The sequence below is a fragment of the Neorhizobium petrolearium genome (assembly GCF_029854435.1).
In the GTDB taxonomy this organism is placed as follows: Bacteria; Pseudomonadota; Alphaproteobacteria; order Rhizobiales; family Rhizobiaceae; genus Neorhizobium; species Neorhizobium petrolearium.
The window spans coordinates 283716-340505 of sequence record NZ_CP123002.1 but is presented as its reverse complement, the minus strand read 5'-3'; the positions used below and the strand labels follow the sequence as shown (position 1 = coordinate 340505).

Here is a 56790-nt window from a genome sequence, read left to right as displayed (position 1 = left end):
AACAACAGTCTGCCCAACTAGGCAACTGGTGGCGGGAATTAAGGGCTAGGATACATGGCAGAGAATAACGATGCTCTCCGGAGCTATTTTCAGGATGGGGACCGTTGGGAACAAGAGATCGTCAAAAAGGCCAAACGGTCCAAGGCGTTCGCTTGGCTGATTACGCTGATCTTCGGCGGCATCACGATCCTGTCGCTCTCCGCATTGGTGATGCTCGTGCCCCTCAAGAGCTTCGAGCCGTACATTGTCGAGGTCGACAAGAACACTGGCTACATTGAGGTCAAGACAGGGCTGACCCGAACATCGAACATCACCGATCAGCAGGCGGTCACTCAGGCGAATGTCGTCCGTTACATTCGATCCCGCGAGGGCTATGATCCTTTTGCCATCGAGCAGAACTTTGGAATTGCAGCTTTGCTCTCCACCGGCGACGCAGCGCGCGACCTCCAGGCCCAATGGAGTGCCGCGAACCCTGACAATCCAGCTCGCCGGCTCGGCAAAAACAAGTCGATCACCGTTGACATAAAGTCTGTCACCTTCCCCAACACGACAACGGCGCTCGTCCGGTTCTCGACGCATGAGCGCTCTGATTCAGACATCATCACGCGCCATTTCATCTCTATCGTTCGCTATCGCTACACGGATACGCCTGAGCGCAACGAATGGCGCTTCGAAAACCCGTTGGGCTTCCAGGTTTATGACTACCGCCGTGATCAGGAAACGGTGACCTCGGGAGGCCAGCAGTGAAATATGGCTTCCTACTGGCGGCGTCGATCGCCGCTCTCACGATGACTCACGCCTATGCGGCGCAACAGCCCCGCCCTGGCAGTCTGGATGCGCGTGTGACCAGTGTTGTCTATCAGCCGAACAACGTCGTGAAGGTGTCTGCGACCTACGGCATCTCGACGATGATCATCTTCGACGAAGATGAGAAGTTTGAGACGATCTCGCTTGGCGACACCGACAGTTGGCAGGTTGCCCCGTCCGAAAAGGGCAACATCCTTTTCGTCAAGCCGATAGCCAAGGACGTTTCCACTAACATGAACGTGGTGACCTCAAAGAGGATCTACTTCCTTGAGCTCAACGACTATGCACCGGAAGCAGGGAAAAAGGTCTTCGGCATTCGCTTCGTTTATCCGGAGAAGAACCTGAACGAGTCTCTGCGGAAGGAGGCTGAGTTTCGGGCAGCTAACCCGAACATTTCGAGCATCGACAAAGCGAACGTCAATATTGACTACTCTTTCTCGGGCGACGCGGCGCTGAAGCCGACAATGGTCTTCGATGACGGAAAGAAGACCTTTTTCAAGTTCGGCCGAGGGACCGTGCCGGCCATTTTTGCCGTTCAATCCGACTTCTCCGAGACCCTGCGAAACTTCCGCAAGGAAGGCGAATACATCGTCGTTGACGGCGTAGCCACGCAATACACGCTCCGGGACGGAAACCAGTGGACGTGCATTTTCAACCTCCGCAAGCCGGACTTTGCAGCACCTGATCCTGACATCATGGCTCCGAAACCGGATCTTGATGCCAGCAAACGCAGGAGGAGCGGCAACTAATGAAGCGCAGCCCTGAACTCGACGCAATGGCGGCGGCCGACGAGGCCGAAATCAGCAATCGAAACGTGAAGCGCAATCAAACGGTCGGCATGGCCGCCCTTTTGCTGGCTGGCATCTTCGCCGCGTACCTGGTGCTCGCGACGTCCGGAGAAAGCCCGCCTGAAAGCCCGCAAAGTGAGGAGGAGTTCCGTACCACGACCTTCCGGCCGCCCGGTTTCGTGCGCGATGGAGAACCCACTCCCCCACCACCCGAACAGCCTGTCTTGGAACTTCCACCTCCGCCTCCTCCGCCGCCAGCTCCGCCGGTGGACGTCACTGAATTCAACGTGCCTCCCCCGCCCGAAGTAGCTCAACCGGCGAGCGCCCCCCCGCCCGCCGAAGAGGTGTTTCCGGAGCGATTTCGGTCAAAGCTAATCACGCTTGACCAGAACCTGGGAGGATCCGCGAATGGTTCGCTCGATGGCTCGAACAGCGGCACGCCTTTGACCGTCGCTGGCGAGGATCGCAACAGCCAGTACCTGTCCTCAGCGAGTGCGATCGGTGACCGTTCCGCCAAGGCCCGGCAGATTGAGCGCATCGACGCCATGATCCCAGAGGGCACGCTGATCCCCGGCATCTTGGAAACGGCGATCGTCAGCGACCTTCCGGGCCAGGTCCGGGCCATCACATCCAAGGATGTGTACTCCTTCGATGGGCGGCGTGTCCTGATCCCAACAGGAACACGCCTGATCGGAGAATATCAGTCCGAAGTTACGCGGGGGCAGAAGCGGGTCTTTGTCGTGTGGACGAGGCTGATCCGGGATGACGGCGTGTCGGTGCGCTTGAACTCCATCGGCACGGACAGCCTCGGGCGATCGGGCCTGACGGGTCATGTCGACAACAAGTTCCGTGAGCGCTTTGGCGCATCAATCTTGCTGTCGATCGTCGGAGGCGGTGCAAGCTATCTAACCGGATACGGTAGCGACTCCAGCTCCGGAAACGATGACACTGAGCGAGCTGCTGAATTGGCGCGAGAAACGATCGCGCAGACCTTCAGCGACATGGCGAACACGGTCCTTGCCGAAAACCTGAGGATCCCGCCAACGATCAGCGTACCGCAGGGCGAGCGGATCTTTGTCTATGTTCGCCAGGACCTCGATTTCAGCGCCATGTACGACGATCCTGTCACGGAAGCGATGAAGGAGATCAAACGTGAACGTTATGGTAGGTAACACGACGGCTCATGATCCCCACTATTTCCTGAACCGGTCTCTGGAGCCCATCAGGCAATTTCTCGATGACCCGATGGTGGTTGAGATTGCGGTGAACCGGCCAGGCCAAGTCTATGTTGAGCGTTTCGGTGCTGATCACATGGAGCATCATGAAATCGATGCTCTGACGGCACGCGAGATCGAGAACATTGGCGAGCGGGTTGCCGCAGCGACAAAGCAGTTCCTCAACGCCGCTAATCCGATCCTTAGCGCAGCACTGCCGACCGGCGAACGTATCCAGGTCGTCTTGCCGCCCGCGGCACCTGACGGTGGGTCGATCACGATCCGTAAGCAGGTTGTGCAGAATTTTTCTCTGCAGGACTACCGTGACAACGGCTCTCTCGACAAAGTCTCGGTTGCTGTCGGGGGCCTAAGCGACGTGGATCGGGAGCTGATCGCCTATCTACGCGCGGAGAAGATCTACGACTTCATCCATACGGCCATCACGAAGCGGGTTTCGATCCTGATCAGTGGCGGCACGTCGTCGGGCAAAACCACGTTTCTGAACGCGTGCCTGAACTCTGTAGACCTGAATGAGCGGATCCTGACGCTTGAGGACACTCGTGAGCTATTCCCACCACAGAAGAACGCGGTCCACCTGATCGCCTCCAAGGGTGGGCAAGGCACTGCAAACGTGACGATTCAAAACCTTCTTGAATCGGCGCTTCGAATGCGGCCGGATCGCCTCTTCGTTGGCGAGATTCGTGGCGCTGAGGCCTTTTCATTCCTTCGCGCCATCAACACAGGCCACCCGGGCAGCATGTCGACAGTACACGCCGATACGCCGCTCGGCGCCTATGAACAGCTTGCCATGATGATGCAGCAGTCCGGCATGTCCGCCGGCTACTCCAAGCAGGACCTGATGTCCTACATCCAAATGGTCATTCCGATCGTGATCCAGCTCAGGCGGGAAGGCGGCAAGCGCGGGGTTTCCGAAATCTACTTCGCACGGGATGCATCATGAGTAAGGGGCTACAGGCCTTCTATCTGTTCTTCTGCCTGTTGATCGCATTTGCAGTCTGGATGCTGGCATACGGGGCGGGGCTTCAGCTCTTCTACGGTGACGGTAGGATCCTCGAGGCGACAATTACCTCAAACCCATTCGCACCAATTCAGCAGTTCTGGGCCTATAGCTCCTCCCCTTCCCTTCAAAAAGTCGCGCTCGGCTCCGTAGTGCCCGCGCTGCTCGTATCAGGCCTCATTGCTTACCTTGGGCTCAAACCTACCAGCAATCCATTGGGGGATGCGGCCTTTCAGGATCTTGCAACCCTTCGGCGCGGGAAGTGGTTTGGCAAGAAAGGTCACATATTCGGTCGCATCGGGAGCAACGTCCTCCGCGCGTATGACGATCGCCACCACCTCATTATTGGCCCGACGCGATCCGGTAAGGGCGCGGGCTACGTCATCCCCAACGCTCTCATGCACGAAGGCTCTATGATCGTCACGGATCTGAAGGGCGAGGTCTACAAGGCAACCGCCGGCTATCGGAAGCGCAACGGCAGCCAGGTCTTCTTGTTCGCGCCGGGTTCCGAGACGACCAACAGCTATAATCCCTTGGATTTCGTTCGTCCGGAGCGAGGCAATCGCACGACTGACATTCAAAATATCGCCAGCATTCTTGTACCGGAAAACACCGAATCCGAGAATTCAGTTTGGCAGGCCACAGCTCAACAGGTTCTCGCCGGCGCCATCAGCTATGTTCTCGAAAGCCCCTTCTACAAAGGACGCAGGAACCTCGGCGAGATCAACTCCTTCTTCAACAGCGGGACCGATCTGCAGGCCTTGATGAAGTACATCAAGGAGAAGGAGCCATACCTGTCGAAGTTCACGATGGAGAGCTTCAATTCCTACCTGTCTCTCTCGGATCGGGCCGCGGCCTCGGCACTGCTTGATATCCAGAAGGCGATGAGGCCGTTCAAGAACGAACGCGTTGTGGCCGCAACGAACATGACCGACATGGACCTTCGATCCATGAAGCGTCGACCCGTCACAATCTACCTTGCCCCGAACATCACCGACATCACGCTTCTTAGGCCGCTGCTGACGCTGTTCGTTCAACAGGTGATGGACATACTTACCCTTGAGCATGATCCCAACTCCGTGCCGGTCTATTTCCTGCTGGATGAGTTTCGCCAGCTGAAGCGCATGGACGAAATCATGACGAAGCTGCCCTATGTGGCCGGCTATAAGATCAAGCTCGCCTTCATCATCCAGGACCTGAAGAACCTGGATGAGATCTATGGTGAGACGTCCCGACATTCGCTCCTTGGCAACTGCGGCTATCAGCTCATCCTTGGTGCCAATGACCAGGCCACGGCAGAATATGCTTCCCGCGCGCTTGGCAAGAGAACCATCCGATATCAGTCTGAATCCCGCACTATCGAGCTTATGGGCCTCCCGCGCCGAACAAAGGTCGAGCAAATTCGCGATCGGGACCTGATGATGCCGCAGGAAGTGCGCCAGATGCCCGAGAACAAGATGATCTTGCTGGTGGAGGGTCAGCGGCCAATCTTTGGAGACAAGCTGCGCTTCTTTAAGACGCAGCCCTTCAAGGAGGCGGAGGCCTATTCTCAGACACACATACCGACCGTTCCAACTGTCGATTACCTGCCACCTAAACCTGTTCCAGCGACCACGCCAGCCTATGCCAATGCAGGCCAGGAACAAGCTGAACAAGCGGAAGCGATAAAGCCTGCGACTGAGGCGAAAGCGGAGGAGCCGCGGGCGCCTGTCCAGGAGGAGGCTCCGAAAGAGCCAGCGCCCTCCACCTCGCCCGCTCGTGTTGTGAATCCATCCGCCCTGGCCAACAAGAAGGTCAGCGCCGGGGGCACTCCGGAACCTGCTAAGGCAGCTGTGCCCGCTTCCAAAGAGCGCACAACACCTGTCTCAGAGAACGACATCGAAAAAGCGCACAATGATCGGGTTAGTCGTCTAAGGGAGGTCGTCGAACGGGAAGCCGAAGGCAAATCACCGCGCAAGAGGAAGAGCTTGGAAGAGCTATTCGCAGCGACCGTTCCTGATCCAATCATGGAACAGGCCGGCCGCTAATTCAGGTTCAGAAGGGCCAGAAGCTGGCTGCGTACTGACCCGCCTCTGTTAGCCAAGCCACAGAAGCATGATACCAGCCGATCACGGTCCCGTAGACCTTGATCAGGATCGCGAGGATCCCAACGGAGACCATACCCCACACCATCATCTTGCCGACGATGTCGGCAGACTTGGGGTCGTTTACTTCCACCAGGTAGGTGTTCTGATTACCGTCCTGCATGACACTTTAGCGATCACGGTCGTCCCGATTACGCTCCCTCTGTTCAGCCTGTTCACGCTCCAACTCCTCGAGACGAGGAATGTGCTGTTGCGCGGGATCAGTCCGAGTGGTCTCGCCGCCCCGCTGGGCCGCTTCCCTGTCTCTGTTTACACGATCTTGCTGCCTCTGAGTAGCGTCCACCGTCTCAGCGAGCTGGTGAGCCTCACGCTCCGCTTGCCCAATCGGACGTTCCTCTTCCAGATCCACCCTGAGATCGCGTTGGCGATCGTCGGCAGTATCCGCAGTTATCGGCTGCTTGTTTGACTTGTTTTCGTCCCCACGCTCTTCATTGCGCTCAATGGTCTCGATCTCCGCGCGCAGTTCCGGATCTTCGTTGGCAACATCCCGGAGATAGCCGTTTCCGGTAGCGGCGAGTTGAGCTGCGTGATGAAGCGAAGCCTCAAGGCCCTTCTCATATTGCTCCCGGTTTTCGTCTCCGAGCTCGCCGGCTTCGATATGGGCGAGGCCGGAGCGATAGTGTTCCACATTTGCCATCGCATCGTTACCAGCCTCAACGACAGCCTCTCCATGCTTGGCAACAGCCGCCTCCCACTGAAGGTTAGCATCCGTCTGCTCTTGCACCTCAGATGCCGTTCTTTCCGGCGCGACGCCACTTTCTCTGGAGACGTCGCCAGCAGCGTTGCGTCCATCCTGCTCATCAAGCCCACGCTCCTTCATTTCGAGCATCTGCCTGCGCAAATCGACGATCTCGCGAGCGAGGGAGGAAACTTCTTCGAAGCCTGACCGGTCCTCTGGACCAGCGCTGCGCTGAAGGTTGAATAGAGCCGTTTCAACAGTCTTTTCGTACGCTTCGAACTCTGGGCGTGTCTGCTCGCGCATGTCCTTTGCCTCCGACAACATGTCTCTGATTGCTACCATATTGGAGCGGTAATCACCGCCGAAATCTGCATGAATGACTGCATCAGCAGGCGATTGGTCCGTTTGGGCAAGGCCGTTTTCCAGATAGGAGCGATGCTGAGCGGCGTAGGCCGCAACCACTGTGTCGCCGGCGTTGACTGCAATCTTCTGCCAGGTCTCCTGCGCTTTTAGGATGTACTGGCGGCTTCTCTGGCTCGTCGCCACCACGCGCCGACCAGCTCGCTTTGCGTCATATCGCGCCTGCGCCGGATCGCTGGTGCCTACATGCTCGGTTCGACCGTCATGCTTGACGGCGCGAACCTGATTTCGCGTGAAGGCTGGCGGCGTGGCGAACTCTCGCCGATCGGTCATTTCCATATTGATGCCGTGGTCACGCGCCTTCTCGGCCATGACCTCACGCCATTGCCGGAAGGTGGCCGGAGTCGTCTCGATCCGGTCGCCCGATTCCGAACGCATGGTAACGATGGCATGAGCATGAACATGCGGCCGTTTGCCCCCCTCCCCTGCTTCTTTCGGATCGCTCTCCGGATCGTGCATAGCGAAAACGTACCGATGGCCCGCAAACTGCTCAGCCAGGAAGTCGCGAACAGCTCCTTCGAAAGCGACAGCATCCGTGCCGGCACGCGCCGACATGATCACGTGCATCACGTCACGGCTCTTGCGGCTGTGCAGCTCATCCCGCCATTCCTTTTGCACTAGGTCGCCCGCAGCCTTGTCATCGGCAATCAAGCGTCCCTGATCGTCTCGAACGTCGTTCCGCTGCGCGATCAGGTCTCGCAACTTGGCAGCGCCATATTCCACGCCATTGCCATAGCCTGTGAACGAGAAAGCCGCGGGGGCCTCTTTCGCAACGGCGCTGGCGTCGAAACGCTCCTGAACGATGGCGGCCGCCTTCGCGTCAGCCGTCAGCCGCTCGCCCTGCCCGCTGCGCAACACGACATAACCCTCGACCTTCAGCGATCCGTCGTTTCGGGTTTCGACAGAGTAAGCGTAGCGTCGATCACCAAAGCCACTGCTGACAATGTCCCGCACCTGCTCATGCGGGTTCGAGCCGCCGGAAACGCTCACCTCGACGCTAAACGCGCCGATATCGCGGCTCTCGGTCCTGTTTTGGAAAAGGTGATTCCAATCGCCACGGAGACGCGCCAGCTCCTCACGGCCACGCAACGTCTCGCCGTTTTCGTTCTCAACCTTCAGCTCCCCCCCTCTGGAAACATAGTTGAGCATCGAGCCGACGCGGGCGCCACCACCGTAGGAAGCCAGTTTGACAACTGCTGGCTGGCTCCCTTTGGCAACGCTTGCAAGACGAACGTCCATTGATCGCATAGCACCCGAACCGGCAGCCATCGTCCTCGAAGGCGATGACACGTTGAATGCCGATGTCCTCACCCCTCCCCTAGATCCCGACCCGCCTTTAGACATCCCAACCTGGTGCTGCAGATTCTTCAGTCTCTTCTCAAGCTCTTCCTCGACAGCCCTCCCACGGCCGCCGAGCGTCATTTCGTGCAATAGCGCCGCGCGCCTTTGCTCCCATTCGCTTGTGAAAGTGCCGAAAAAGAACTCCACGGCCTACACCTCGCCTCGGCGCTCATGCCCGGCACGGCGCGAAAGTGTCCGCAGCTCACTCATTACAGCCGCCTGAATCCGCTGGACGTTGCCAAGGTTGATGTCCAGCTCTGAGGGATGGACACCCTTTCCTGCATTCAGGGAGCGGGCTACCTGATTCAAATTGATGCCGATCATCCGCATGTCTTCGAGCAACGCGGCCATGATCAACCTGTCTTCCGCAGTCAGAATGGGTCGAACGCCAGCACCCTCGAGGAGCAGCGAACGGAAAAAAGCAGACACACTCATACCGGCCGACTTGGCCGCTTCTTCGATGGCCGAATGCTCTGCATCGCTGACGCGCACGTTGATTAGACGCCCCTTGCGTTGCTTGGCTGTCGGCACTTCGATTGTGTCCTCACTCATCAATCAACTAGGCCTTCCCGGAGCTTTGCGACCCTCATCGTGGGCTTGTCCCACGATCGCAATGCAATATGTAAAACATCTTTGCGTATCCTGCCACCCATGCCACCCACCCATGCCACCCATGACCTAAAGCACTACCCCATAATTTCAATCAAATTTCACCTCTCGACTGGCTCCGTTTCGCTTCGCACTCTTTCCGTTGGAACGCTCACCAGGGTTCACCGCCAAAACCGCTTCTGAAGGCCTTCGTCTGTCCCTCGTACTCAGGCGAAAGGGACGCTTCGCTCTTCGCCCTTGCGCCCTCCGTGCGAGCGCCAAAGACGGCCTCACGCGGCTCCGGGGTCACCACTCGACCCAGACAATTGTAAAAGCCACACGACCAACCCGTGTGGCTTTATTGATGTCTAGCAGGGTGTGATCACACGCACGTTTTGATCTTAACCCGCGTGTTTTCACATGGTAGGTTCTCTTCGATGTGAAGATCTTAACGACGATACTAATGTTCCGATCGAACACACGTCGGACCGCTAGGGGACGGGTTGAAGTCTTAGACAGGAAGTGGATTGTGAAATGGCAATTTGCATGTCGCTGGTAAGCGGCAAGGGCGGCGCGGGGAAGACGACCGCCGTAATCCTGATCGCCGGGGAATATGCGCTTCAAGGTAAGCAAGTGCTTTTGGTTGATGCAGACGGACGACAAAACCTGAATGAGTGGTGGTCCCGTTCAGAGGCGAAGGACAACAGGCCAGACGGCATTGAGCTTCGAACGGCGGTAACTAACGCATCACTTCAGCATATTCTGGAGAACGAAACCGCCGGGTTTGACGTCGTGTTAATAGACTCCCCTGGGCAAGACACCGTGCTACGGGACACGATCATCGCCGGCTCGGACATCGTTATGACCCCGATCCAGCCAAACCAAGACGAGATCCTTGCTGCCGGCCAGGCAGCAATGGACGTGGCTGACACCTGCGATCGTACCGGGCGAAACATTCCACATCTCAACTTCAGAACCCGGATCACTCTCCCCGGCCGCTCACTGGAAGCTTACCGCCTGATCCGCCCCTTCATCGCGAACCTGCAAGAGCAGGGATATGATTCACACCTCCTTGATACCGAGCTGTATGAGCGAAACCCCTATCGGGACATCAGACTGGGATATGGGACACTGCAAATGCTTGAGCTCAGCGACTCGGTCAGAAAGGCCCGGAGTGAGGTTATGGGCATGATGCAAGAAATTGAACGTTTCCTGACAAACGAGGAAAAGAGGGCGTAAGATGGCTAAAGGGACTTCCAGTATATCTGATTTTCCCGTTGCACCGCGACGGTCACGGGGGAATGTGCCCAATTCAATGTCGCAGCCGGCTATAGACAACGAAGCAGAAAACTTGGTGGCCAGCGATCATCCAGACCAGGTTGCTATCGAAGAAGCTCCCGCGAAGGTCCCTGACGTTCAAGTGCCACAACGGTCGAGCTTGATTCTGCCATCACCGGAGGCTCGCCGGGAGAGAGCGACGAGCAGATCGTTAGAGCGTGAGGCATCCAGAATACGACTGCAGGAGCTGAAGCAGAATAAAGCGCGGGAGAGCAAACACTTCGTCAACTGCCCCCTTGATTACGATACTAAGAAACGTCTGGAGCGAGCAGCCTCTGAAAACGACTTGAAAATGACGGTGATCGTCAAGGCCGCGATCGACCAGTTTCTGAAGGATAATGGTTATTGATCCTCGACCTTCGTTTCCTGGGCGGGGTGGCGCTAGGCGCAACCCTTGGATTTTTGATCAACCCTGAAGCGACGGAGAAGGTCGGGATCGATATTCCCGCCATAAAGAGAACTTTACTCAGTGTCGGCGCCACTCCACCGGAGCCTTTCAAGCAAACCGACTGGCCAACGGACGATCGCGCCAAACGCGAGCTGTTCCGGTTTGCAATGTGGGACTTCGAGGAACACGGACCGAAGTCTGAGATCCGGATCACAAGATGCATCAGCATCGACCAGTTCTCCCTAGCTTGCGAAATGCGCGTGAAGTTGAGTTGGGTCAGCGACGAGAGGATCCTCGAAGGCATTTTTCAACCCAATGCCCGAAGCTGGAATCTGATTGCTGCGAAGGCGGTGAACAGGAATGCTCGCAGTCAAACTTGACTCGAGGCACAACGCGCCTCTGAGTTGCGCATTTCGATCCTAAGAGAGCAATGTTACAGATCATTCCCCCCAATATTGTTAGGTTTGTGTGACTGGCGCGCAGGATGACAGTGCCTTAATGGCACGTTATGGTGCGTGATATCTGCCACTGGCGGATTTGGGGACTGAGGGAATACCGACGGTGCGGAATCTATCCGACTATATCAATTCAAGGGAACTGGTTGAGACCACAGATCCAGATTTCCAGAGACCCTTGTACCGCCAGGAGGGCTTCGACGGCATTGTCAGCTTCGGGGAGATCGACGCAAAGCTTTCCGCATTCCTCTTAGACGAACGTGCGAAAACTGGTTTGACCCAGAGTGATTTCGCGACCTTGGCTGGTCTCGCACGAGTGGTTTATAGCCGCTATGAACTGAACATTTCGCGCCTTACCGTATCACGAATGATCCACCTTTCCGAGCTCCTTGGTTTCCTGCCAATGCAGATGATTCATGCTGCGGCACCTCATCTTTACGGCAAAGATCCTCAAGAGGCCGATGATCGGGTTGAATTGTTCAGACTTATTCATGACCTCCCCCACGACACCATACGCAGTTTGATTGGCATAGTTGGCCAATTGACGCCAAGCGATGTTCTTGAGGCTCGACAGAAAGCGGAAGCGGAGGCTGAAGCGCAAGCTGAGGCTGAACGCCAACGATTGAACCGAAAAGCTGCGAGAGCCAGCAGGAGAGGCCGTCCGCCTGGTCGCCCACCAGGTCGCAAGTCATCTACAACCGAAACACCTACAGACGAATGAGAGCTGATGTCGCTTTGCAGTTAATCGTGAGAATCGCCTGTCAACGATTTCAGAAGGTTAGCTGTACACATAGTTTGAGAATGTACAGTTAAATTGAGATTCAAGATGGGTCTTTGGCATTTAATGTGAGAACCGGGCGCAGCAGCGTAACGGCGTAGAATTTACCCACGACGGCGCATTAAATTCAAAGAATACAGGGCGTTCGTGTTGACGCGATTGCAGTTAATGTGAGAATCCGGTCGCTCGGATTCTCACCTTTAAATGCCAAACCTGGCCGAAACAGCCGCATTCTCACGTTTATCTGCCAAGCGACACCGCCCACACTGCAAGAAGATGTTTTCGATCAACACCATAAATGCAACTAGGTGGTACAACGCAAAAAGAAAAAGTGGCGCAAATCTAGCTGAAACTCAACACCTGTGCCATGTGAGTAACCTCCGTGCAGAGCGGGCCAATCCCGCTCGATGGCTCCTCGAAGGACCAGGGACGGTCGTAATCACCGCGAAGGGGAAGCCGAGTGGCGGCAGCTTGCTAGCCGACCCCGACAGAGGGTTGATCGAGGAGATCCGGCCCTGGTCCAGGACGCTATCAATAAAGAGCGGGATTGGTTTGCTTCGGGCGAGCAAGGTGGTGTTCGGCACGGGTCTCCCACCTGAGCCACAACTGCAGCTCCGCCCTGCTTCTTTCCGCCACACCCCCTCGGCTGTTCAGCCGGAACAAAACGAATTGCGCGCTGGAGCTAAAGTCGTGGAGCGCCCCACACCCGGCTTTCTCCAGATCTTGGATCAAGCTAAGGACTGATACCAATGGATAGAAATCAGACTATAGACTGCTATCACAAGAGTTTTTATCAGTTTATAGTCTGATATGACACGCTTGATGATCAGTCCCTAAGCTGATAACGTATACAACATATCAGTTTGTAGGCTGAGACATGAAAAGTGACACTCGCAAAAGAGCACGGGGACGGCTTGACGAAAGACTTCAGGCGCTCCAACCAATTGATCGGTTTAGGGCACCGCCCAAGGGATGGGTGCGAGCGCTACGCGATGCCCTCGGCATGACGGGTGCGCAGCTGGGCACGCGCATTGGAGTCCGGCCGCAAACAATTGAATCAATCGAAAAGTCGGAAGCTGCCGGGACAATCCAACTCAATACCCTGCGCCGCGCCGCCGAGGCACTGGATTGCACGCTCGTCTATGCCCTCGTTCCAAACAGTTCGCTTGAAGCCGTTGTCGAGGCACGGGCGCGCAAGATCGCAACACGCGAACTTCAGCGCGTCGCGCATACGATGCGTTTGGAAGCACAGGGCACGGACTATGCGGATTCCGAATCTCGTATCCAGGCATACATCCGCGACAGGCTCTCTGAGCGCGATCTCTGGAACGAAGTATGACAGATCTTTTCCAGGAACCTGAAGACGCGACGCCGCTTGAGCCGCAGGAACGAGAGGGTTTGCTCCAGACCTGGATCACTCACCGCCGCGATCTCAACGAAGCGGAAGAGGAAAACATAGTCGAAGGTACGGCTTGGGCGCGGGGCCGGCGGCGCTTGCCACTCGAACGGATGCTCAGCGAAGACTTTATGCGGACGCTACATAAGCGAATGTTCGGTGACGTCTGGCAATGGGCCGGCACGTTCCGGGCGACGGAGCGCAACATCGGCGTTCAGGCTTATCGTATCGGAATGGAGCTCGCGAGCTTATTGAGCGACATCCGTTACTGGATTGAACACAAGACCTTTCCACCGGATGAGATAGCAATCAGATTCCATCATCGCCTCGTCGCCATCCACCCGTTTCCGAACGGAAATGGACGGCAGGCACGTCTCGCAGCCGACCTGCTGATCGAGCGGCTTGGCGGTGATCCTTTTACCTGGGGCGGCGGCAGTCTGGCCAATGTTGGCGAATTGCGAGGACGCTACGTCGCCGCACTACGCGCGGCGGACAATCATGACATCGCTCCGCTTCTGGCATTCGCGCGCAGCTAACAGAACCAACCGCATCTGTGACAAAGACGGTCGGTAGCCACATGGCGCCCGATTGGCGGCACTCCAGGGGTCTTGGTCGATTCCGGGTTCGCGACCTAGCAAGGATGTCAGGGTGGGTCCCAACGCCTTGAAGGGGTACGAACCGTCGGCAGCGTTATTTTCGAAGCAGCGACACTGATTACACTTGAGAATCCCTACTGATCGATATGCGCTGCACTGACAGCCAATTTCGTCATTTCGGAATTAAGTTAACGCGCTTACGGACGGCGCGAGTGCGTAATCGGCGCCTGCCCGGAACCGAATGCCGCTCCGGAGCCCGCGGACTTACTTTTTCTTACACTTTGTCCTAGGGAGGGGTTGGTTGTGAAAAGATTGCCAGTTGCAGCGGTGCAAATGGCAGGCTAAAGCGACAACGATCGCGGCCCCGCGAATGGCGCCGCCGTCGTCCATGCGCAAGGCTTTTCCTCGTTCTTCAAGCGACATGAACCGTTAGACTGGACGCAACCTCGGCGCTTAGCGGCGTATTGCGGATGGGGCTATTAGTTGGGTTCAGCGTACCTTAGCGGTACGTTGTGCCACGACTGTGGTCGATGCCAATCCACGACACGGAACGAAGTTCGGAACGTCAAATGTCTCAGTCCACACGCAGCATCAACCGATCTGCCGCCGACGCATGGTCGCAGCTGGTCAAAAGCGGAGCCCTCGACATCGATGGCCGTGACAAAGAGTTCGCCGAGACTGTCTGCAAGATGCTGGACCCAACAGCAGCTGATCTCGCGGACGCGCTCGCAAAAGCGACGACGGATCAGCTCATCAAAGTGTTCTTCCGTGCCCTCCAGCCTTTCTCGGGAATGTACCGCGAGATCCTGCGATTTTTCAAAACAGCCGGCGCAAAATACGGGCGGGACCAATGGCGAATCGGGATTACCGATGAGCACCTCGAGCTGTCTGACTTTGAAGATTTCCTGCGGATGTGGGACGGCGTTCCCGGTGAGATTGATGTTCCAGCAGTGGGACAAGAAGGCTTTGGCGTTGTTTGGCTTGCCTGGGAAGCGTATCCGCAACTCGGAAACCTTGCCAATAGGGCGGCGCGAGAACCTGCCGAGCTCGGGATTGCCGCGTCGATCAGTGGCTCATCGACTATCGATCGGGTCAGATCAATCCGCTCCCATTGTCGGTGCTATCGAAACAACAGGACGCAGGCTTCCGGGAACTGGCCGCAATGGTCGCAACAGTTCATGAGTCGTTGGTGGCGTTTAGTCAGAACCGAGCTATTCTGCGGTCGCAATTCGATTGGCAAACGTTGAAGGGCAGTGATGCGTTTTCGGTCAACCATCTTGCCTTCCTCGATACCGACAACTGGCTAGCGACAGCTGTTGCAGGCCTGGCACTAACAGATGGGATCGCGCCTGAAAATCGAAACCGGATCGGGCGCGTCCTACGAAACACGCTCGACGGCCCGCCAACGCGCAAGCTGAATGCAAGCGTCTCCTTGAACGACCTCGACCGGTTTCTCTCATGTATCCATCCGGCTTAGACCGCACCGCTTATGATTTTGGCTGGTCTGCCATGATGCGCTCGATCTTTTCCTGGTCGCATTGCTCGTCGGCAAGGAACTGGCGAACGCCTCCCTCCCAGGTGCGGATGTCGGCGAGGAACTCTTTCAGGCTCTCGACGCCCCGGTCGGTGAATGTCGTGATGCCCTCTTCGCTGCCGTCATGGGCATGGATCATCTCGCCATAGTCGATATTGTCGGAGTTGCTGGCGATTTCCTGGATGAGTTCGAGGTTTTCGCCGATCAGCACAGCGACGTAGCCGATCGTGTAGACATGCGTCGGGCGGCCCATCAGGCGGCCATCTGTCGGCCGCTGCCAGCGGCGGACCAGTTCCAAGGCAGCAGTTCCGGCAGTCGTGATACGGGAATGTTGGGCATGCGGGCGAGGATATCCGCCAACCAGGCCTGCGGATCGATATCGTTCATCTTAGCCGTGACGATCAGGGAATACATGAAGGCAGCACGCTCGCCGCCGCGCTGGGAGCCGGCGAATAGCCACGCCTTTCTTCCGAGAGCTATCCCGCGCAGGGCGCGCTCGGCCGCATTGTTCGTGATGCAAAGCCTGCCATCGTCGAGGAACCGCGTGAAGGCTTCCCAGCGTCCGTCCTTCTCGAACATGTAGTTGATCGCTTTGGCGACTGGATTGTGCTTCGACATCTGGGAACGCTGGGCCATAAGCCAGTCGTGCAGTTCCTCGGCGAGCGGACGCGCATGCTGCCGCCTCGCTACCAGTCTCTCCTCGACGGACTTCCCGTTTATGCCCCGCTCGATATCGAAGAGCGCGTCGATGCGGGCTACAGCCTCGAGCGCGACAGGCGATATCTCGTGGGCAGGTTTGCCCTTGCGCACGTTGCCGGCGATATCGGCCAGTTCGAAGAACTTGCGCCGCGCATGGCTCCAGCAGAGCGCGCTCTTGACCGGTTCGGGGCGGCGATCCGCACGATAGAGATCGTTGTAGCCGCCATAGGCATCCGCCTGCAGTATGCCGTGCCATCCGGCAAGATGCGTGTTGGGATGGGTCTTTTCCCGATCCGGAGAGAAGTGGAAGAGTGCTGCAGGAGGCGCGCCGCCCGCGAAGGGACGATCATCGCGAACGTAGGTCCATAACCTTGCCTGCTTCGTTGCGCCCCTGGCCAGGAGCGGCACGGTCGTATCGTCGCCATGCAGCCGCTCGGCGGCCAGCACATGAGCACGGATCAGATCATGGATCGGCTGCAGTGCCGTCGCGCAGGCACCAACCTGGTCGGCCAGCGTGGACAGGCTGAGAGCGACGCCTTCCCTGGCGTAGCGCTCGGCCTGTCGGTTCAATGGCTGATGCTGGCCGAACTTCTCAAACAGGATCGTCGCCAGCAGGTTCGGTCCTGCCCACCCACGCGGGGTCGGATGGAAGGGAGCCGGTGGCTGGCTGATCTTCTCGCAGTCCCGGCAGGTGAACTTCTCGCGCACCGTCTGGATCACCTTCCACTGGCGCGGAATCACCTCCAGCGTCTCGGTGACGTCTTCGCCCATCTTCACGATCCGGGCCGAGCCACAGCAGGTGCAGGTCGAAGGAGCTTCAATGATCAGCCGTTGGCGCGGCAGGTGCTCGGGAAACGGCTTGCGGGCGGGCCGACGGCGTTCGAAGGCGGAGACACTTGTGATCCTCTCCGCCACGCGTTCCGCCGCGATCTCGTCTTCGGTGGCATCGGCCTCGAGTTCCTCAAGCTGCAGTTCCATCTGGTCGATCAGCCGGGCGCGCCGTTCCGAGCTCTGGCCGTACTGCTCGCGGCGCAGCTTTGCGATCTCGAGCTTGAGGTGCCGGATCACCGCCTCCGACGTCGTCACGACGGCGCGCACCTGCGCGAGATCGGCCTCAGCAGACGTGGCACGCGCTTCCGATGCCGCAAGCGCGGCGCGCAATCTGGCTATCTCCGACGCAGCATCATCCATGGCCGAAAGCTACCATGGAACCACAGAAAGCCCAACAAAAACAGTGGAACGATGCGACTATCCTGCCGTTGCAGGTCGCTGCGTCCAGCGTGGATTGCGCCAGTCGATCCCTTCCAGAAGATAGCCGAGTTGCGCCGCCGACACTGGCACGGCGGAGCCATTTTGACTGACCGGCCAGATGAACTTTCCGGCTTCAAGCCGCTTCAGGTAAAGCGACATGCCGATCCCGTCGTGCCACAGAACCTTGATCAGATCACCCTTGCGACCCCGGAAGCAGAAGACTTCGCCGCCATGAGGATCGCGGCCAAGACCCTGTTGCACCTTCAGCGCCAGGCTGTTCATGCCGCAGCGCATGTCCGTCACACCACCCGCGATCCATACCTTCACCCCAGCCGGAAAGGCGATCATGACGCATCCAGGACCGGCAACAGCCGGGCAAGGATGGTCGGATCCAGCGAGGCCGGGATCGTCAGCCGTCGGCCGTTCGGCAGGCCGATCTCGATCGTCCTGTCGTCTTCAGGCAGCGGCGGTGAGGCCATCGCGAAAGATGCCGCCGGCGGTGGCGAAATCGCAAGCGGCACGAAGCCCGTTGACGCGGAAACGTTCAGAAGCCCGCTTCGGTATTCCCGACGCCAACGGGTCAACAGTGACCGCGACAATCCATAACGCCGCGCCGTCACCGAGCCCTGCCGAAACCCTTGCAGGCTCTCCTCGACGATCCGAACCTTTTCTTCATCCGACCAATCCCGTCGGCGACCAAAATCGTCGACAGACAAAAGCTCAATGGGGGAAATCACTGTAGTGCATGACATAAGCCATGGACTTAGAGCTAATCACCAAGTCAAGACAGACGGCCTTCGCCGCAGGCATACTCTCTCATTACCGGTTTGGCAGAAGCGCCACGAGATCTATGCGGTTTGGGTATTCTCGGAAATGGCCGTTGCCGCGAACGAGCACGATCTGGAGATACATCACGACCAGGGCAGGATCGCCTTCGAGTTCCGGGAAGCGCGGCTTGCAACTGTCACGTCGGCACGACCACCAATCGATATGATAACAGAGCGCCGGCCTCCTGTTGCGAACCCCGTCGGCGCTGGCCGAACCGCCAATGTCCAGCCCGACTTCGGGATTTGGGCACGCGATCCCGGCTCAGAGCGCTGCGTTCTGGTGGTCGAGGTGAAGCATTATAAACGGACCGAGAAGAGGTCGTTTTCGGAGGTCATGACCGACTATGTGACCGCTCATCCGGATGCGCGTATCGTTCTGGTCAATTATGGCCCGATCGGCGACATTTTGGACCGCATCTCTCTCAGCGCGACCGGGCGTTGCACTACGATCGAGCATCTGACTGCCCTCAACCGGACGGCCAGGGAGGAATTTCGAGAGTCGGTTCGAAAGGTGATCGGACGACCGGTGCGGGCGGCTCTCGTGATCGGTGGAACAACCAGGGCGAAAAGTGCTCTCGCGGTCGATGTTTCGCCATCCATGGCTCCAGTACTAAGTGATCCTCGGTTCATTTCGGCACTGGCCGCGATTGCGGTGACGCCACGCGCCTCCGAAATCTTTCCAATCGATAGACGTGTCCACACCGCGATTTCGGTCGATGGGGCTGTCGAGCGCTTGCGTTGTATCCAAGGCGACATAAACGCATTGGAAGGTCCGGTCACCGAGCTGCTTGGGACCTATGAGGAAGTAATCGTTTTTACGGATCGCGATGGGCTGAACGATTTGAGCGCATTAAAATCGGCAAGTGAGGAATTTGCCGACGGTGGCTTATTCCAAGTAACTGTCTGCAGGCCTGAATCGACCTGATCGGCTGAATTGCAAGAGTAAATGCTCAAAAGGAACAGATCATGGGCGGCTTGGTATTAGAAAACCACTGGGAACGCATTGTCTTGGCCTCCATTAGAGAATTTCTCGGCGCAGAGGACTACGCGACTTCACTTTGGACCGGTACAGATGGTGAGGCCGCGAGAGACGCAGCTTACGACGCTTTGCGTCGGAGCATGGTCTCAAGCATATTTCTGCACCACTTCTCTGAGGTCGCAGTTAATCGCCAGCACCACGCCCTGCATGGCATGACTAAGATCGACATCTATAACGAGCTAGCTGCCAGATCAGTTGGACCCGATCAATCTGCCCGCCCTGAGGACGCAAAGATTTTGGGAGAAGTAGCAGACGCCATAAAACACGGAGAACTTACGGCCAATCATATTCGTCATGTGGCGAGAAACGGGCGCGTAATCGAATGGACGCATGAAGCTTCATCGCTACTCCTTGAAGGTAGGGCGAACAACGAACCACAGATCATCGTCGCGACAGGTAACGGCACGCGCTCGTTGAGGGCCGTTCTGCAAAACGTTTGCGGCACATGGAGCACTTGGCTTGGCCTCGCTCCGTTATAGCGTGAAGACCGTCGGGATTTTGCAGCTTATGTGGTGCCGTGCTGCGAAGAATTTTCGGTGGACGACAGCGAAAGCCGGCCACTCTCTCGTGGACGTACTCTTCCGCAATACCTATCTCTACTTTGACTGGACATAGCGATGCTTCGCGCTCGGCCAGGCTGCAGTCGGTTTTCTAATTAGCCGGAGAGGTCAAATTGAGCGGCTCTAATCCAGCGTCCACGGGTCCAGCTGGTCCTCGTTTCGAAAGCCAAGTGGGAGCTCATTACCTCTTGACCATGCTCGCCTCGGCTGAGCCGCGAGGGTTGCCGGGTACGGTCATCGATCGCGTGGCTTTTCAGCGGGGTGATGAAGGCTTCCCGCTGGATGATGTCATCGTCCATGCTCATGACAGGACAACGGGCGCCAAGGCAAGCCTCCAAATTCAGGTCAAACGAACAATTTCGTTTGCCCCTACAGATGCCGCGTTCAAAAAAACGGCAGAACAGATTGCACGCGCAATCGGTGCTACCTCTTTCTGGGATGAGCGCAATGAATTGGCGATTGCGACCGCCAGAGCGTCCCGGAAAGTCCATGGTGCCTACCAGGACGTTCTTCGCTGGGCACGCCAGATGGGATCAGCACTGGAGTTCTTCGGTCGCCTAAACAGGACAGGAGCTGGCAATGACGACATGCGTGCCTTCGTCCGAACGCTCCGTGATCACCTGCGTGAAGCCGGAGCAGATCATGGCGATGAGACGCTTTGGAAGGTTCTAGGCAGGCTTCAGATCCTGATTTTCGATTTTACAGCAGTTGGGTCTGCCAGCGAGGAATTATCTCGTGAGCGGGCGAGCCGTGTATTGGCGGCGGAGAAGGCTGATCAGGCATCGACCCTGTGGACGACGCTGATCTCAATTACGGAGGAAATTGCAGCCGATGGGGGCGATCGAGACTTTGAGCGTCTTTCGGCAGACTTGTCGCCCCATGGCCTAGCTGTTGCAGCGAATGCCAGACTAAAGAACGTCAGAGCAGCCATCTGGGAATCATCTTCCCTCGCGCTTGCCGATATCGACTACAGGATTGGCGATAGCACACTCGCCCGAACTGAACGGATTGAAGCCGTTAACTCAGCGCTTCAGAGTGGCCGCTACGTTGAAATTCGGGGCGAAGCAGGTGTTGGAAAGTCCGGTATACTCAGGCAGTTAGCCGAGCAGTATTCAATTGAAGGCCGCATTATTGTCTTGGCCCCGGGCCGGACACCACTGCGAGGCTGGCCGCAGATGAGGGTCGAACTAGGTTTCGATGGCAGCTTGCATGAGCTTCTATCCGACTTGGCCGCCGATGGCGGAGCAAGTCTGTTCCTCGACAATCTCGACTCATTCAGTGAACAGGAACGAAAAACCGTCAACGACCTCTTACGAGAGTCGTCGCGCATACCTGGTATGACGGTTATAGCGACCGCGCGTCGAAACTTTGGAATTGACGAGCAATCGTGGCTGGACGTCGATGCTATCAAGGTGCTTGATCCCGCAACACCTGTTATCATTGACGAGTTAAATTCCTCGGAAGTCGAAGAGCTTAGCGACGCTCAACATCGGCTCGCCTTTCTCCTGGCCGATAACCATCCGGCCCGCAAAGTCGTGCGAAATCTATATCGACTATCTCGCCAGATCGCTCAACCGCAAGGGCTGCCCATACCTACAAGCGAACTGGATATGGCCGAGCATTGGTGGAGATCTGCCGATGGTCCCAGGAACGAAGGGCATCGCCTCCGCGCCCGTGTGCTGCGTTCGCTCGCCAGCATGGCGATCAAAGGCGAGTTTGTTCTTGATGCCAGCAATCTGGACGCATCCGCCCTGGACAGCCTGGTGCGAAGCGAAACCTTGAGAGACTTAGGCAATGATCGAGTGGCTTTCCGGCACGATGTCCTGCGGGAATGGGCCATCGGCAACCTGCTTTCAGCCGATCCGCATTCGTTTGACGAGCTATCGCTCGGAAAGCCCGCTACTGCTGTAGTCGGACGCGGGGTCGAGTTGGCAGCGCGGTTTGCGTTAGAACGCGGCGAGTTCGCCGGCGGGTGGGGCAAGGTCCTTGAGCGGCTCTCGACCCCTGACATCCATGGCTCGTGGCGGCGCGCCGCCTTGCTAGCTATCGTCCATTCCGAGGCAGCGACAGAATTGCTTAGGCGAGAGGCCGGCACGCTGCTGGAAAACGATGCCGGTCTATTGCATGAGCTGATCCGAACGGTGATGGCCGTGGACGTCGAACCAGCTTCGTCTCTTTTCCTTCAGATCGGGATCAAGCCGGAACAGATACCGCCGGGCCTCTTTCTTCCCAACAGGGCATCCTGGCTGCATTTGATTCTGTGGCTTATCGATCTCGGAGCCAGTGTTCCTGCAAAAATCATCGATGACATCGCTGAGCTCTATACGAGCTGGATGCTTGCAACATTCGGGCAGGACCGCCTGACGCCAATCTTGCTTTCGTGCTTGCATAGATGGCTGGTCGATATCGAAGATGATGATCGCCAGGCGGAGCGTCAAATGAGCTACACAGGGTCATTTGGCTTCTTTGACGGCCAGCCCGTCGCAGAGAAGCTACGGACCGGGTTATTGCTGTTCGCATCGAAAAGTCCGGATCTTGCAATCGACTACCTCGAACGCATCCGCAAATACAAATACGATCGGGGTATCATAGCAGGATTGCTCAAATTTAGTGGGTCGCTCGCCCAGGCAGCGCCAAAGCAACTTGCCGAGCTTATGGCGGGTAGCCTGATCGCAGTAGAGCCAGAGGATCCGTTCGAACGGTCGTCGCAGCGCCTCGGGCCATTCACATATCTTGATAGCCAGTTCCTCCCAGATGGGCCGACGAGGGGACCTTTCCTGGAACTTCTGAGGCATTCGACGCCCGACGGCCTTGGCCTCGTCAAAAGACTGGTCAATCATGCGATCGCCTTCGGATCCGGTGGTCGGGATCCTGGCACCGATGGCTTTGTTTTGATTTTGGACGGTGAGGAACGTTTTTTTCCATGGCGCAACACATATCGGTGGTCTCGTGGCGACAGCGGATATTATGCCATGGGCTCCTCACTCATGGCGCTCGAAATGTGGGCGCATGAGCGCATTGATGTCGGCGATGATTTCGAAGACATCCTAAAGACAGTGCTGGGGCCGGTTGGATCTCCCGCTGCCTTCCTTTTGATTGCAGTCGATCTGATCATTTCCCATTGGCCAAAGTCGAAAGAGATCGCGACTTCTTTCCTCGCCAGTCCCGAGCTGGTCAGCTGGGATCGTAACCGCGTAGCCCGGGATAGTTTCGACACGCGCGATCTGTTCGGTCTGCGAGCCATGCGAAGTGACCCGGCAAGCCTTGCGGCGGAAGCGGCATTGAAGTCGCGCCCCTCGCGTCGCCTGCCGCTAGAGAGCCTCTATCACGACTACACAATCAACGGGCCGGAGAGCCTTAGGCTCAATCTTGTTGGGAATCTCCAGTTGGCGGCCCAACGGCTTGGCGCCCCGGAACCAACTGCAAACTTTGCGGACCCAGAATTCATGGTCCAACACGCCCTGAATTTGTTGGAACCTGCCAACTGGATTGAACAGGAGTTACAAGCGGAAGGTGGCTCGGTCACACGTGGCCGCCAGTACATATCGCCTGAAATCGAGGCAACACACATTGCCAGGATGAACGAGGGAGAGGCATCTCGGATCGAGCACGCAAACCTGAGTGCGCTTTTGACAATGGCCATGGATAATTCCTCCGGGACACCCATCGATCTGCCGTCGAGGGGCGTTGAATGGGCTCGAAAACAATCAACGATTACCGGGGAAACCGCATGCGACGACGACAGTGATGATGAGGCGTTCGTCAATCAGGAGGCGATCCGCGCAGCAGCGTTAATCCTTCTTCGGGACGGATCGGACGAACTGCGACAGAAGCATGGTGCTTGGGCCGAGGAGCTCCTGACCAAGGCACTTGGCGCCAAGGACGACGCGGCGCATCGCGTCCGTGGGGGTCTACGGTTCAACCCAGTTGCGACTGCGTTCGCGGGACTGGCCGAGCTTTATCTGCGCGATCCGACAACCGCGCGCGTTCGGCTGCTCCTTGATATCGCAGCCAGAGAGAGTCCCGCAGGAGCCCATGGCTTAGCGACTGTCATTGGAAAGCTCAATGTCCATGACGAGCGACTACCAAGGGCAATCCTCCGATGTGCATTGAACGCATGTATCAAGCCCATAAAACTTTGGGATGATCCGGACGAGAGTGAAAAGCAGCGCGCGGACTATGCCACACGACAGGCGGCTGTCGTGAACGCGGAGATTGCCTGGCTCAAAGGCGAGAATGAAACCGAACCGCAGTGGCCGGAATTTTCGACGGAAGACGAAGCTCGCGGCAATCGCAGGAACCGGCGGCGTCTGACCCTCGGAAAGGCGCCAACATCCGCGCCCAAACAGAGAAAATTTATCCGTGCGAGCACCTTTATCGATGACCAGGCTGCCGCGCTTTGGATGAGCACCCTACAGATTGTTACGGACGTCTCCAACATAGTGTGGGTTCGAGATCTTTTGTCAGCTTATAAGGATTTTTCAGCGTCGCTGAACGGAAAGGGTCTGGATACAGACGAAGAGCTATCCCGCACCGCCTATGAATGGAATGCGCAGTATTACCCGCTACTGGCGAAATCACTCGGCGGGCTCTCAATCTCCGAAGTCGGAGCTTTCTCACTCAACGACATCATCAGTCTTCCCGATGAGCCGTTTTTCGATGTCATGCAGGTGTTTCTGCGAGCTGTAGATCTCGTCTACTTCCGAAGTGGAGAGCTTGACGACGTTGCGCCAGAAATTCGTCGACAGCTCACAGAAAGGCTTATCGGGACAAGGGGGTGGGACCGTCACGTTGGACGGGCATCGGGCACGGTCGAAGTCCATCTCGGGCCTGCTCTCGCAACATTGCTGTTCAACGACTATGTTCTGACTCAAACATCCACCTATCTGAGACATGAGGATCTGGCACGCTTCAATCGTATCATCCCTCAGCTTCAGGATTTTCTCGCCAGGAGCCCAAGCTTCTTCACCGCGATTTTCACGATGAACACGCTCGAAGCCATGCCAGAAGCGAGCTTGCTTCCACTTCTCGTAGCTGGTAGCCGAGCATGGCTAACCGCTTATCCCGATAATGTTGACCTTTGGATTGAACGGAAGTTGGGGCAACGCATTTGCGCGTGGCTCGGCGAGATCCTGACCTCAAGTCCCAACGCTCTCGCCTCTGATCAACCCGTGCGAGACGAGGTCGACAACCTTCTTGCTCTCTTGGTGCGAGCAGGCGTTCCGGAGGCTCGCCAGTTCGAAGGTATTTTAGCGGGCGAATTGCCGAGGTAAACGCCTTTTTTCACCGCTGGACACTCAAACTTTGTAGCCCTTTGACTAGCGATTTCGATGGCAGTCCGAACTGGCGTTCAAGTCGGAAGCCGAAATGGATGGATGGAACAATGCCTTCGAACGCCCCTCGTCCATGTGTATGTGCGACTGGTGACATCCGCTATTTCCGCGCGGGACGTTGCCAGGCGTGCGAGGGTCACGGAATTCGAAATCAATCGAGAGAGAAGGTCCTTGATCACAATCGGGTTGTGCGACGGCCGACATTGGACGAGTATCTCGCTTTCGATGGAGCTCATTGTAAGAATATCTATAGGAGCCTACCTGAACACTGGCTTTGCCCAGGATGTTTACGCACAAAGTGCCAAGTTCTTAGATGGACCACGCTTTTCCCGAAAAACCCCGCGGCACGGAGCCCCGGTTGGGCAGGTGGGTATCACTCGCATCATGATCATTCTGGCGACAAATACCTCTGGAGCGGGACGCCTAGCTTGTTCACGCCGAGATTCGAACCGACCGTCATCTGTGAGCAATGCAACTCTGCGGATGCAGCCGCTAAGCGAAAACTAAAGCTTCCCTCGGAGTTTTCATTCTCCCCATTGGAGATCAAGCAATTCGTGACCGCATACCCACACGGAAAACACTTGATCGATTATCGCGTAGCGCTGTCAATCTACGCTGGCCTGAGCGGCTTGCCGTGAAGATACGTCTAAATGACACCCCATGCGCGAAACCTCCCCCTCCCCGTCATCTCTCGCAATCCCAATTCATCCACAATCCGCAGCGCCGCCCGCGGCGTGACGGCAAGCTCCTTCGCGATCATACCGGCGGAGACGAGCGGCCGCGAGATAACCAACTCGATCAACCCTGGGAGTTTTGACGAGGTGCGCTTCCCGACCAGTTTTCGCTCCATCATTTTTCGCGCCAGCGCCAGGCGATCATGTTCCTTCAGGCCGAGCTCCGCCGCGGCGCTGATACCGGCGAGCATGGCCAGCAGCCTGGTTTCGCGATCGCGATGCCGGCGTCGATCGACGGGCACAGTTTTGAGGCCAAAATTGAAGGCGGCCAGATGCGTCGCAGTCGTCAGCCCAGCCTGACGCAGGATCGATCCTGCGAGAAGCCGACCGAGCCAGGCCGCATGCTGCAGTACCGATAATTCATTCCATGCATCGAGGGCGACTACCGCCTGCAACGCCGCCGGCAGGTCTTGCATCTGCCGCAGCACGCCGCGCCACTCGTCGAGCCGCTCGTCCTCATCCCAGTCGAGATCGTAGACCATCGGATCCTTTTCGCGGCCGCCGACGCGGCCGGTCCGTTTTGCTTGTTCGATAGCAGCGTCCGAGCGGGCGAGCACCGCATCGATGGCAGCGAACTCGGCGTCGAGTAGAATACCGCTACCATCGCCGTCCTCCCCCTCCCCTTCTCCGGCCGACGCCATGTCCGGCTCTCGACCATCCACCTCAACAGGACTTCCGGGAGGAAGCTCGTCAGCGGCCGCCCCAGACGTAGTCTGGCCGCGGAGGCTGCGAAGACCGTCCGGCGACAGCGCCCAGCCGGGTGTCTGCGCGGCGATGCGCCGGCGGGTTTTCAGGACGTCGCGGGCGATTGTCAGCTCATGGGTCGGCGTGCGGATATCCTTCGTCGCGTCGTGCAGGACGAGGTCCTCGAGATGGACGAGTTCTCCGTCGATCCACAGCGAAGCGCAGGCGTCGGTGAAATGCGAGCGTTCGACAAAACCCTCACCGACCGGTGAACGGGCAATGCGCTCGTCCAGACGGGACAAAGCTGAGCCTGCGTCTGAAATCGGTCTCAGCAGGCTCTGGATGGGCAATTTGGCCAAATCGTAAGACATTGAAATCATGGTAAATGATTTGCTACACGGACACTAGTGAAGGATTTGTGTCCGTCACTGCATAGTTTCATGGGTCGAGGTCCTAACCATCGATAAGTAACCCTTATCGGAAGTGACGTGTACATATGGATTGTACGCGCCTGACAAACCTGCTAGTCTCGCCGGATCGGCAACAGGCGGAGGCAATCATGCCGCAAACCAGCTACAAGATCAGCGAGGCGCGCAGGAACTTCGCTGAGGTCCTCGAACGCGCCCACCAGGGCGAAGAAATCGTCATCATGCGCGGCAACGATGTTTACGCCCGCATCGGCCCGGCCGACCCTGCCGGTAAACGTCCCTTCGGCCTGTTGCGCCGGCGCGGCCTGCCCGACGATCTGTTCGATGATCAGGATGTCGAGCAGGCGGCGATCGACGCCGGCGACTTCAACGACGATACCGGCGTCTGGAAGGGCGGACCGGCCGGCCGCGAGTCCAAGGCATGAAGGTTCTTCTCGACAGCCACGCCGTCTACTGGTGGACGATCGGCAGCGACCGGCTTTCGTCAAAAGCCCGAATGCTGATCGAGGACAAGGCCAACATTATCCTGGTCAGCGCCGTGTCCTTCTATGAGCTGGACAACAAGATGCGCCTGAAGAAACTTGATTTGAAGCCGCAGGAATTGCGCGCCGCGGTGACGGCCAGCGGGCTGCAGGCGCTTGCCATCAGCGATCTTCATGCCGAGCTGGCGGCCTCCTTCGACTGGGATCACCGCGATCCCTGGGACCGGATTCTCGCTGCCCAGGCCCGGCTGGAGCATTGCACTTTTGTCTCGACGGATGTGGTCTTCGACGCGGTGCTCCATGAACGTGTCTGGTGAAATGCGCTGAAGATGAAGATCCTGGTTGAAACTACCGAGGCCGCGGAGCGGCTCGAGGAATTGATTGAACTCTCTGTGCGGCAGGATGAGATCCTGATCTGCCGCAAGGGGCGGCCGATCGCGGCGCTGACATCGATCGCCAGGGAAAACGGGACGATGGACGCGTTCCTGAGGCTGGCTGCCGAGGGCCGGGGTCCCCTCCGATGCGACCTCCAGCCACGATGATCTCTATGACGAGCACGGCCTGCCCAAATGAGGGCTGTGAATTGCCACGCTCAGCAACCCGACACGATCGGGGAGAGGATTGTTATGGAAGACCGAGTGAGATTTGCCCTCGAAAAACTGCTGAATGTCGCCCATGAGGATACCGGACAGGGCCGGCGCGTCGCCAACTTCCTGCTCGCCTGGTGGAACGCCGAGGAGCATGGCGGCTTCGATCTGACCGATCTCGCCAATGTCGATCCTCACATCGGCGAGGACATGGCGACGATCTTCACCTTTCTCGCCCGCGAAGAGGATGTCGTCTACCCCTATGATTACCGCGGCGAGATCGAAAAGATCATCGCCCGCTGGCGGCCGCAGAGTGAGACGTCGCGATGAAGGCCGGACGCGCATCCGCCGTCGACCGCCGTGCCGGGGAACTCGACACCATCGCCGCTGTCCTGCCGGCCGATCGCCGCGATGAACTTGCCGAGCTGCTCACCGATCAGGATATCGGAACGCTTCGCCATCTCGTCAACGAGGGCATGGGCGACAATACGCTGCGGGCACTGACCTCGGACCTCGCCTATCTGGAGGCCTGGGGGCTGGCCGCCACCGGAAGCCCCCTCCCCTGGCCGGCCCCCGAAGCACTTCTCCTGAAGTTCGTCGCCCACCACCTCTGGCGACTCGAACAACGTGAGGTCGAGCCAGACCATGGCATGCCGGCAGCCGTCGAGCAGAGCCTTCGCGATCAGGGCTTCTTGCGATCAAGCGGACCCCACGCACCGTCCACCGTGCGCCGGCGGCTGGCGAGCTGGTCGACGATCACCAAATGGCGAGGCCTCGAAGGCGCTTTCACCGCCCCTCCCCTCAAGTCGGCAATCCGGCTTGCGGTAAGAGCCGCCGCACGGCCGCGCAAACGCAAGAGCGCCAAGGCCGTGACCGCCGACGTGCTCGACCGCATCCTTGCCACCTGCCAGGGCGATGGCCTGCGCGATCTGCGCGACCGTGCTCTGCTGATGGTCGCCTTCGGCTCCGGTGGTCGGCGGCGAAGCGAGGTTGCCGGATTACGCCGCGACCAGATTACCGTCGAGGAGCCGGTGGAATTGCAGGATGGAACGAAGCTTCCCGCGGTGTCGATCCAACTCGGACGGACAAAGACCAGCGATGGCGACCGCGAGGAGGTCGTCTATCTGACCGGGCAGCCGGTCGAGGCCCTCAACGAATGGCTGGCGGCCGCCCGGATCTCCAAGGGGAGTGTGTTTCGGGCGATCGACCGGTGGGGCACAGCCAGCCGGCGGGCGTTGGATCCGAAGGCGGTCAACGACATCGTGAAGCGGCGGGCGAAAATGGCGGGGCTGGAGCCTCGCGAATTTTCGGCGCATGGCCTCAGATCCGGCTATCTCACCGAAGCCGCCTTGCGTGACATTCCGTTGCTCGAAGCGATGGACCAATCCCGTCATCGCTCCATCCAGCAGGCATCGAGCTACTACAACAGCGCCACCCGGCGCAGCGGTCGTGCGGCGCGGCTGATTTGATTGACTGCAAAATCCGAGGTACGACCTCCCTGTTAGCGGCACTGACGATCCTTCGGACATCAGCGACAGCGAAGACGACGGGTAATTATTCGCCGCTGCCTTGCGGAGTCCCGTCGTTGTACCTTACGAATCGTAACGGTCAGATTGAGCATGGCGGATCGAGAATGGCCTACAAATCAGCAAAAGTTGATCTCAGGAAACGGTTCGAAGCGCGTCAAAGACAGCGCGCCGCGGAGGCCGCGGGTCGCAGGGAGCGGCAAAGCATCGAAGGGCGACAAATGACGCTTCCATGGAAGCGGAAATCGGACCCGTTCATGCTCCGGCGATATGTGGAAGCTGGGGCATTGATTGGACAAATTCTCCTTTCCTGGCTTGTGGTCGCGATCTTCTGGGGTGCGTTTCCCGCTTCTTGGCCGACCATCGGGCTTGCGATTGCCGTTGCGATCTTCACTCTGCAGTTGACCTTTTTTCTCGGCCAAGTCCTCCTCATCAACGGATTGGAGGACTGCCATCTTGAGACTGCGGATCGGCTGATTGCTATGTTTCGTAGGAACCGTCGCTGAGAACGGCATCTTACACGCTCTGACGCGACTGGGCTTTGCCCTCCACAGGCGACGCTCATATTGCGGCACGCCGACGGCTTTCATTGCCTTGGAAAGAGCACAGGCCGATCTGCTGCAAACGTGCATCGACGCATGGAAATCTCCCTCCCCGGCTATCATATAGGGTCCCTAACGTCCCCGTCGCATCGCTCAGACTTGAGCGCCGAGCGGCAGAAGACGACCGGGGCGCCGGTACCGGAGGCCGGGCGGGGACAAATTCGGTTCACAATAGGAGTTTAAAGAGGCTCCAGCAAAAGTGGGAGAGGGAATGGATAAGCCCTGGACGATCAGCTGCGGACCGATTGCGGCAACCGACGCGGATATACGGAAGGCGGAGGTGATCAACTCGCTCCTCACCCGCCCGATCGGTATTCTTCCGGCAGCGCCAGGCGATCCGATCCGGCCGTTTGCCATCGGGCTCTTCGATGAGATACGTCCGCTTCTGAAACCCGACGTGGGTGTCACCCGGCTGCGCCGCGCCGTCGGTGCGTTCGTCCACACCAGACGGTATTATTTCGCGAGCGCCCAACCCGATTCCATGCGACACGATATCGACGGCAACCCGGTGGAGCCGCTCTCCGCCGCCGACAGACTGGTCGCCCAAAAACGCTTTCTCAGCCTGAAGCGGAGGGACGTCCAGGATCACCCGGCCGATGCCGAAACTGCACCACCTCCGCCTCCGAACAAGACCGACAGGATTCGAGCGACTCTTCTCGGTGGCACGAGCGCAATGGGCCGGACCGTCAGCTGACACGCCGGGCCACCGCTCCGTTAGCGCGCAGCAGTGCCATCAGCATCGGGCCGAGCGCGAATTCCCCCCGTTCGGCCCGCCGTGTGAGATCGCGTAGATATCCACCCGCCGAGTTGATGTGCCCTCCCCGTTCGAGAATGCAGGCCAGTACCGTCGCGGCATTTTCCGGTCCCATAGTCGCGCAGGCCTCCTCGTAGGCCGACGGACTGACCCCCAGCATCGAACGAACGACAACCGCGGCCGATTGCAGATCGCGCCAGTTGTTGATCGCCCCTCCCCCCGGCAGGTAATCTGAAATTTGCGGGCAGGCTTGCAGCACCAGGCCGAGCGGGAACGATTTCAGGCTGCCGCGCTCTTCCGTCCCTCCCCTCTCGGTCCTCGATTGTTTTCGTCGGGTTATCGGGCCTTGCGGTTCGGCTTGGTCGTCGATGTGGACCTCGGATTTCGCGCCTTGCTTCGTTTCGAAGCTTGGTTCAGATTCAGAGTTAGAGTCGGGTTTTGAATTCTGTATATGCCGCTCATTTTGATAGGCATTGCCGCTTTGATTTTGTGCTTTTACCTGATTTTCCAGTTTGTTAACCACGTTTTCGCGGAGAAACTCCATCTCATCCAGGCAGCTGCGGAGTTGATCTACTGTCGGAAGCCGCGGAAGACGCTGCACAAGGCTACGAAGATCCTCGCTTATCGCCACCCAGTCACCGGACACACCTTCGTCAAGCGCTGCCTCGACCAGCTTTGTTATATCACGCCGGCAGAGTGTTAGCCGCTCCTTCAGCCGCAGCAAAAGCAGCCGTTCAGCCACCACGTCCGCCGCCAGCCGCTGGATCTCTTCCGATCGGGCCAAGAGAGGTGCCAGGGAGAAGCCGAAAGCTTCATTGATCTCGCCGGCCCTATCCTTGTGCGCATAGCGCTTGCCGTTCGGGCTGTCCTTCCGGATGATCAAGCCTGCTTCGATGAGAGCGGTCAAGTGTCGCCGGATCGTCTGTTCCGCCATGCCGTGCGTGCGCAACGACAACTCGGCGTTCGAAGGAAAGACGATGAGTCCGCGCTCTTCAGCCAACTCCCTGGGGGGATAGCAACTCAACAGCGCATTCAGCACGGCGAGCGCTCTGTCCGAAACCCCGAGCAGAGGCCTGGCCTCACAAAGCGCCCGATAGAGCTTCCATTTATCGACCGACTTTTCCGGTTCGATCTCACACGACGCGACCTGACTTGCAAACATGCCAAGCGTCATCGGCCGCCGCCCAAAGGGCGTCGTCACACTTCCACTCTCCATTTTCCTTCACCTTCGCTAAGGCAAAAGAAGTCAGCTCGCCAAAATGACGCTCAAGGACTCTTGACTGTGAGTCGGGGAAATGCGATTCTCGATCTTGTCACAGATAACGAGAGAGGCTTCCACGACGGCGACGTTTGGGGGCCTTTTTCTTTTGCGCGCTAGTCTCCTTGTTTCATTTCTGATGATCGGAACGCCTCGTAGAGGCTCTCCAGATTAGCGGTAATCCATGCACCAAACGCTGGCCCTTTCGGCGCTGACAAAACCAAAGTCGTAGACTTGCCTGTCGCTTTCTGTGCGACCGTCACTGATTTGTCTTCGGTCGTCCACAGCCTGCGCGGCTGGACATTGGAAGCCTTTTTTACGGGCTTCCTCGCCCCCTTGGTAAGGTGATCGAAAAGCAGGTCGAATTTCTGTTCCAAAGGCGCGGTCGCGAACTCTTCTTCCTTTACAAAGGACTCAGCCGCTGCCTTGTTCTTTGGAATTTCGACGAGCTTGCGCATCTGAAGCCACCGGTCGCGGCCAACGCCCTTGGCAGGCCCAACTGCCGATATCACCTCAGGCGGGATTGCTTTGGGAATGGTCAGCATTTTCGACAGAGTCTGATAGTCCAGCGACAAAGCCGCCTGGATCGTCTCGCGACGATAGCCAAGATTCTCCAGGCGATCCGCAAATGAGACACGCTCGATGAAACTCAAGTTCGCTCGCGCCGAATTTTCCTGGCCTTGGCTTATGACGTGGCTTTCGTCGTCAATCTCCTTGACGATTGCGCGGACTTTCCGGCCAAGTTCCCTTGCGACGCGAACACGTCGATGCCCGTAGACGATCATATAGCGGTCTGGTGACTTCGGGTTTGGTCGAACCCGAACTGGAGTATCTTGACCCTGTGCCTTTATGGCTTCGAAGAGTTCGCGATAATCATCATCCTCCTCATCGGTCATGCGGTCTGAGATGAACGATCGGTCGAGAAGCTCCGGGTCGAGTTCAACAATGGCCTCGCCGTCCGCCACTTTCGCCGCCTGCCGCGCGAGCTCGTCGATTGAGCTCGAAATGGATTTCGAGGCCCCGAAGCGGCGCGGGGCAGGGGAGACCTCAGCGGTGGCATCCTCTGTCGAGATATCCTGCATCACCCGGTCGAAAATATTCTTTCTTGCCATTACCCGTCCTCAGAAGAAGCTAACTATCTGTATAACAGCGCTTTTTTTGGGATTTAGACTGCAGTCTATTTTATCCTGCCCCAAGCCTCATGGATAAGTTCGCGGATTTCGCTGTTCACAGCCTCCATCGATTCCATCGCCCGATCGTATGTGGCGCGGTTCATCGCGGATCGCTCCACCTCATACAAGGTCTGTTTTGTAAGCCCCGCGTCCGAGATCGCGGTCGACTTCAGCATCTCGTTTTTGAGCATCTGGGGGGTCAGCATTGACTGCATAAACCCTACCATCTGCGCCTGCGGCAGGTCGGTGGGCTCGTACCGAGTAATCAGATAACGAAACCAATCGAGGTCAACATCGCCGCCCGCCTGCTTTACGGTCTTGATAATGTCACCGAGCATCAACAGAAACTGGGACATCGACATGAGATCCAGCATCTGCGGATGGACGGTGATCAAGACGGACGTGGCGGCCGACAATGCTGTTAGTGTCAGGTATCCAAGCTGCGGGGGGCAATCGAGCACGACGACGTCATAGCGCGCGTCAACCTCGTCCAGCGCGTTGACAATCCGATTAAAGAACAGCTTTCCCTCATTGCCTTTCTGCATCGCGAGAGGCGTGTCGTACTCATATTCCTGGAGTTCCAGGGACGCAGGAACGATATCGAGGTCCGGAAAGTTCGTCGGTCTTATAAGGGTGGAAATGGGAGCCCGACTGTCGTCGTACCTGATGGCTTCATAGATCGAGAGATAATGATCGAGTTCGGGTTGGATGCCATATAGCGCCGACAAGGATGCCTGGGGATCGAGATCAATCGATAGGACCCGATGACCCGTTAACGCGAGATGCTGGCCGAGATGCGCTGCTGTAGTCGTCTTGCCAGAACCACCTTTGAAGTTGACGACAGCAATGACCTGGAGCTTCTCGTTCCCGCGGCGGGAGGGAACATATTTTTTCACTTCGGAGCGCCCGTTCTGATCGAGCCATCGCCGGAGCTCTCGGATCTGTTCAGCCGAATAGCTTCGCCGACCTCCTGCATGCACAGTCGGCTCTACACCTTTGCCTTCCAGGTGCAGTTTCTTTAGATTGCTCGTGGAGACACCAAGAAAGTATGCTGCCTCAGCCAACGAGAATTGACGCAGGGTCTTCTTTGCGTCCGGTGGGAAGTTTTCGATCCGCAGCTGATTCAGCCTTCGGGAGATCTCTCGGCCCTGTGCAAGGATCGTGTCGTCAAACCCAACCTTCGTCTGGGCGGCCACCGCGTTCATCAACTTTCCCCAAATAACGGCATTTGGCCAGAATTGGCCCGAATGCCGTCATTATCCGCGATTCTCTCCATCGCGCAAGGAATTTAAGGTTAACGGGCAGGTAAGATTTTGAGAAGGGGACGAGATATCGCTGCGGAGTTATCCCACAGCGAGCTTCATCGTCGGGGGAATCACACCTTTTTGCGCATGACACCGGATGGCTTGGGGTCGACTATCCCAGCGCTCAGCTCGATGAATTCACCCCGAAAATGCCATAGAAATTGAAACTGACTACGCGCCGCTTCTGTACCACGAACCGTCGCGATCAGACAATCGAGGTTGTCTCTTCCGCAACCGACCACACGTTCTGATCCGGCAATTTTCGCAGAGCGCGAACGGGTTTATCGCGAATTCATGAACGCGAACCTTCCGATCTGCGAGAGCCGGAGGTTGTCTTAACAAAAGCCCGCTCTGTGAGCGTTTGCTGAACCAAATTGGCTCTGGTCAAAACCAGCACATCAGCATAAAACCGCGCAATCTGTATTGGCTTCTATCCAAATTGGCACCCAAGCGGGTGATGCCAGCAGATTGTGATGTGAGCATAATGCCGCGAGCGATTGAGTCTAAAGGAGGGTCGGTGACGAAGGATCTGACGAGCTACAAAATTTCACGTGGTCTGGTGGAGACGACCGATCCCGAACTTGAAAACAAGCCGATCTGTCGGCGACCGGGCTTCGACGGCATCACAAGCCTTGGTGAAATGGAGGAGAGGATCTCGGCCTTTCTAAAACGGGCGAGGGAACGCGAGGGTCTGACCCGCGGTGAGCTCGCGCCGATGCTTGGCCTATCGGAGTCGGTCTACGGACGATACGAGCGGGCGTTCTCAAAAATGACCGTCACGCGGATGATCCACCTATGCGAACTCCTGGGCTTCACGCCGATGGACATGATCTTCGACGCGGCGCCGCATCTTTGGGGCCGGACGGAGGAGGAGGCGAGGGACCGCCTGACAATTGCCCATCTCCTGCGCAACATACCCACCGACACGCTTCGCGACCTTATTCGCATCCTCACGAAGCTCGCGCCCGAAGACGTCGAAAAATCCGCGTCCAAATCAGACCACGGGAGTGACCGGGGATAAAGCAAGCGAAGTCCGGCGCGCCGAGAGAATCTCGTCCTCGCGCATGAAGGTTGGCCCCGACCAGAGGGAGCGCGCTCGATCAATCGCGCGGATCCCATTCGATGATCGCCTGCAGGGTTGGATCGTCCTGGCCCGGGAACCGGCCCAGATTGGCGTTGTAGCCAATGCGCTTGAGTGACAACGTCCTGTATGGCTTGCCGGCTGCATTCTTCTTCTTCCAAATGCCGCCGATGTCTATGTCATGCCCGCGAGGCGACCGCGCATAGACGCGGTGCGTTGGCGCATCGGGGTGTTCGGAAGCGAAGGGAACGACTTTGATGTCGATATCGCGGTCGATTGTCGAAATGAGGCCCTTGCCATTTGCCACGTCAAAGTCGTCGGAATCGAACTGGATGAAGTTGGTCGTGGTCATGTCTATCATTCCTCCGTGCTGGTTGCGATGGTCGTTGCGCGGTCAGAGCGGCGTCGCGGCTGAAGGCAGCCTACGGCCCGGAGCAGCGCGATGTCTGGTGCGCGTCGGTGCAAGGCACTGAAATTTCAGGAGCCCCCGTCTAATGTCGCGGCGAGGGACGGGCCACCGATGCCCGTTCCAACGATCGGGGAGGGGGATCTGACCAGGCTTGTCGGCATCATCATACGTGCCCTTCAACGATGCTACCTCCGATGGCGCGCCAATATTAATCACGATTTTTCATCGCGCAACGATTTTTCAGCCATTTAAGGACTAATCGCGAAGCATATTGGCGCGCCAGTTGGTCTTAGTTCAGCAGACGGGTTGATCAAGGGCTCGACCAGCTCCGATGGCGGGCAGCAAGACCGAACACAGATCGGGCCAGGTGCAACCGGCCGGTGGCGGCGCGTGCGGTCATCGCCCGCAGATAACCCCCGGGCGAGGTGACTTCGTGGCGGTTTGTCTTTTCGAGGGTGATCGCCACCGCGACCGCGGCCTGCCGCTCGCCCATGCTTTCGACGGCGCGGCGTCGGGCATCATCGGAGATCCCCGCGAACCGGCAGAGAATTGGCGTCAGCCGCGTGAGTTCGGCCCAGCGTGTCGGGCTATAGCCGAACTCCCTCAGCGTCGGCGCCGCCGCCAGAAGGTCCCGCAATGCGACGGCGTCTTGCGGCTGGTTCCGCAGATCGTTGACCTGGTCGGACGGCTGCTTCAGGCTTTCTTCAAAAGCCCATTCGTCGGCGGAGCCGGCATCTTGCAAACGAGGTTGTTCGGCGGAAGCCGAACGCCGTTTCTCGTTACTAAATGCAGATTGATGAGGGGTTGTATTCTGTCTGTGCATGTCGTTTACGGCATTCGGGCATGTCATTTTTCCCGGCTCGGAAGCTGGATCCAACACTCGACGTGGGATCCTCATCAGGCGGTCGACGAGCCAATCCAGCAGCACGGTTGCTCGGCGTAGCGTTTCGCTCGTGGCTTTCGGAGCGAGCCCGACGAATTTGGTGAGGCGTTCGATCCGGCGTCCTATCGTTTGAAGAACCATCTCAGGAAGACCGGTCGCGGCAACAATCGCGTGGCGGGCGGTGCGCAGCGCCCCCCGGTACCGCCGCAACGCGGCGTCGACCGCCTTTTTCTCGACCCGCGCCTTTTTCACCCACTGGTCCAGTTCCGCATATCGCGCGATCAGGATACGCAGATCGATCCCGCATCCATCCGTGATTTCACCTTCTCCGTTTCGCACCGGATAGCGCTTGTAGTTGCCGCTGTCCTGCATGGTGATCAGACCGACGTCGAATAGCCTCGACAGCATTCGGCTTACCCGGCCGGCCGAGCGGCCGATCTCGAAGGCGAGCTGCCGGTTCGACTTGAACACGATCGGGATTCCTGACTTGTCGAAAGCTTCCGCCGGCGCCGTATTGATGAGTGCCACGAGAAGATGACTCTCACTCCCGTTGATCAGTCCTGTGCAGGTCAGGGTCTGGGCAAGCATGGACAGCTGCGCGCGCGTCACGGACCCTACTTCGGTTGACCGCGCACGCCGGCTGAATTCGGCGCGCAAAGGGGTTATTCTGCGACCGGCCGGTCGCAGATCATCGATGGCGTTGCCCATCGTTCTCGTCTCCTGTTCAGGGACCAGGCAAAGCTTCGCCGTTCACCGAAAAGGTGCATTTATCGTTGACATGGAAGAGAGGATCTGCAAGAAACGGATTGGCTTATTGTTATCTTGCAGATTCCCGCTTCCGGACTTGTTCGGGAGCGGTTTCTCTTTTCTGGGCCGGGTTTCTCTTCTCCGTAAACTTGTTAAAATAGCTATGGTGGAATCACGCTCCGATTCTACCAATCTCGAAACCATACCTTCGCAGCCAAATTGGCGCAACAATCGGCAACTCATCCCAAATTGCCAACGGGACCACCTGCGTATTTCAAGTAATCTCAGGACGTATCAAGCTGCCCTTGCGTCTTCGATGTCCGTCGGCATCGTTCTGATCAGAGCAATTTGGCGCGAGATCACGATTATTTCTGATTGAGAGGGCGGGGAGGGGTGCTTGAGGGGAGGGGGGCTATGGGGCCTCCCCTCAACCGTAAAAAGGGCCGGTGCGAACCAGCCCTTGCGACGACTTCCTGATGTGGTGTGGGCCGCTAGAATAGCCGCAGCTGACCGTTCTTCTCGACGGTGGGTGTCTGCGGCTCCCGGGTCGGCAGCGGCGGTTTGACGGCGACCGTCGCGGCACCCGTGGGAAGGGAACCGGATGTCGCGTCCGTCCCACCGTCCTGCAGGGCTGCCGCAAGCCTCGACGACCAGCCGCCCATGACGTGCGCCATCGTGTGCCAGTCCTCGCAGAACCGCATAGCCAGAGTGTCTCCGATGATGACGGTTGCCGGGATGTGGAGAAGCGAGAACTGGATATAGGCCATGTGGACAGCGCGTGGGTCGATATCGACGGCGGTCACATGAAGAAGCTGCTGATAGTTGAATCCTGCATCGAGAACGGCCTCGGCAAGAGCGATAATCATGGCGCCGCTGCCCACCGCTGGCTCGTGAGCAATGAGAAAGCCTCTTCTCTCGATCGACTTTCTCATGTCCTCGGGACTTCCGGCCACCATTCGCGCCATCATCTGGCAAATCGGATAAGGCGTGAAAAACTGGCCGCGTGCCTTGTTGTGCAATTCCAGCGCATGGAACGTCGCACCCAGAATGTCATGCGGCTTCTCTTCCAGCGCCATGACCACTTCGCCCATGATCTTGGAGAAATCGCTCATCGTTCGGGCATCATATCTGTTGGCGATTTCGAGATAGCGAGCTTCGCGTTTTTCAAAATGGGCGAGATCGACGGCGTTGCTCATCGAGATCGCGGCGCATTCGCACCAGTCACCGAAGACGGTGTAGAGGTCGTGCTTGTAGCGGCAGCTTTCGAACAAATTGACGATGGAGTTGAGGCGGGCGGAGGTCATGGGATCACCTGAAACGGAAGGGGGCCGCAAGGCGCGCTTCGCCGTCGGCAGTGGATAAGGCGGCCGATCTGTTTGCGGCACGATCATCGGGGAGAGTGGGTGAAGCAGGCCGCGCCGAAGACTGGCGCGACCTGCGGCGACCGATTATTCGGCTGCGTCGGAAAAATCGTCGTTTTCGATGTCCGGCTGTTCATCCACATCGAACGGGCAATCGTCGCCCTCCGGGTAGGAGAGACCGACCTCACCACTTTCCGAAACCGGCTCGATCCTCAGAAGCGCAGGCAGCCAGCCGGTTCCGGCTACCTGCCGTTCGGCAAAAGCGGCTGCGTCCGCCTTCTTCATGCCGGATATTCCGGACGCAAAATCCGCGCCCTTGGCTTCGGTCACGGCCTGCACCATTCCGGTCTTGCTGATCCGCCCGAAATAATTGTCGGCGGTCGGCTCGAACCATAGCGTCATGTCGATCTTGAGCGCCCGTGCCAGCCGTTCGGCGTGCGCCCGCTGCACCTTGCGTTCAAAGTGCGGGAGTTGCAGGGCATTGACCGATCTTGCGGCTGCATAGGCAAGCAAGTCGAGAAGCGTCGCGGTCGGCTGCTCAAGGCACCAATCCCAGAGATGGCGGGGATTGCCGGGAACGGTGTGGCCGTAGTTTTCTTTGAGATCGTCCATCGCCGCGATGCCCTTGCAAGCAGCGGGATCCTTGATGCTGGTTTCGAGCCGTTCGCTCTTCACCTTCACCTCAAGGCATGTCTCGTCATTGCTGCCATAGCTGTTGAACAGGTCCGTCAGCATCGCATGCACCACTGCGGCAAGCGCGACCTCGGGATTGTGGGCGAGCTCTGCGCGGATGATCGCGGTCTTCTGCGCTGTCAATTCCTGCACCATCGCGGCCGAAAGCGAGAAGACAGGTTCCTGCTTCTCCTCATCCTGCCGTGTGACGGGCTCATCGATGCTGTCCGCACCCTCGGCTTCGTCGTCCGCCTCGTCCGGTTCATCTTCTATCCGGATCAGCCCGCGCTCGACGGAGAGATTTCCGTAATAGTCCATGAGGACATAGCATCCGGCCATGGCCAGGCCGTCGGGGTCATAAGCCTCTGACGGCTCCATGAGGGCTGCCATTCTCGCCTGAATGGCCTCGGCGCGGGGCTCGGCCTCGTCGTCGGCAACGCCTGCCTCGATCATTTCCTCGATTTCGGCATATTCTTCTTCAAGCCGGTCCAGTTCCGCCTGCTGTTCATCGGTAATCGGCACACTGGCGGGATAGAGGCGCGACATGTAGTGCGCCTCTCGCGGAAGCTCGCTCACGCACTCCACCCATTTCCACCCTTCGGCGCGGATCTTTTCGGCCTCGGCCTCAAGCTTGTCCGCCATCAGCTTTTCGACAAGGCCGACGTCGAGGGCATAGCCGCTGTTCCGTTCATCGAAAAGGTCACGTTTGACGGTTCCGCCTGCGGCTTCATAGACGTCAATCCCACCAATGAACTTGATACGCTTGTCGCTGGCCGTGATGGCGTCCGATTGCAATGCGGACCTGATCGACCGGCGATCGCGGTTCCAGGACGGAAGGCTGTTCCAGACCTCAACCTGTTTTGCGTGGTCGTCGGAGACGGTGAAGGCGGAGAGCTGCTCGAAGCTCATTTCCTCGTTGCGATAGAGGTCGAGCAAGACGGGCGAGACCCGCGCCAGCGCCAGACGTTTGCGGACCTTGGTTTCGGACGTTCCGAAGCGGGCGGCAATGTCCTCGACGGTCTTCCCACCATCAGCCATGACCCGGAAAGCCTCATATTCATCGGCCGGATGCATGGCCTCGACGCTCGTGTTTTCGATCAAGCTGATTTCGGTCGCCTCGGCCTCGTTACGTTCCTTGCATTCGACGAGGTAGTCCTTGGCGATTTCTCCCGCCTCGGCCAAGAGGGAGAGGGCGGCAAGCCGGCGACCGCCGGCGGTCACGAAGAACCGACCCCTCTTGTCGCCCTTGCGGACGATGAGGTTATGCAGGAGCCGGTAGCCATCGGCCCGAATGGTCGCGGCCATCTCGGCGATGCCTTCCTTGCTGTAGGTTTTGCGGACGTTCTTTGGATCGCGGTCCAGCTTGTTCAGTGGCGCGAAAAAGGTTTCGGTTGCTGCTTGGTTGTTGGTCATTGTCTGTCTCCTGGATTTGCCGTTTCCCGAAGGGCAAGCCCCCTCGGGCGAAGCCTTCCCGGTCTTTCCGGGGGAATGGCCTCTGACATTCCCCCGGAAAGAGGGGGGAGGGCGAAAGCCCGCCCCACGGCGGCGAACGGGGCTGTCAAGCGGCGTGGAGCGGAAGGCGGAGAATCTTCTCGGGTCCGCTTGCGGACTGGAGCGGAAGATTCCCCGCCTTCACGGGCCGCTTGACTGGCCTGGGCGGCGATGTCATGGGGCGGAAACAAGAAGTGCGGCCCGAAACGGGCCTCAATGCCGGGTGCGTGAGCGCCCGCTGGACAAGCGATCGTCACCGGGATCGGCGGAGACGGCCTAAAGCCGGCTCCGTGCCATCGGCATAGAGCGCGGCCGGCCGGAACGGGCGGTGGCCCTATTCCCATCAGCAGCAATCCGATGTTGATGGAACCGCGCCGCAGCCACACCGCGGCGGCCTGATGCCGGTCGCCATGGCACCGCTGAAGGAATTGAACGCCGGTCTCGAGCAGCGAGATTGCATCAACGAGAAAAAAGAGCGACGATCGTGATGTTTCTCAAGGTGCGAGGCCGAACATATGAGCGAACGGGATGTTGAGTTCGCGGACGAGGTTCCGTGGTCTGAGGATTTCACGGACTACGACTGGCAACATCGGGTCGCCTATATCCGGCTGCTGGATGCCAAGGCCGATGGTGCCGATTGGGAAGAGGCGGCTCGGATCATTCTGCACCGGGATACGGAGGCCGACCGCGAGCGCAGCTTCCTGTGTTGGGAATCCCATATGCAACGAGCCGAATGGATGACGCATACCGGCTACAAGCATTTGCTTGGCGATGGGCATCGGTTCGATCGCCGGTTCTTCCACTAAGTGCCATTAGCTTGCTGGCCGCGCCGACGGACCTGCAACGACAGGCGCAGTCCGGAAGATGAAGGCGTTCGAGAAATCGGCATAGCACCGGCCGGAGGCGAAGAAGGAGCAGGGTTGCACCATCACCGTGGCGGCACCTGCGCAGTGAAAAGTCAGAGCATGGGCAAGTTTTCAGGCCGCCAAATCAGGATTGCGACGGAAGACGATGAGGGGGCTGTAACAAAGCTATTGCGTCAGATCTGGTGGGCGAATGGGCAGCCCGAACCAGAGCAGGCCGAGCCGACCGACGATTATTTGCGCAGGATCGTCAATGGCTGCACGATTTTCCTTGTTGAGCAAGACGGCCAGGTTGTCGGAATGAACGCGATTAGGGTTCTCGATGCCACGGGGCATGAGGGCGCGACTTTTCAGAAAGCTGCCTTCATAATGGCGATCGGCGTGGATGAAACGAAGCGACGGCAGGGGTTCGGCGCGGCTCTGGTCGATCATATGTCGCATTGGGCTGAAACCGAGAAAATCGATATGGTCAGCTTGAATGTCGCCGCCAGGAACGAAGCTGCCCGAGCGTTTTACGACCGCATGGGGTTCGACGTTTGGTCGCTTCAGATGGGGCGGAAAAAACGTTCAGCGATAAAGACGAATTACCATCCTGATTTTCTAAGGATGGATGATATTTTTCTCACCCAGGTTGCTGCCATAGCGCTCGTGCCACCCAACGGGTGGGTCCTCGCCATGCTCGCGGCGGAGCCGCTGCGCGTGGCTCCGGTCCCGGCCGAGGCCACCTTATGGCCGGCGCTGCGCGCTACGGCATCCTGACGGTGTCGGGACGAGGGCATCGCCCTCGCCGCGGCGAGAAATGTTCGCCGGCGCGGCCGTCGAACAAGGGGCATGATTATGGACGACACAGTGGAAACTGCGCTCATCATAGGTGGAACCGGAATGCTTCGGGGGGCCACGCTGTGGCTGATCGCCCGTTCTCGAAAGACAGTACTGGTTTCCAGGAGAGCCGGCCAGTTCCGAGCAAACGGGATCGTCCATGCGATTGATGCCGACTGGAATGATCCCAGGTTCTCTGCAAAGGTCCGGGCCGCCATAGAAGACGGTAGTGAGATCGCCAACGCTTTGCTTTGGATTCATGATCCGGAGCCGGTTTTAGCTTGGCTTATGCCGTTGCTTTCCAAGGCGCGCGTGGTTCTCGTTCTCGGCAGCATGGATGGTAGTCCCGAGCTGATCGAGTCTGCGGGCAATGTTGCTACGGTGCGCCTCGGAGGTATGCCCACAGCAAGCGGGCGGCGCTGGTTGACGAATGCTGAGATCAGCGCAGGTGCGATCGAAGCTCTTCAGACCGGAAAATCCGGTATCGTCGGCGAACTCGCCGGGATTCGGTAGGTAGCAGATTTCGGGCAGACCGTCCAAAAACCCAGGCGCAAGCTAACCTTCGGAATCACTGTTCGAGTTTTCGGACGGGCTGCCCGAAGCTCGCGACACCCGGACGATCACGCTGCCTCTTTTACTCGGATTTCAATATCCAGATGCGCTGATGCAGCGATGTTGACCAGCGCGTCAAGCGAGAACTTGGCGAGTTTGCCGCGCAGCAGATCATTGGTGCGGGGGCGCGTCAGACCAAGCCGCTTGGCGGCCTCCTCCTGCGGAACGTCCCAGCGGTGGACTGCCTTACGGATTTCGTAGAGCAGCGCCGAGCGCGCCTTCAGGTTCGCGGCCTCCTGTTCCGTGTCCGCCAGAGCATCCCAGACGTTTTCATAGATTTCTACGTTCATCGTTCTGCCTTCCATCGTTTCAGCCGTTGGGCCGCCAAATCAAGGTCTTTCTTTGAGGGGGCCTGCGTCTTCTTCTGGAACGCATGCAGTACCAGAACGCGATCCTCTACTGTTGCCAGATAGATGACGCGGAACGCTCCCGATGCCTCACGAATCCTGATTTCTCTGACGCCTGGCCCCACGGCCTGCATAGGTTTCCAGTCATCGGGGTCGTCGCCGCGCTGGACAAGTTCGAGCTGCCAGCCCGCCTCTACACGCGCATCGTCGGGAAACGACCGAACATCCGCGCGGCTGCTTCCAAGCCATTCAATTGCCTTCATGGGCAAACTGTATCAAATCCGATACATCTTGGCTAGGGCATAAATCACTCGCGAATGTCAGAAAAATGGCGAGGGCAGTTGACGTCAGTCCAGCGATTTGAAGAGCGCAGGCCGGATTTCGGGAATTCTCGTCGCGCAGGAGCAGAAGAAGGGCAGCCGCAAGAGGGTCAGCATAGCGGCCCGAAGAGAAAGCCCGGGCCGACATGGGATAATTGCGGGTCAGTGTGTGTGTTATTGGCAGCGATGGCAAGATCGTTTGGCAGGGCACACGTCCTTCGGCCCCGGAGGGAATTTCAGAAGCGATCAAGGCCAAGGCGCTGAACGCGATCCGGATAGGACTGGAGAGCGGTCCGCTTTCACCTGGCATTGGCACGCGCTCAAGGCGGAAGGATTGCCGATCATCCGTCTGGACGCCCGCCACGCGAAGGCATCCTTGAACATGCAAATGAAGACCGCAAGCCTGTTCTGCGTTCTCATCTTCACGCCGCTCGCCGCCCTCGCCGAAATTGCCACACCTTTCGTGACAAGGGAGGAGGTTCGCTGGCGCAACCGCAACAGCGACATGCTATTCGAGGTCGACGTTGGCTGGGAGGATGTCCCTTTCCTGCTGCTGGTCCTGAACCGGATACGATCAACGATTGGCCGGCGAACAGCCAAGGAAGAAGAAACGTCTGACACCGCGTCAAGTGTGTCGCCTATTGCATGATCGATCGTGCGGCCAGGTCTCGGCCACGCTCAGCTCAGACTGAGCTTCCGGGATTGGCCGCCAATCAGTTCATCCAGGTGGATGCGAAGATTGTTGCTGATGCGATCGATCGCGCTCAAGCGCAGGTTCACGGAGCCATCCAAAATGCCGAGATAGTCGGATTCGGTCAGTTCGCATAGTCGCGCCAATTCGGTCACGGTCATTCCCCGCTTTTCTCTCTCCCGCTCCATGGCCAACGCCATGTTTCGCAGGACTTTGGTCTCCAGAGTGTTTGCCATGAGAGCGAGCCTCCTGTTCCGACACGCCGATTGTACACTTGATCGCCGCCGGGACAATAAATCATCGTGGAGCACGTCAGTTCTAGCGTGAGGCTTGCCGAAGAAGCCCGGCCGAAACGGCCGCAGCCATGCGAGACGATCGCAATCGAAAGGGAACGAAACCGCTTCAAGGTTTCGGTGCGCTTGCGCATAGACCCGTGCGGCTGAGCCGTCTCGCCCCGAGCCTTCTGTCCCGGCGCAAATCCATAACGGCCGTGAATCAATGACGCCGGATCGGGTCGACCGGCCAGATGAAGATGGAGAGCTTCGACGCTCAAGTGGATGCGGATGGGGCGCTGTCGCGGCTCGAACGCACGAAAAGGCGGCGGGGCTACCGTGACGTCCAGCGCTCCGGATAGTCGTCGCCGACGGCACGTGATCCGCGATTTCCTGTGGTTTTCTTAGGCTTCAGAGGAAATGCTGCTTTGAGGTCCCTATCGTTGCCGCATCTTCATCGTCATACCGGAAGGGCAACAACTAAGGAGACCGTCCTTCCATGACCACCACCAACGAAATCGCCGACAAGATCGCGTCCGAGCAGAACCTGACCAAGGCGCAGGCCAAGACGATCGTCGAAAGTGTCTTCAAGCAGATCGCCGACGCGGCCCAGGCGGGCGCTGAGACGTCCATCCCGTCGTTCGGCAAGTTCAAAATCAGTGCGACGTGAAAGTCGCCTAAGTAATTGTTTGTACGGGATTTATATTCCGGGACAAACCTGATGTTCCGTCATCAGTAGCCTACCGGCACATGCGGGACTGGTAACGGTCCGGTGTGAAGCTGCCGGGACAATGTAGCCGGGCCTTAGGGCCATGCCGATGTCGTGAGGCAGAGGTATCTTCTGCGAGCATCAGTGCGGATGGGGCGCTAGGCTGGGTGGTATGATCAATGCAAATGAACTGCTGATCAACCGTCGTCTCAATGCCGCCGCGTCCTGCAATAGGCAGCATATTTGTCCCTCGTCGACGCTGAAAAAGCGACGCGAAAAACCCATGCCCAAGCTCTTGAAAACGGACATGAGAATCTCTGGTGGTCGGCAATCGCAGCAGATTGGTTGCGATATGTTTGATGGTGGTGAAGTTGGCCGGGGCGTTTTCGGTTCGGACGCGGCATTCGTCGTCGCGGAAGACCATGTCCAGCACCCAGTGCAGGCTGTTCTCGATTGCCCAATGACTGCGAACGATCGGTCCGAGCTTGTCGGCGGGCAGCTTCAACGAGCTGATGTATAAGCGGGTCTCCCGCTCGGTCTTGCTGCCGATTTCGCGTATGCTGTCGATGATGACGACGGATTTCAGGGCGGGCCATTTGTGGCGTTGCTGAAGCCAGGCGACATCATGCAGGACGGTGGTGGTCCTGGTTTCGATCCGACCATGATCGCCATCCACGGTCTCATGTCGACTGATCGCGGTATCGGCGTATTGCTTGGCTTTCTGCTCGGTCACGAACAGGCTGACATCGTCGCGCAGCGCGCTTTGATTGCCCTTGAGGGCGAGGACATAGTCGGCCTTCTGGTCGACGATCTGCTGCGCGATCGCACGCTGGCAGCCCATGGCGTCGATGGTCACGATCGCCCCCTCGATCGCCAGCACCTTCAGAAGATGGGGGATCGCGACGATCTCGTTGGCCTTCTCGCCGACCTTGACCTGACCCAGCACCAGACGTTGGCGCGCGGCGAACGCCGAGACCATGTGGATCGCCGCCTTGGCGCCTTTCGACCGGCGCACGGTCTTGCCATCGATGGCGATCACCTCTGTCGCCACGCCGGTCAGCGACGCGACCCAGGCGACAAAACAGCGCTGAAACGCCTCGGCATCAAGCGTGGCAAGGATGTCGCCGAGATGATCATGCGACGGTGTGCCGCCTGCAAAAGGCCGAAACCGACGCAGAAAACTCAGCTTCCGATTGCCAAAATTCGCGATGTCCGTGAATGTTTCCGCCCCCGACAATACCGCAAGCAGGCACAGCAGCAGCACCTCCCTCAGCGGGTAGCGGACCTTGCCGACCTGACGCCCGTCCGGAATATCCTCAAAATATCCAAGAAAAACACCCGCCTCCTCAAAAAGTTCGCCATGCTCCCGATCGCTATCCGTCATCGTCGTCGTTCCTCCATCCAGAGGATCGCGACTGATTCAGCAATTCAAACCTTTGTCACCTACTTCTTCACCCGATCGCCCTGATGTCGACCCCATAGTCCCTTGCGACGGTCACGGAACTCAGCGCCGACTTCGTAATCCCGATTTGCCCGCTCAGCGGTTCAGGGAATTTCTCAAAGACCTCAGGGAAAAAACGCTTCAATAAAAGCCTGACTGTTGGTTTCCACGCAGAACTGAGCCGGTTAGGCGCATAATTTCCATTGAGAATTGAGCCATGTGAACCTTCCCCCAACGCGGAGAGCGACGGGGGCAACGGAGTGATCCACATGGGACTTTTAAACATTATCCGTCGGATGAAGCTGCGCGAGAACCTGTCTGTACGCGAGATCAGCCGGCGCACGGGGCTGTCGCGAAACACGATCGCGAAGTATTTGAACGCGGGCACGATCGAACCGACGTTCACGGTACCGGAACGACCGAGCAAGCTTGATCCTTTTGCCGACAAACTGGCGGCCTGGCTGAAGACCGAGGCCGGGAAGTCGCGCAAGCAGCGCCGAACACTGAAGCAGATTCATGCCGATCTGGTGGCGCTCGGCTTTACCGGTTCCTATGGCCGTGTTGCAGCCTTCGCCCGAGATTGGCGGGCGGATAGACAACGTGAGCAGCAGACGACGGGCCGAGGCATATTCGTTCCGCTGTCTTTCCGCCCAGGCGAAGCATTCCAATTCGATTGGAGTGAGGATTATGCCGTGATCGGCGGAGAGCGGACGAAGCTGCAGGTCGCGCATATCAAGCTATCGCACAGTCGCGCGTTTTTGGTCAGGGCCTACCTGCTGCAGACGCACGAGATGCTTTTTGACGCCCATTGGCACGGCTTCCGTGTGTTCGGAGGCGTCCCTGCTCGCGGCATCTACGATAATCTATGGACGCCTCCCGGGCGAGATGAACATTTGGCGGCACTCGGCATTGGATGCGTGAATCTATCCGGCCTATCGCTGGAGCGATCACGCTCCTGGCCTTGATGGGAGTCCGCTGCCTCTTTCCTCATAACATGATCGACCTTTGTGGCCTTGTCGTAAATCAGGATCCGAAGCTGCGGTCCGTGCCGTTACGCCATCAGTTCTTACCTCGCATTCATCATTGCCTCACAGGCAACGATTGGCAAATGACTATTTTGCGGCATAGCGCTCCTGTCGTGTAAGCAAGGCCCATGCTACCCGCGCGGTCTTGTTGGCGAGCGCTACGATCGCTTTATTAAATCCACGGCGAGCGACGAGCTCTTTCAGCCATTGCGATCGGCGATCGTCGTGACTGGCAAGTCGGCTGATAACTGCGCGTGCACCATGGATCATTTGGCGACGGAGGTAGTGGTTCGCTCGGCGGCCAATTCCGCCGAGGCGTGGTTTGCCGCCAGTCGTGTATTGTCGCGGGACCAGCCCGATCCAGGCCGCCAGTTCTCGCCCCGATTTGAAGTGGCGCCCGTCCTCAACGCTGGCCACCAGTGCAGTTGCAATGATCGGACCGACGCCAGGCAGTTCGCACAGACGGTGGCAATCTTCTCGCTCGCGGCAAATCTCGCTAATCTTCCGGTCGAGCCTGGCAACCCGGTCATTCACATCGGTGAGCTGGTCAAGGAGTTCGAGGAATAGCTCGCGCCCGAGATCGGAAAGAGGTGCATTCTCGACAGCCGAGGGTGCCTGAGCAGCAAACCGCCATGGCCCCTGCGGCAAAACGATTCCATACTCGGCAAGAAGGCCGCGGGCATGATTGATCAGCGATGTCCGCTGAACGATCAGACGCTCCCTAACTCTATGTAGTGACTGAAGGTCTTGCTGTGCGGTCGACTTGACCGGTACGAACCGCATGGTTGGACGTGTCGCCGCTTCATAAATCGCCGCAGCATCGACCGCATCGTTCTTGGAGCCACGGACAAAGGGCTTCACGAAGCGTGGATTGATCAGCAAGACCTCTCGCCCGTCATGCTGGAATTGCCGCCCCCAATGATGAGCGCTGGCGCAGGCTTCCATCGCTACCATCCTGGGGTTTATAGCTTTGACCGTTTCGGCCAACTTCGAACGGCTGATCTTCCGCGACAGGATAGCGCCATCCGACGCGATGCTGTGGAGATGGAATGACGACTTTCCAAGATCGATTGCGAGCAATTCGAATGTCATGACTTCCTCCTTTAGTTGGGCCCCTCATTCTGAGGCCTCGGAGGGAGGCGTCCATCCCATAACATGAAGACAGCGGTCGATCGGGTTGGCCGCGGCAAGGAGCGACAGGTCAACATCCGGTTCCTTGCGATGACGAACCACTACGTCTTTGCACCTGAGTTCTGCAATCCTGCTGCGGGCTGGGAGAAAGGGCAGGTCGAGAAAAACGTTCAGGATTCTCGTCCCCGCCTATGGCAACAGATGCCGGACTTCCCGGATTTGGCAACGTTGAACCTCTGGCTGGAGCAGCATTGCCAGGACCTGTGGCAGGAGACACCGCACGGGAGCCTGCCCGGTTCGATCGCGGATGTTTGGGGTGATGAACAGCCTGCTTTAATGGCGTTGCCCGCCATGTTTGACGGCTTCGTCGAGCAGAGCAAGCGCGTCTCGCCGACATGCCTGATCACCTTCGAACGTAATCGTTACAGTGTGCCAGCATCGTTTGCGAACCGCCCCGTCAGCTTGCGGATTTATCCCGAGCGGCTGGTAGTTGCAGCCGAGGGCAATATCCTCTGCGAACATCCGCGGATCATAGAACGCAGCCACGACAAACCACCGCGAACGATTTACGACTGGCGGCATTACCTTGCCGTCATCCAGCGCAAGCCCGGTGCTTTGCGCAATGGTGCACCCTTCCTGGAATTGCCGCTGGGCTTTCGACAACTGCAGGACCAGATGCTTCGCCGTCCCGGTGGTGATCGGGAGATGGCCGACATCCTCGCTCTGGTGCTTCATCACGACGAACAGGTTGTCGTCAGGGCTGTGGAGCTGGCTCTGGATCAAGGCGTCGCGACCAAGACGCATGTGCTGAACCTGCTGCATCGTCTGATCGATGGGAAGACAACTGACGGTCCTGACATCGACACGCCACAGGCGCTGACCTTGCTGCGTGAACCCAAGGCAAACGTGGAGCGCTATGATGGCCTGCGTGTCCGGATCGTGGGAGGTCGTCATGCGTCATGATCCTGCCAGCGCCGCCGTCGTCATTATGCTTCGTAGCCTGAAGATGTATGGCATGGCCCAAGCGGTCACGGACCTGATCGAGCAAGGAGCACCAGCCTTCGATGCGGCCGTGCCGATCCTGTCCCAGTTGCTAAAAGCCGAGATGGCCGAGCGCGAGGTCCGCTCCATCGCCTATCACATGAAGGCTGCCCGTTTCCCGGCCTACAAGGACATCTCCGGCTACGACTTCGCCGCCAGCGAAATCAACGAGGCGACGGTGCGCCAACTGCATCGATGCGAGTTCATGGACGGAGCGCATAACATTGTCCTCGTCGGCGGGCCGGGCACAGGCAAAACACATGTCGCGACCGCCCTCGGAGTCCAGGCTATCGAGCATCACCGCCGAAAGGTCCGCTTCTTCTCGACCATCGAATTGGTCAATGCGCTCGAGCAGGAGAAGGCAAAGGGCAAGGCAGGTCAGATCGCCGAGACGCTGGTCCGTCTCGATCTGCTGATCCTCGATGAGCTCGGATACCTTCCATTCAGTGCCTCAGGCGGAGCGCTTCTCTTCCACCTGTTGAGCAAGCTTTACGAGCGCACCAGCGTCGTCATCACCACCAACCTCAGCTTCAGCGAATGGGCAACCGTCTTCGGCGAACCAAGCATCGCAGACTGCCCCTATTGTCGACGGGGTGGTGCATCATGTGACTATCATTGACCCACGCCACGGCCTTGCGGGTCAACGTCTTGAGCTGGTGTCAGTCCAGTCCGGTCGCGGTGCGGCATTCGTAGTCGTTCGATTACCTGACGGACGCCGCCGTTCAATTCGCCGGTCGGCGACCGATCTTGCAACCTTTTCGCCGGACGCGTGGAGCGAGTCGAAGTCGGCACCTCGCATCAGCGTTCGAACCCTGCTCACATTGATGCGCCATTTAAACAGCATGGTTACCTCCCGTTCCAAGGAGGTGATTCGCGATGAACGCGCAATCGAAACCGTACCGCGTAGCGTCTCAGTCCCTCGTAAAGCTTCTGACCCCGAGCACGACAGTCCCGCGTCCGTGGCTCGATTTGCCGGCGGAGACGCGCAAACAAGTCGCTCAAAAACTTGCCCCCCTGTTGATGCGGATGCGGTCAATACGCGCGCCGACAAAGGTAGATCGGCATGCTGAGAGCGACGAATAGCCCGGACAGCCAAGTCACCGCCGAGCATCGCGGCAAGCTCGCCTACATTTATGTCCGCCAGTCTTCTGTAAACCAGGTGCGGCATCATCAGGAAAGCACTGAGCTGCAGTATCGGCTCATCGATCGCGCCGTCGCTCTTGGCTGGCCACATGAACGCGTGCACGTCATCGATGAAGATCTTGGCAAATCCGGTTCGGGCAGCGTCGAGCGAGAGGGCTTTAAGAAGCTAATCGCAGAGATCGGGCTTGGAAACGCAGGGCTTGTCATCAGCCTCGATGCCTCTCGGCTCGCCCGCAACAATCGTGATTGGCATCAACTCCTTGATCTGTGCGCACTGTTCGGCGTTATTATTGCCGACGGCGAACGGCTCTATGACCCTTGCGCTTACCATGACCGCCTCTTGCTCGGCTTGTCAGGCATCATGAGCGAAGCGGAGTTGCACCAGATCAGGCAGCGCCTTCATCAGGGCGAGCGTCAGAAAGCGGCACGCGGCGAATTGCGCTTTGGTCTACCCGCCGGATTATCTCATGCCCTCTCGGGCCAGATCATTCTCAATCCCGATGAGGAAGTGCAGGCAAGGCTTTGCCTCGTCTTCAGCAAATTCCGCGAATTGGGAAGCGCGCGGGCGGTAATGCGTTATCTACGCAAGGAGGATTTACCATTGCCAATGCGTCCCCTTCGTGGTCCGGCACCGCACGAAGTCGTCTGGCAAGAGGCCAGCAACCCGCGCGTGCTCAGCATTCTCCATAATCCCGGCTATGCTGGGGCCTATGTCTATGGTCGACGACGGCAGACTGGCGGGCGCATTCGTCAGGACGTGTATCTGCCACGCACAACCAAGGTCCCCATCGAAGACTGGGAGGTCTGTTTGCAAGCGGCCCATCCTGGTTACATCGGCTGGGAGGAGTTTATGGACAACCAACGGCGATTGGAAAACAATATCAACCACTACGAAGCCGGCCATACGGGAGCGCCGCGTAAGGGCGCTGCATTGCTGCAGGGCATCGCTGTCTGTGGGCGGTGCGGCCGGCGGATGAGTTTGCGCTATAGCGGCCCTGCGGGAAACTATCCCGTCTACACGTGCCGCGCCGACCGCGGTCACGATGGAGGGCCGTTATGCCAGGAGGTGCGAGCTCTGCCCATCGACGCACGCATCGAAGGCATTCTACTTGAGGCCCTGACGCCGGATAGCATCGCCATCGCCATCGCCGCACTGGGCCAGATCAAAGAAGAGATCCGGCAGCTTGAGCGTCAATGGGCTCTGCGGCGCGAACGGGCGCGCTACGAGGCGGAAAGGGCACGGCGCCAATACGACGCAGTCGAACCCGAGAACCGCTTGGTGGCCCGGTCGCTGGAGCGGGGATGGGAAGAGAAGCTGCGTGCAGCCGAGGCCATAGAGCAAGATTATCAACGGTGGCGGTCCGACGAACCCTTGGTTCTCAGCGAGGCAGATCGCGACGGACTATTGGCGCTCGGAGAGAACCTCCCTGGCATCTGGCATGCCCCCTCGACCACGGCAGCCGAGCGAAAGAGCATCCTACGCCTCATCATCTGCGAGGTCGTTCTCGACCAAAAGCGCCTGCGGGGCCAGGTCTGGGTCAAGATCCTGTGGCAAACGGGAGCGACAAGCGAGCACTCTGTCCAAAGGCGCGTTCACACCTATGGTGACTATATCGATATCGACAAACTACGAGCGCGCGTGACGGAGCTGAACACCGCCGGCAAAATGGACAAGGAAATTGCCTCGGCGCTGAACGCCGAAGGCTTTCTTGCCGCACGGAATTGCGCCTTCAAGGGTGAGAATGTCTGGCTCTTGCGCAGGCGTTGGGGCATTCCCACCGTCAAAATCAACGGCACGAGCTCCAATCCCGCCCGGTGGCCGGACGGATCCTACTCCGTTCAAGGAGCCGCAGCGGCTCTGGGCATCACACCTCAGGTCATCTTTGATTATCTCGCTCGCGGATGGCTCAAAGGGCACCAACTCGCCAAGGGCCAGCCGTGGCAAATCGACTTGACGCAGGACCAGATCGACATTCTGCGCGCTCGCGCTCAACGTAATAGACGATCGAGGAAACAGGCATCATGAAATCATTGGTGACGCCAAGATGACCACCGCTCTGCTCGATCGTCTGACCCACCGTTGCCACATCCTGGAAACAGGAAACGACAGCTTCCGCTTCAAGGCCAGCTCGGCCGCAGCAGCACAGAAGAGAGGAGAAAAGGCCAATCTCTTGACCAAAGCCTGATCAGAAAACCATACTCAGAAGTGGCTCACTTCTCGGTGGAAAAACCGGCTCAGTTCCGCGTGGAAACCAACATTTCGACATAGACGAGGAAGCTCGTCGCGTTGATCGGCCGGTCGATGACCCAGGGCGCGCTGACGCGATCAACGCGCAGGGCGGCAATGAACGTCATGGTGTTCCAGTGGCCGAAGGGAGCCTGGCCGAACAGCCGTTCGCCGCGCGGCGCCCAGCCTCGCAGCGGCGCCATGTTCGTCTTCGTCCAGGGGTGAGTAGGCCGGAGGGATTTCACCAGCCGGCCTCTCGCAGAACGGTGCGTGAACCTCTCGATTCACACCGCTCCCATCAGGTAAACGTGTTCGTTCCGAACACCTTCCAATGTACGAACAGTCCCGGATTTTCCCGCGCCAGTTTTCGCAAGAAGAGACTGGCTCGTGTCTTATGGGACTGAAAGCGTTTGAACTTTCGCCTGATCCAGGCTCTGAGCTTCATGTTAACGTAATCAGCCAGAGTGGACAGGGCCGAACGGCTGAACCGGCCATAATAGGCAATCCATCCCCGAAGGAGTGGATTGAGTTGTTTGGCAATTTCGGTCAGCGTCCCCGGCGTCTGCCGCGGGATGTTCAAACTTTTGATCTTTGCCCGCATCGATTTAAGCGCCGTCGGACTAACCGCAGGCGTGTAGCCACAGAAGAACTCGTCCCGCTGTGTATTCGCCACCCGTCGAGGCCGGAACTGATATCCGAGAAAGTCGAATGCGACATTCGGATACGTTCCTCGGCGCCGTTGATCCTTGCAGTAAACGATCTTGGTCTTTGTCGGATGCATCTGCAATCCGCACGCTGCCAAGCGAGAACTCAACTCCACCTTGAGGGCTTCGGCTTGCTGCTCGCTCTGGCAGTGAACAAGACCATCGTCGGCATATCGACACCATGGTAGGTCGGGATGCATTCGCGTCATCCACAAATCAAATGCATAGTGCATGAAGAGATTTGCGAGGCAGGGGCTGACGACACCGCCTTGCGGGGTGCCGCACGTTCGCGCCAAAACCTCACCATTCTTCTCCATCGGCGCTGCGAGCCATCTTCCGATGTAGAGCAGAGCCCACTTGCATGTGACGTGCTTCCTGACCGCCTTCAGCAAGAGATCGTGTGGAAGATTGTCGAACAGTCCTTTGATGTCGAATTCCAAAACCCAATCATACTTCCAACATCGCTGGCGCGTCACGCCGACGGCATCCAAGGCCGACTTCCCCGGCCTGTACCCGTATGAGTCTGGAAGAAAGAGGGAGTCCAAATCCGGCTCAATCATCTGTTTGACCACCATCTGCGCGATCCGATCGCTGACCGTGGGCACACCCAAAACCCTCTCGCCTCCAGCCTTCTTTGGAATGGAGACGGCACGCACCGGTGGCGGAAAGTAGGCTCCGGACGACATCCGATTCCAGATCTTGTAGAGATTCCTTGCAAGGTCTTTCTCGAACATTTCCAAAGTCTCGCCGTCCACCCCGGCTGCGCCATGGTTGGCTTTGACCGCTTTATAAGCTTCGTACACCTGCCGTTTCTCAATTCGAAACGGCTTGTCTGCCGTACTTTCCGAAGTCATCCTGTTTCCAGTTGTTTCAAACAATACGACCACCTGATCCGACCCCTTTGCTCCGACCCCATTACAGGGTCCTCGACGCTCTTACGGGTCGGTCCGCCCCAGTCTCCCGCATCGGTACTCTCGCCTTGCGGTTTGCGCCGCTTGAGCTTCTCCCTTGGCATCAGGAGCCTGGTTCCTGCAGTTCCGCGTGAACGCCTATGTCCAAATCACGCCCCCTCTACGCCGGTCGCCGCCCGCCCGGTCATCAGGCTTCTGGCGGACTTGTCCCAGGATGACGAAACGGTCCTGGTTTCGACAACACTTACGTTCATAACGACGCGTCTTCGGAGGGTTCACTTTCGTTCGTCTTTTGAACATGCACCTGCTCGGATCTCGTCCGAACGTTTCATCCGACGCTCACCACCACGGCTCTTTACCGCAGCAGCTCGGACTGGTTTGAGACCTGCTCCTGAAAGCCGATCCCGGAGGGCCGTCCCCCATCATTCACGCAGCTTTACGCTACGGTCTCAGTTCATGTCGAACTCCTTCCGCTGCTCTGCAGCACACTCTCGTCGATGAAGACGAGGCGGGCCGGATCGATGCGATGGCGATGCTTCAGCCAGCGGCTGCGTCGGGCGGCGACATCGGGCCGGTCGCGCTCGCTGGCGACCAACGTCTTTTTTTATAACTCAGCCCTTCCTCATGCACGCAGATCCAGACGGAGCGGTAGTCGACCTTCAGGCCCCGCTCCGCCAATTCCGCGACCAGCCCGCGCAAGGTGAATGCCTGCGCGCGGCAGCGCTCGATTAGCCAGGCCCGATGCTCACCGGCGATCGCTCGCGGCTTGTGCCCGCCCATCTGGCCGGCGGCGGCGCTGCCCGTCTCACGGAAGCGCCGTACCCAATCGATCGCCGTGCTGATGCCGATGCCGAAGCGCTTCGCCGCCGCCCGACAGGACAGCCCATCGCGCGTCACTGCACCAACAACACGGTCCCTAAGGTCATCCGAAAAGGGTCTCGCCATCCTGGCCGGCCTCCTGCACCGGCCTGAATGGTGAATCTGATTTGCTCACAAAAGGGAATCCCCATGCCGATTCCGCCTAAATTCATCCCGCTCTAGTCTCTGACGAGCTCATTGTGAGGCTCTGATGCGGGCGGCATAGGCCCATGGCATCAGGGCGTCGATGTCTTTGGCGAGGTGGCCGTTTGCTAGGCGGGTGAAGAGGTCGCAAAGATAGGCGTAAG

Annotated in this window: 52 protein-coding genes and 7 pseudogenes (2 of these 59 running past the window's edge); 35 read left to right on the top strand and 24 right to left on the bottom strand. The window is 58.3% G+C overall.

Features of this window, described 5'->3' with window-relative positions:
- The 6 genes in view from QEO92_RS32905 to QEO92_RS32880 are tightly spaced (at most 41 nt apart) and all read left to right on the top strand, a layout consistent with a single transcriptional unit that may run on beyond the window.
- Positions 1 to 21, top strand: the 3' portion of a protein-coding gene (locus QEO92_RS32905) for a TrbL/VirB6 family protein (RefSeq protein WP_037093751.1). The gene continues 1008 nt to the left of window position 1, outside the view; 21 of the gene's 1029 nt are visible here — the last part of the coding sequence; its start codon lies off the left edge, out of view; the stop codon is at positions 19 to 21.
- 33 nt (positions 22 to 54) lie between these two features.
- A complete protein-coding gene (locus QEO92_RS32900) occupies positions 55 to 747 on the top strand; it encodes a VirB8 family type IV secretion system protein (protein ID WP_227705949.1) in 693 nt (230 codons plus the stop codon).
- Positions 748 to 788: 41 nt separating this feature from the next.
- Complete coding sequence (locus QEO92_RS32895; RefSeq protein ID WP_232365641.1) at positions 789 to 1556, top strand: TrbG/VirB9 family P-type conjugative transfer protein; 768 nt, start codon at positions 789 to 791, stop codon at positions 1554 to 1556.
- A complete protein-coding gene (virB10, locus tag QEO92_RS32890; RefSeq protein WP_227705948.1) occupies positions 1556 to 2767 on the top strand; it encodes a type IV secretion system protein VirB10 in 1212 nt (403 codons plus the stop codon). Before QEO92_RS32895 ends, virB10 begins: the two co-directional genes overlap by 1 nt.
- A complete protein-coding gene (gene virB11, locus QEO92_RS32885) occupies positions 2748 to 3770 on the top strand; it encodes a P-type DNA transfer ATPase VirB11 (protein ID WP_227705947.1) in 1023 nt (340 codons plus the stop codon). The genes virB10 and virB11 overlap by 20 nt, the downstream gene beginning before the upstream one ends.
- Positions 3767 to 5854 carry a type IV secretory system conjugative DNA transfer family protein gene (locus tag QEO92_RS32880; RefSeq protein ID WP_227705946.1) on the top strand — a complete coding sequence of 696 codons (2088 nt, stop codon included), beginning with the start codon at positions 3767 to 3769 and terminating at the stop codon, positions 5852 to 5854. Before virB11 ends, QEO92_RS32880 begins: the two co-directional genes overlap by 4 nt.
- A gap of 7 nt (positions 5855 to 5861) precedes the next feature.
- Here QEO92_RS32880 and QEO92_RS32875 read toward each other — a convergent pair whose 3' ends face one another.
- The 3 genes from QEO92_RS32875 to QEO92_RS32865 are packed head-to-tail and all read right to left on the bottom strand — an operon-like array spanning position 5862 to position 8963.
- Positions 5862 to 6074: a hypothetical protein gene (locus QEO92_RS32875; protein ID WP_052642558.1), complete on the bottom strand. Its 213-nt coding sequence runs from the start codon at positions 6072 to 6074 to the stop codon at positions 5862 to 5864.
- A 6-nt stretch (positions 6075 to 6080) separates the two neighbouring features.
- Positions 6081 to 8558, bottom strand: a complete 2478-nt coding sequence (locus QEO92_RS32870; protein WP_227705945.1) for a relaxase/mobilization nuclease domain-containing protein — start codon at positions 8556 to 8558, stop codon at positions 6081 to 6083.
- Positions 8559 to 8561: 3 nt separating this feature from the next.
- Entirely contained in the window at positions 8562 to 8963 is a 402-nt protein-coding gene (locus QEO92_RS32865) for a DUF6290 family protein (RefSeq protein WP_133675526.1), read from the bottom strand.
- A gap of 582 nt (positions 8964 to 9545) precedes the next feature.
- Between QEO92_RS32865 and QEO92_RS32860 the strand changes: the two genes are divergently transcribed.
- From QEO92_RS32860 to QEO92_RS32830, 7 genes are all read left to right on the top strand, one after another.
- Positions 9546 to 10238 carry a ParA family protein gene (locus QEO92_RS32860; protein ID WP_376909612.1) on the top strand — a complete coding sequence of 231 codons (693 nt, stop codon included), beginning with the start codon at positions 9546 to 9548 and terminating at the stop codon, positions 10236 to 10238.
- Positions 10239 to 10314: 76 nt separating this feature from the next.
- Entirely contained in the window at positions 10315 to 10686 is a 372-nt protein-coding gene (locus tag QEO92_RS32855; RefSeq protein ID WP_052642551.1) for a hypothetical protein, read from the top strand.
- A complete protein-coding gene (locus QEO92_RS32850) occupies positions 10683 to 11105 on the top strand; it encodes a hypothetical protein (RefSeq protein WP_227705944.1) in 423 nt (140 codons plus the stop codon). Before QEO92_RS32855 ends, QEO92_RS32850 begins: the two co-directional genes overlap by 4 nt.
- A gap of 181 nt (positions 11106 to 11286) precedes the next feature.
- Positions 11287 to 11901, top strand: a complete 615-nt coding sequence (locus tag QEO92_RS32845; protein ID WP_227705943.1) for a helix-turn-helix domain-containing protein — start codon at positions 11287 to 11289, stop codon at positions 11899 to 11901.
- Positions 11902 to 12835: 934 nt separating this feature from the next.
- Positions 12836 to 13297 carry a mobile mystery protein A gene (locus tag QEO92_RS32840; protein WP_227705942.1) on the top strand — a complete coding sequence of 154 codons (462 nt, stop codon included), beginning with the start codon at positions 12836 to 12838 and terminating at the stop codon, positions 13295 to 13297.
- Positions 13294 to 13890, top strand: a complete 597-nt coding sequence (locus tag QEO92_RS32835; protein ID WP_227705941.1) for a mobile mystery protein B — start codon at positions 13294 to 13296, stop codon at positions 13888 to 13890. Before QEO92_RS32840 ends, QEO92_RS32835 begins: the two co-directional genes overlap by 4 nt.
- Positions 13891 to 14519: 629 nt before the next feature.
- A complete protein-coding gene (locus tag QEO92_RS32830; protein WP_227705940.1) occupies positions 14520 to 15197 on the top strand; it encodes a hypothetical protein in 678 nt (225 codons plus the stop codon).
- Between the two features lie 240 nt (positions 15198 to 15437).
- Here the strand turns inward: QEO92_RS32830 and QEO92_RS32825 are convergent, their stop codons facing one another.
- The 4 genes from QEO92_RS32825 to tnpA are packed head-to-tail and all read right to left on the bottom strand — an operon-like array spanning position 15438 to position 18150.
- Positions 15438 to 15737 (bottom strand): hypothetical protein, encoded by a 300-nt coding sequence (locus QEO92_RS32825; RefSeq protein ID WP_227705922.1) that lies wholly within the window; start codon positions 15735 to 15737, stop codon positions 15438 to 15440.
- Positions 15737 to 17374, bottom strand: a complete 1638-nt coding sequence (tnpC, locus tag QEO92_RS32820; RefSeq protein WP_210059116.1) for an IS66 family transposase — start codon at positions 17372 to 17374, stop codon at positions 15737 to 15739. Before tnpC (QEO92_RS32820) ends, QEO92_RS32825 begins: the two co-directional genes overlap by 1 nt.
- Before the next feature lie 57 nt (positions 17375 to 17431).
- Positions 17432 to 17782 (bottom strand): IS66 family insertion sequence element accessory protein TnpB, encoded by a 351-nt coding sequence (tnpB, locus tag QEO92_RS32815; protein ID WP_011654616.1) that lies wholly within the window; start codon positions 17780 to 17782, stop codon positions 17432 to 17434.
- Positions 17779 to 18150 (bottom strand): IS66-like element accessory protein TnpA, encoded by a 372-nt coding sequence (gene tnpA, locus QEO92_RS33325; RefSeq protein ID WP_411828577.1) that lies wholly within the window; start codon positions 18148 to 18150, stop codon positions 17779 to 17781. Before tnpA ends, tnpB begins: the two co-directional genes overlap by 4 nt.
- Positions 18151 to 18157: 7 nt before the next feature.
- On the opposite strand from tnpA, the gene QEO92_RS32805 reads away from it, so the two are divergent.
- The 3 genes from QEO92_RS32805 (at position 18158) to QEO92_RS32795 (ending at position 25133) form a co-directional block, all read left to right on the top strand.
- Entirely contained in the window at positions 18158 to 19186 is a 1029-nt protein-coding gene (locus QEO92_RS32805) for a hypothetical protein (RefSeq protein WP_227705939.1), read from the top strand.
- Positions 19187 to 19227: 41 nt separating this feature from the next.
- Entirely contained in the window at positions 19228 to 19779 is a 552-nt protein-coding gene (locus QEO92_RS32800; RefSeq protein ID WP_227705938.1) for a hypothetical protein, read from the top strand.
- Between the two features lie 269 nt (positions 19780 to 20048).
- The gene (locus tag QEO92_RS32795; protein ID WP_227705937.1) at positions 20049 to 25133 is read left to right on the top strand and encodes an NACHT domain-containing protein; all 5085 of its coding nucleotides are present in this window, start codon (positions 20049 to 20051) and stop codon (positions 25131 to 25133) included.
- A gap of 706 nt (positions 25134 to 25839) precedes the next feature.
- On the opposite strand, the gene QEO92_RS32790 is transcribed toward QEO92_RS32795, so the two are convergent.
- Positions 25840 to 26991 carry an RHE_PE00001 family protein gene (locus QEO92_RS32790; RefSeq protein ID WP_210058854.1) on the bottom strand — a complete coding sequence of 384 codons (1152 nt, stop codon included), beginning with the start codon at positions 26989 to 26991 and terminating at the stop codon, positions 25840 to 25842.
- A gap of 179 nt (positions 26992 to 27170) precedes the next feature.
- Between QEO92_RS32790 and QEO92_RS32785 the strand changes: the two genes are divergently transcribed.
- The 7 genes from QEO92_RS32785 (at position 27171) to QEO92_RS32755 (ending at position 30930) form a co-directional block, all read left to right on the top strand.
- On the top strand, positions 27171 to 27464 hold the full coding sequence (locus tag QEO92_RS32785) for a type II toxin-antitoxin system Phd/YefM family antitoxin (protein WP_210058852.1): 294 nt from the start codon (positions 27171 to 27173) through the stop codon (positions 27462 to 27464).
- Positions 27461 to 27838 (top strand): type II toxin-antitoxin system VapC family toxin, encoded by a 378-nt coding sequence (locus QEO92_RS32780; RefSeq protein ID WP_210058851.1) that lies wholly within the window; start codon positions 27461 to 27463, stop codon positions 27836 to 27838. Before QEO92_RS32785 ends, QEO92_RS32780 begins: the two co-directional genes overlap by 4 nt.
- Before the next feature lie 12 nt (positions 27839 to 27850).
- Entirely contained in the window at positions 27851 to 28063 is a 213-nt protein-coding gene (locus QEO92_RS32775; protein WP_407722205.1) for a type II toxin-antitoxin system prevent-host-death family antitoxin, read from the top strand.
- A gap of 84 nt (positions 28064 to 28147) precedes the next feature.
- Complete coding sequence (locus tag QEO92_RS32770; protein ID WP_210058850.1) at positions 28148 to 28438, top strand: DUF7673 family protein; 291 nt, start codon at positions 28148 to 28150, stop codon at positions 28436 to 28438.
- A complete protein-coding gene (locus QEO92_RS32765) occupies positions 28435 to 29577 on the top strand; it encodes a tyrosine-type recombinase/integrase (RefSeq protein WP_210058849.1) in 1143 nt (380 codons plus the stop codon). The genes QEO92_RS32770 and QEO92_RS32765 overlap by 4 nt, the downstream gene beginning before the upstream one ends.
- Before the next feature lie 116 nt (positions 29578 to 29693).
- On the top strand, positions 29694 to 30140 hold the full coding sequence (locus QEO92_RS32760) for a hypothetical protein (RefSeq protein ID WP_227705936.1): 447 nt from the start codon (positions 29694 to 29696) through the stop codon (positions 30138 to 30140).
- A gap of 307 nt (positions 30141 to 30447) precedes the next feature.
- Entirely contained in the window at positions 30448 to 30930 is a 483-nt protein-coding gene (locus QEO92_RS32755; RefSeq protein ID WP_210058847.1) for a ProQ/FINO family protein, read from the top strand.
- Here the strand turns inward: QEO92_RS32755 and repC (QEO92_RS32750) are convergent.
- From repC (QEO92_RS32750) to repA, 3 genes are all read right to left on the bottom strand, one after another.
- Positions 30923 to 32206 carry a plasmid replication protein RepC gene (gene repC, locus QEO92_RS32750; RefSeq protein WP_210058846.1) on the bottom strand — a complete coding sequence of 428 codons (1284 nt, stop codon included), beginning with the start codon at positions 32204 to 32206 and terminating at the stop codon, positions 30923 to 30925. The two genes, QEO92_RS32755 and repC (QEO92_RS32750), sit on opposite strands and share 8 nt — an antisense overlap.
- 158 nt (positions 32207 to 32364) lie before the next feature.
- The gene (gene repB / locus QEO92_RS32745; protein WP_210058844.1) at positions 32365 to 33360 is read right to left on the bottom strand and encodes a plasmid partitioning protein RepB; all 996 of its coding nucleotides are present in this window, start codon (positions 33358 to 33360) and stop codon (positions 32365 to 32367) included.
- Positions 33361 to 33425: 65 nt separating this feature from the next.
- Positions 33426 to 34625, bottom strand: coding sequence for a plasmid partitioning protein RepA (repA, locus tag QEO92_RS32740; RefSeq protein ID WP_210058843.1), 1200 nt, complete (start codon positions 34623 to 34625; stop codon positions 33426 to 33428).
- A gap of 616 nt (positions 34626 to 35241) precedes the next feature.
- On the opposite strand from repA, the gene QEO92_RS32735 reads away from it, so the two are divergent.
- Positions 35242 to 35745: a helix-turn-helix transcriptional regulator gene (locus tag QEO92_RS32735; protein ID WP_210058841.1), complete on the top strand. Its 504-nt coding sequence runs from the start codon at positions 35242 to 35244 to the stop codon at positions 35743 to 35745.
- 79 nt (positions 35746 to 35824) lie between these two features.
- Here the strand turns inward: QEO92_RS32735 and QEO92_RS32730 are convergent, their stop codons facing one another.
- From QEO92_RS32730 to QEO92_RS32715, 4 genes are all read right to left on the bottom strand, one after another.
- Positions 35825 to 36157, bottom strand: coding sequence for a DUF736 family protein (locus QEO92_RS32730; protein ID WP_210058839.1), 333 nt, complete (start codon positions 36155 to 36157; stop codon positions 35825 to 35827).
- Positions 36158 to 36524: 367 nt separating this feature from the next.
- A complete protein-coding gene (repC, locus tag QEO92_RS32725) occupies positions 36525 to 37805 on the bottom strand; it encodes a plasmid replication protein RepC (RefSeq protein WP_210058838.1) in 1281 nt (426 codons plus the stop codon).
- A gap of 530 nt (positions 37806 to 38335) precedes the next feature.
- Positions 38336 to 39148 carry an N-6 DNA methylase gene (locus QEO92_RS32720; protein WP_210058836.1) on the bottom strand — a complete coding sequence of 271 codons (813 nt, stop codon included), beginning with the start codon at positions 39146 to 39148 and terminating at the stop codon, positions 38336 to 38338.
- 144 nt (positions 39149 to 39292) lie between these two features.
- On the bottom strand, positions 39293 to 41290 hold the full coding sequence (locus QEO92_RS32715; protein ID WP_210058834.1) for a ParB/RepB/Spo0J family partition protein: 1998 nt from the start codon (positions 41288 to 41290) through the stop codon (positions 39293 to 39295).
- 593 nt (positions 41291 to 41883) lie between these two features.
- On the opposite strand from QEO92_RS32715, the gene QEO92_RS32710 reads away from it, so the two are divergent.
- The 3 genes from QEO92_RS32710 to QEO92_RS32700 all read left to right on the top strand — a co-directional run bounded on the left by QEO92_RS32710 (position 41884) and on the right by QEO92_RS32700 (position 43563).
- Complete coding sequence (locus QEO92_RS32710) at positions 41884 to 42174, top strand: DUF2285 domain-containing protein (protein WP_210058833.1); 291 nt, start codon at positions 41884 to 41886, stop codon at positions 42172 to 42174.
- 159 nt (positions 42175 to 42333) lie between these two features.
- Positions 42334 to 42990, top strand: a complete 657-nt coding sequence (locus QEO92_RS32705) for a GNAT family N-acetyltransferase (protein WP_210058832.1) — start codon at positions 42334 to 42336, stop codon at positions 42988 to 42990.
- A 78-nt stretch (positions 42991 to 43068) separates the two neighbouring features.
- Positions 43069 to 43563, top strand: a complete 495-nt coding sequence (locus QEO92_RS32700; protein ID WP_210058831.1) for a Rossmann-fold NAD(P)-binding domain-containing protein — start codon at positions 43069 to 43071, stop codon at positions 43561 to 43563.
- 107 nt (positions 43564 to 43670) lie between these two features.
- On the opposite strand, the gene QEO92_RS32695 is transcribed toward QEO92_RS32700, so the two are convergent.
- Complete coding sequence (locus QEO92_RS32695; RefSeq protein WP_210058830.1) at positions 43671 to 43952, bottom strand: helix-turn-helix domain-containing protein; 282 nt, start codon at positions 43950 to 43952, stop codon at positions 43671 to 43673.
- Positions 43949 to 44272, bottom strand: coding sequence for a type II toxin-antitoxin system RelE/ParE family toxin (locus tag QEO92_RS32690; protein ID WP_210058829.1), 324 nt, complete (start codon positions 44270 to 44272; stop codon positions 43949 to 43951). Before QEO92_RS32690 ends, QEO92_RS32695 begins: the two co-directional genes overlap by 4 nt.
- A gap of 391 nt (positions 44273 to 44663) precedes the next feature.
- On the opposite strand from QEO92_RS32690, the gene QEO92_RS32685 reads away from it, so the two are divergent.
- Complete coding sequence (locus QEO92_RS32685) at positions 44664 to 44978, top strand: hypothetical protein (protein WP_210058828.1); 315 nt, start codon at positions 44664 to 44666, stop codon at positions 44976 to 44978.
- Between the two features lie 29 nt (positions 44979 to 45007).
- Here the strand turns inward: QEO92_RS32685 and QEO92_RS32680 are convergent, their stop codons facing one another.
- The gene (locus tag QEO92_RS32680; RefSeq protein ID WP_210058827.1) at positions 45008 to 45256 is read right to left on the bottom strand and encodes a helix-turn-helix domain-containing protein; all 249 of its coding nucleotides are present in this window, start codon (positions 45254 to 45256) and stop codon (positions 45008 to 45010) included.
- 290 nt (positions 45257 to 45546) lie between these two features.
- On the opposite strand from QEO92_RS32680, the gene QEO92_RS32675 reads away from it, so the two are divergent.
- Both QEO92_RS32675 and QEO92_RS32670 read left to right on the top strand, forming a co-directional pair.
- Positions 45547 to 45654 (top strand): hypothetical protein, encoded by a 108-nt coding sequence (locus QEO92_RS32675; protein WP_210058826.1) that lies wholly within the window; start codon positions 45547 to 45549, stop codon positions 45652 to 45654.
- Positions 45655 to 45791: 137 nt separating this feature from the next.
- A pseudogene (locus QEO92_RS32670) lies at positions 45792 to 45959 on the top strand (HU family DNA-binding protein); the annotation flags it as partial.
- Positions 45960 to 46032: 73 nt separating this feature from the next.
- Here the strand turns inward: QEO92_RS32670 and QEO92_RS32665 are convergent.
- On the bottom strand, positions 46033 to 47385 hold the full coding sequence (locus QEO92_RS32665) for an ISAs1 family transposase (RefSeq protein ID WP_210058824.1): 1353 nt from the start codon (positions 47383 to 47385) through the stop codon (positions 46033 to 46035).
- A 326-nt stretch (positions 47386 to 47711) separates the two neighbouring features.
- Between QEO92_RS32665 and istA the strand changes: the two are divergent.
- Positions 47712 to 48326 (top strand): annotated as a pseudogene (gene istA, locus QEO92_RS32660) (IS21 family transposase); the annotation flags it as partial.
- Positions 48327 to 48554: 228 nt separating this feature from the next.
- Here the strand turns inward: istA and QEO92_RS32655 are convergent.
- Positions 48555 to 49559, bottom strand: a complete 1005-nt coding sequence (locus tag QEO92_RS32655; protein WP_113426808.1) for an IS110 family RNA-guided transposase — start codon at positions 49557 to 49559, stop codon at positions 48555 to 48557.
- A gap of 60 nt (positions 49560 to 49619) precedes the next feature.
- On the opposite strand from QEO92_RS32655, the pseudogene QEO92_RS32650 reads away from it, so the two are divergent.
- The 4 genes and pseudogenes from QEO92_RS32650 to QEO92_RS32635 form a co-directional block, all read left to right on the top strand.
- A pseudogene (locus QEO92_RS32650) lies at positions 49620 to 50561 on the top strand (Mu transposase domain-containing protein); the annotation flags it as partial.
- Positions 50551 to 51259: pseudogene (istB, locus tag QEO92_RS32645) on the top strand (IS21-like element helper ATPase IstB); the annotation flags it as partial. The pseudogenes QEO92_RS32650 and istB, both read left to right, overlap by 11 nt.
- Positions 51260 to 51702: 443 nt before the next feature.
- A complete protein-coding gene (locus QEO92_RS32640; protein WP_210059119.1) occupies positions 51703 to 53808 on the top strand; it encodes a recombinase family protein in 2106 nt (701 codons plus the stop codon).
- A gap of 1 nt (position 53809) precedes the next feature.
- A pseudogene (locus tag QEO92_RS32635) lies at positions 53810 to 53968 on the top strand (ATP-binding protein); the annotation flags it as partial.
- 73 nt (positions 53969 to 54041) lie between these two features.
- On the opposite strand, the pseudogene QEO92_RS32630 reads toward QEO92_RS32635, so the two are convergent.
- From QEO92_RS32630 to tnpC (QEO92_RS32615), 4 genes and pseudogenes are all read right to left on the bottom strand, one after another.
- Positions 54042 to 54227: pseudogene (locus QEO92_RS32630) on the bottom strand (IS630 family transposase); the annotation flags it as partial.
- An 80-nt stretch (positions 54228 to 54307) separates the two neighbouring features.
- The gene (ltrA, locus tag QEO92_RS32625) at positions 54308 to 55567 is read right to left on the bottom strand and encodes a group II intron reverse transcriptase/maturase (RefSeq protein WP_210059127.1); all 1260 of its coding nucleotides are present in this window, start codon (positions 55565 to 55567) and stop codon (positions 54308 to 54310) included.
- Positions 55568 to 56111: 544 nt separating this feature from the next.
- Positions 56112 to 56569: pseudogene (locus QEO92_RS32620) on the bottom strand (helix-turn-helix domain-containing protein); the annotation flags it as partial.
- Between the two features lie 108 nt (positions 56570 to 56677).
- On the bottom strand, positions 56678 to 56790 hold the 3' portion of the coding sequence (gene tnpC, locus QEO92_RS32615) for an IS66 family transposase (protein WP_210059128.1). 1558 nt of this gene lie beyond the right edge of the window; 113 of the gene's 1671 nt are visible here — the last part of the coding sequence; its start codon lies beyond the right edge, outside the window — the gene reads right to left on this strand; its stop codon occupies positions 56678 to 56680.

Excerpts from the sequence above, each read along its gene's own strand:
- QEO92_RS32900 (WP_227705949.1), top strand. The coding sequence starts at position 55 with ATGGCAGAGAATAACGATGCTCTCCGGAGCTATTTTCAGGATGGGGAC.
- QEO92_RS32895 (WP_232365641.1), top strand. The coding sequence starts at position 789 with ATGACTCACGCCTATGCGGCGCAACAGCCCCGCCCTGGCAGTCTGGAT.
- virB10 (WP_227705948.1), top strand. The coding sequence starts at position 1,556 with ATGAAGCGCAGCCCTGAACTCGACGCAATGGCGGCGGCCGACGAGGCC.
- QEO92_RS32880 (WP_227705946.1), top strand. The coding sequence starts at position 3,767 with ATGAGTAAGGGGCTACAGGCCTTCTATCTGTTCTTCTGCCTGTTGATC.
- QEO92_RS32875 (WP_052642558.1), bottom strand. The coding sequence starts at position 6,074 with ATGCAGGACGGTAATCAGAACACCTACCTGGTGGAAGTAAACGACCCC.
- QEO92_RS32865 (WP_133675526.1), bottom strand. The coding sequence starts at position 8,963 with ATGAGTGAGGACACAATCGAAGTGCCGACAGCCAAGCAACGCAAGGGG.
- QEO92_RS32860 (WP_376909612.1), top strand. The coding sequence starts at position 9,546 with ATGTCGCTGGTAAGCGGCAAGGGCGGCGCGGGGAAGACGACCGCCGTA.
- QEO92_RS32855 (WP_052642551.1), top strand. The coding sequence starts at position 10,315 with ATGTCGCAGCCGGCTATAGACAACGAAGCAGAAAACTTGGTGGCCAGC.
- QEO92_RS32840 (WP_227705942.1), top strand. The coding sequence starts at position 12,836 with ATGAAAAGTGACACTCGCAAAAGAGCACGGGGACGGCTTGACGAAAGA.
- QEO92_RS32835 (WP_227705941.1), top strand. The coding sequence starts at position 13,294 with ATGACAGATCTTTTCCAGGAACCTGAAGACGCGACGCCGCTTGAGCCG.
- QEO92_RS32830 (WP_227705940.1), top strand. The coding sequence starts at position 14,520 with ATGTCTCAGTCCACACGCAGCATCAACCGATCTGCCGCCGACGCATGG.
- QEO92_RS32825 (WP_227705922.1), bottom strand. The coding sequence starts at position 15,737 with ATGGGCCGCCCGACGCATGTCTACACGATCGGCTACGTCGCTGTGCTG.
- tnpC (WP_210059116.1), bottom strand. The coding sequence starts at position 17,374 with ATGGATGATGCTGCGTCGGAGATAGCCAGATTGCGCGCCGCGCTTGCG.
- tnpB (WP_011654616.1), bottom strand. The coding sequence starts at position 17,782 with ATGATCGCCTTTCCGGCTGGGGTGAAGGTATGGATCGCGGGTGGTGTG.
- QEO92_RS32805 (WP_227705939.1), top strand. The coding sequence starts at position 18,158 with ATGGGGGAAATCACTGTAGTGCATGACATAAGCCATGGACTTAGAGCT.
- QEO92_RS32800 (WP_227705938.1), top strand. The coding sequence starts at position 19,228 with ATGGGCGGCTTGGTATTAGAAAACCACTGGGAACGCATTGTCTTGGCC.
- QEO92_RS32790 (WP_210058854.1), bottom strand. The coding sequence starts at position 26,991 with ATGATTTCAATGTCTTACGATTTGGCCAAATTGCCCATCCAGAGCCTG.
- QEO92_RS32785 (WP_210058852.1), top strand. The coding sequence starts at position 27,171 with ATGCCGCAAACCAGCTACAAGATCAGCGAGGCGCGCAGGAACTTCGCT.
- QEO92_RS32780 (WP_210058851.1), top strand. The coding sequence starts at position 27,461 with ATGAAGGTTCTTCTCGACAGCCACGCCGTCTACTGGTGGACGATCGGC.
- QEO92_RS32775 (WP_407722205.1), top strand. The coding sequence starts at position 27,851 with ATGAAGATCCTGGTTGAAACTACCGAGGCCGCGGAGCGGCTCGAGGAA.
- QEO92_RS32770 (WP_210058850.1), top strand. The coding sequence starts at position 28,148 with ATGGAAGACCGAGTGAGATTTGCCCTCGAAAAACTGCTGAATGTCGCC.
- QEO92_RS32765 (WP_210058849.1), top strand. The coding sequence starts at position 28,435 with ATGAAGGCCGGACGCGCATCCGCCGTCGACCGCCGTGCCGGGGAACTC.
- QEO92_RS32755 (WP_210058847.1), top strand. The coding sequence starts at position 30,448 with ATGGATAAGCCCTGGACGATCAGCTGCGGACCGATTGCGGCAACCGAC.
- repC (WP_210058846.1), bottom strand. The coding sequence starts at position 32,206 with ATGGAGAGTGGAAGTGTGACGACGCCCTTTGGGCGGCGGCCGATGACG.
- repB (WP_210058844.1), bottom strand. The coding sequence starts at position 33,360 with ATGGCAAGAAAGAATATTTTCGACCGGGTGATGCAGGATATCTCGACA.
- repA (WP_210058843.1), bottom strand. The coding sequence starts at position 34,625 with ATGAACGCGGTGGCCGCCCAGACGAAGGTTGGGTTTGACGACACGATC.
- QEO92_RS32730 (WP_210058839.1), bottom strand. The coding sequence starts at position 36,157 with ATGACCACGACCAACTTCATCCAGTTCGATTCCGACGACTTTGACGTG.
- repC (WP_210058838.1), bottom strand. The coding sequence starts at position 37,805 with ATGGGCAACGCCATCGATGATCTGCGACCGGCCGGTCGCAGAATAACC.
- QEO92_RS32720 (WP_210058836.1), bottom strand. The coding sequence starts at position 39,148 with ATGACCTCCGCCCGCCTCAACTCCATCGTCAATTTGTTCGAAAGCTGC.
- QEO92_RS32715 (WP_210058834.1), bottom strand. The coding sequence starts at position 41,290 with ATGACCAACAACCAAGCAGCAACCGAAACCTTTTTCGCGCCACTGAAC.
- QEO92_RS32710 (WP_210058833.1), top strand. The coding sequence starts at position 41,884 with ATGAGCGAACGGGATGTTGAGTTCGCGGACGAGGTTCCGTGGTCTGAG.
- QEO92_RS32705 (WP_210058832.1), top strand. The coding sequence starts at position 42,334 with ATGGGCAAGTTTTCAGGCCGCCAAATCAGGATTGCGACGGAAGACGAT.
- QEO92_RS32700 (WP_210058831.1), top strand. The coding sequence starts at position 43,069 with ATGGACGACACAGTGGAAACTGCGCTCATCATAGGTGGAACCGGAATG.
- QEO92_RS32695 (WP_210058830.1), bottom strand. The coding sequence starts at position 43,952 with ATGAACGTAGAAATCTATGAAAACGTCTGGGATGCTCTGGCGGACACG.
- QEO92_RS32690 (WP_210058829.1), bottom strand. The coding sequence starts at position 44,272 with ATGAAGGCAATTGAATGGCTTGGAAGCAGCCGCGCGGATGTTCGGTCG.
- QEO92_RS32680 (WP_210058827.1), bottom strand. The coding sequence starts at position 45,256 with ATGGCAAACACTCTGGAGACCAAAGTCCTGCGAAACATGGCGTTGGCC.
- QEO92_RS32675 (WP_210058826.1), top strand. The coding sequence starts at position 45,547 with ATGAAGATGGAGAGCTTCGACGCTCAAGTGGATGCGGATGGGGCGCTG.
- QEO92_RS32665 (WP_210058824.1), bottom strand. The coding sequence starts at position 47,385 with ATGACGGATAGCGATCGGGAGCATGGCGAACTTTTTGAGGAGGCGGGT.
- QEO92_RS32655 (WP_113426808.1), bottom strand. The coding sequence starts at position 49,559 with ATGACATTCGAATTGCTCGCAATCGATCTTGGAAAGTCGTCATTCCAT.
- QEO92_RS32640 (WP_210059119.1), top strand. The coding sequence starts at position 51,703 with ATGCTGAGAGCGACGAATAGCCCGGACAGCCAAGTCACCGCCGAGCAT.
- ltrA (WP_210059127.1), bottom strand. The coding sequence starts at position 55,567 with ATGACTTCGGAAAGTACGGCAGACAAGCCGTTTCGAATTGAGAAACGG.